The organism is Giesbergeria giesbergeri, assembly GCF_054779375.1.
Genome location: NZ_BAAGYJ010000011.1, coordinates 1 through 56931, shown reverse-complemented (window position 1 = coordinate 56931; position 56931 = coordinate 1). Strand labels below are relative to the sequence as shown.

Below are 56931 nucleotides of genomic sequence, written 5' to 3'. Positions count from 1 at the left end.
TATATGCGATGTTCCAACTCGCCTTTGCCATCATCACCGCCACACTGGTGGTGGGCGCCTTGGTAGAGCGCATGCGGTTTTCTGCCCTGTTGCTGTTCATGTCGTTGTGGACGTTGTTGGTCTATGCACCAATTGCCCATTGGGTTTGGGAGCCAGGAGGCTGGTTGGCCCGTATGGGGGCACTGGACTTTGCGGGGGGTGCGGTGGTGCATATCAACGCCGGTGTGGCCGGGCTGGTGTGTGCGTGGTTTCTGGGGCCGCGCAAGGGTTATGGCCGCGAAGCTTTCGAGCCCTACAACTTGGGCTTGACGATGGTGGGGGCCAGCCTGCTGTGGGTGGGTTGGTTTGGCTTTAATGCAGGCTCGGCGCTGTCGGCGGGGGGGCGTGCCGGTTTGGCGCTGGCAGTCACCCACATTGCAGCAGCCGCTGGTGCTGTGGCCTGGATGTTGGGCGAGGCTGTGGTGCGCGGCCGCGGCTCGCTGTTGGGCCTGTGTTCTGGGCTGGTGGCAGGGTTGGTCGCCATTACCCCCGCAGCGGGGTTTGTGACTCCCGCAGCAGCATTGCTGATTGGCGGTGTAGCAGGGTTGGCTTGCTACTGGGGTGCCACCGGGCTCAAGCGCCTGCTGCGCACAGACGATTCTTTGGACGTGTTTGGCGTGCACGGCATTGGCGGCATTGTGGGTGCCTTGCTGACTGGGGTGTTGGCCGACAAATCGATTGGGGGCGTTGAGGGCAGTTTGCTCACACAAATGCTCAGCGTATTGGCGGTGATGGCTTACAGCTTGGTGGCCACTGCGCTGTTGCTGTGGCTGACCCGTTTGGTGGTGGTGGATTTGCGCGTGGATGCACAGGATGAATGGACTGGGTTGGACATTTCCTTGCACCGCGAGCGTCTGGGTAGCTAGCAAAGGAGTTCCACTGATGAGCGATACCGATGTGATGGCGATTGCCGCCCATATGCATGTGTTGTTGCGGCGTAAAACGGGCCGGGTGACCGATACCGAATGGATGGCCTGCAACTTGGAATATGCCCAAGCAATCGTCCGTTTTGCCCGTGAGCGGGCACAGACGGATCACCTGCCCGAGCTGGCTGATTGGGCGCAGCGGTTGGAGCAAGCTATGCTCCCGACCACGCACACTCCTGTGCAGAGCCAGCCATTGCTGCATCCCAGTGCGCTTTTGCTGCACCGGTCAGATGCCGAACCTGTAGTGCCTGCACCCATGGCCCCCCGTTATGTAGGGGGTATTCGTTAGCGCGGGCAAGCCAGCAGGCCCACGAAGGCAGAGGTGACGGTGGCAATGGTCGTGGCAGTGGCGCTACCATCTACCCTGTCTATTTTCTGGTTTCTTGGTTGCCTGCCCTTTTTGCCTGCCTATGTCTGACGCTCCGCCCCGCCTGCTATGCACCGACAGCCCCGAAGGGCCGTGGGTGCAGTTGTTTGGCCGTTGGGGGGCCGCAGCCTTGGGCGAGCGAGCGCAATGGCGGGCTTTGTTGGCCCAATGGGCATCATTGCCAACCACCCCCGGTTTGGGTTGGGATTTGCGGGGGCTAGAGTGGCTCGATCATGTGGGCGCGCAATGGCTCTGGCACCAGTGGGGCCATGTTTGGCCGCAGCGATTGATGGTGCATGAGCACCATCGCAGCCTGTTGGAGCGGGCGGCACACTACAGCACCCCACCACCGCCAGTGCCACCGTGGCGCTTGGCAGACCAAATTGATCGGTTGGGCGTGTTGGTGTTGCATGGCCTTGACCATGCCCGGCATTTGCTGCAACTGGTGGGGCAGTTGTTGCTCGACAGTCTGTACCTGTTGCGCAAGCCCTACCGCACGCCGTGGCGTGATGTGTCGGGCCATTTGTACCGTATGGGCGCAATGGCTTTGCCCATCACGGCGTTGGTGGGTTTTTTGATTGGTGTGGTGCTGGCGTATTTGATGAGCCTGCAACTGCGTCAGTTTGGTGCAGAGGCGTTCATCGTCAATATTTTGGGTATTTCCTTGATTCGGGAGCTGGGGCCAATGCTGGCGGCCATCTTGGTGGCTGGGCGTTCGGGTTCGGCCATCACAGCGCAGATTGGCGTGATGCGCGTGACGGAAGAATTGGATGCCATGCGCGTGATGGGCATCCCACATGGTTTGCGGCTGGTCTGGCCCCGGGCCTTGGCCTTGGGCATTGCCATGCCGCTGATTGCGGTTTGGACGACACTGGCAGCACTGGCCGGTGGTATGTTGGCGGCTGATTTGGCCTTGGGTATTTCGCCTGGTTATTTTTACCAAGCACTGCCAACAGCGGTGGGGCTGGGCAATCTGTGGTTGGCACTGTCTAAATCGGTTGTTTTTGGTGTCTTGATTGCCCTGATTGGTTGCCATTGGGGGTTGCGTGTCAAGCCCAATACACAAAGCTTGGGAGAGGGCACTACGGCCTCGGTGGTGACGGCCATCACGATGGTCATCATGGTGGATGCGCTGTTTGCCGTGCTGTTCAAAACGGTAGGCTTTGCCTGATGTCGATCATGTCTATCCCCGCCCCTGCACCAGTGGTGCGCATCGACCGCCTCTGGAGCGTTTTTGGTAAGGGCGAGGCCGCCTTCAGCGTGCACCAAGATCTGGATTTGACGGTACAACCCGGTGAGATGCTGGCACTGGTGGGGGGCTCTGGTACAGGCAAGACGGTGTTGCTGCGCCAGATACTGGGGCTGGCCCAAGCGGCCCGTGGCACCGTGACGGTGCTGGGGCGCCCAGCCCGAGAGATGGGTGGCACTGGGGCCGCCAGTCGCGTGGGAATGCTGTTCCAGCATGGGGCATTGTTTTCGGCCTTTAATGTGTTGGAGAACATTGCTTTTGCCCTGAACGAACAAGGCACGCTGCCTGCGGCTGTGGTGCGAGATGCCGCGATGGTCAAGCTGCAAATGGTGGGACTGAAGCCGGAACATGCCACCCGGATGCCTGCAGATTTGTCGGGGGGCATGATCAAGCGTGTGGCATTGGCGCGCGCTCTCATCATGGACCCGCCCTTGCTGCTGCTCGATGAGCCGACCGCTGGGCTAGATCCGCATGGCTCGGACGAGTTTTGCGCCTTGGTGCGCGAGTTGCAGGCACTGCTGGGTATCACCATGGTGATGGTGACGCACGATCTCGATACCCTGTTTGCCTTAGCCTCGCGTGTGGCAGTGTTGGCCGATAAGAAAGTCATCGTGACTGGCACACCAACCGAGGTGGCCCGGTTTGATCATCCGTTTGTGGAACAATTTTTCCGGGGCGAACGGGGCCGCCGTGCCATGGCACCACCCCTGGCCCCGCAGGAGGTCTGATGGAAAACAAAGCCCATGCCCTGGCTGCCGGGCTGTTTGTGCTGATTGTCTCGGCCCTGGTGGCGGGCTTGGGCCTGTGGCTCACACGCGATACAGGCAATTACCATGCGTACGAGCTTTCCAGCCGCGAGGGCGTGAGCGGCTTGCAGCCCCAAGCGGCAGTGCGCTACAAAGGTGTGGCCGTGGGTAAAGTGACCCACATTGGCTTTGATTCGCAAATCAATGGCAATGTGCTGATTCGCATCGCTGTGCATGAAAACACCCCGCTGACACCCAGCACCTTTGCTGTTTTGGGTTACCAAGGTGTGACGGGGCTGGCCTATGTGTTGCTGGATGATGCTGGAGAGGCGCAGACCCCACTGGCCGCTGGCCCCAGCGGCCTGCCACGGTTGCCGCTGCGTACCTCGCCTTTTAGCCAGTTGGCCGATCAGGGGCAAGCCATCTTGGGACGGGTGGATGAAGCTGTGCAGCGTATCAACCAACTGCTGGGCGATGAAAACCAGCAACGCATTGGCACCGCATTGACGCAGATCGGTCAAGCTGCTGGCAGTGTGGGCGCACTGGGGCGGCGGCTCGATGCCACAGTCAGTCAGCGGCTAGACCCCGCCTTGCAGGTTTTGCCGCCGTTGGCACAGGAGACCAGCCGCACTTTGCAATCGTTGCAGAGTGCCAGTACCGAGGTGGCCGCAGTCGCCCGTGCCTGGGGACGCACTGCAGGGCAGCTCAATGCGCAGGGGGGGGCTTTGGAGCAGGTAACGGTGGGCGCTCAGGCGTTAGGCCATGCCGTTGACCGTTTTAATCACAGCACACTGGCCCATATTGAAGGCGTCAGCGACGATGCCGCCCATGCTGCCCGCCAATTGGGCCGTGTGGCCGCCAGCCTGAATGACAACCCGCAAGCCTTGCTGTATGGCTCGGGCCCGGCAGTGCCCGGCCCCGGCGAGCCGGGTTTTGTGGTACCCGTCACCTCTGTGACCTCTGTGACCCAACCTTGAGAAAGAATGCAGACCATGTACCAGAACATTGCTGTCTGGAGCAACCGTTGGCTTGGGGCGTTGGGTTGTGGGTGCTTGTTTTTGCTCGGAGGCTGTGTGGCGGTGCCCCAGTCGCCCGCGCGCCCGGCGCTGTACGATTTTGGCCCGGGCCTGCTGGCATCGCCGTCCGTTGATCGGCGCATGCCCCTGTCACCCGTAGTATTGGCTGATGTGCAGGGAGCGAGCCATGCCGATGCCAGCACTGCGGTGTTGTACCGTTTGGCTTATGCCGATGTGCGCCAATTGCGGCCCTATCAATTGGCCCGCTGGAGCCAGCCACCCGCCCAATTGGTAGAGCAGGAGTTGCGTGCCGCATTGGGCCAGCGCCGGGCTGTGTTGCGGGCTACCGATGCCCGGGCTGCAGCCCCTGGTGCCACAGGGGTTCGACCGGCCGTGTTGCGGGTGCAATTGGAAGAGTTCAGCCAAGTTTTTACCAGTGTGAGCGACAGCGTGGGTGTGATTCGTTTGCGTGCCACGGCAGTGGTGCCCGGTGCCACAGGAGATCAGCTGCTTGGACAACGTTTGTTTACTGTGCAGCAGCCGGCTGTGAGTGCGGATGCTGTGGGAGGCACCCGCGCACTGGCCGATGCTGCCGCACAGGCAGCGCAAGAGATTGCCCAGTGGCTGCAAGAGGTGCAACGCTAACGCTCAGGCCAGAGCATCTGCGTTGGTGTAGAAGCGGATGGTGCTGCGACCCGCCGCCTTGGCGGCATACATGGCCGCATCGGCTTGATCGAGCAAACTTTCGATCGGTTCGGGGGGGGTGGTGAACAGCCGTATGCCAATGCTGGCACTGCAATGGTGTTCTACAGTGCGTGCGGTGTCACTGTGGTCTGTCTGGAGCCGGTAGGGCTGCCTTAGGCTGGTCAGAATCTTTTCGGCCACGGCTTGGGCTTGTGGCTGTGCTGTGGTGGCCTCTGTGCTGAAGTCATTGAGCAAAATCACAAACTCATCACCGCCAAACCGCGAAACCGTGTCACAGGCCCGCACAGATTGCCGCAGCCGCTGTGCGACTTCGATCAGCAGCAGATCGCCCACATGGTGTCCGTAGGCATCGTTCAGAGGCTTGAAATTGTCCAAATCCATGAACAACAGGGCGCTGTGGTGGCCATAACGCTGGTTTTGCGCCGCAGCCAGTTGTACGCATTCCAGCAGCAGGCGTCGGTTAGGCAGGTGGGTCAGGCTGTCATGGAAGGCCAGTTGGCGGATTTCTTCCAGTAGTTTTTCTTGCTGTTGGCGGTGCAGTTGTTCCTGCCGGGCATTTTTTTGGGCCACTGCCAGATCGGCCAAAGCTTGGGTTTGGCGCTGGGTCAGTCGTTGTGAGCGCACTTGTAAAAAGATCACCATGATCAGGCCTGTCACCAGACCGTGGATTTGCAGCGAATGCAGGGCCAGCAGCACACTGGACAACACCCCCAACACCATGAGGGCGGTAATGACGATGGACAGGCACAAGACGCCGTGAAACGACACCAACCCCCACTGGGGAATGGCAGGGGCTGGATGGTTGACACGGGGCCGTGCCAGTAATGAAACCACCAGATTCCACAACACGATCAGTAGCGTACAAACTATGTTGAGGCGCAGCGCAGTGGAGATGTGGCCGCTCAGGATCAGTAGGGCCGCCACTGGTAGCACGGCCATCAAGCCCAGCAATACCCGCAAAGTCCAGCGCGGGGGCTGATATTCGCGAAACAGGCTGTAGTCAAAATAGGCGGAGGTGGCTGTGAACACCACCAATAGCAGTGCAACCAGTGTGGGGGCGGCGTCTCCCAGTGGCTCGCGCACGTAGCCTAGCAGCGATAGAGACCAAAGCAAGGCCACGGCCTGTTTGCAGGCAAAAACGCCAATCACCCGTTCGCGTAGGCTGAACCAGTGCAACAAGGCCCACAGCAGCGACACGAGCAACCCTGACAGGTACAGCCCATAAATGGTTTCCTGCTGTCGGTCTCTGTCCAGTGCCTCTTCCAGATTGAGCACCTCGATCATCTTGGTGCGGGTGCCTGGAGATTGCAACCGCAGATAGATGTCTCTGGGGATATCCCCCCTGGGCAGGAGGTAGTTCAGGTTCAAGGTGCGGTCGTTGAAAGGCACGGGGGCCGTGTTGGGCTGGGTAGCGGTTGGAGCCTGCGGATCAAACAGTTGTATTTGGTCTAAGTAGGTGAGGCGAAGACGCAGCACCAAGCGATCGGTGAGGGTAGAGGGTGGGTTGGCGTGAGGATCAATGCGTAGCCGTATCCAGATGGCTGAGGTGCCATAGCCCCGGCTGAGCAATCCTTCGTAGGGCGTGAAGGGATGGGTCAGTGCCTCGTCCAGACTCCATTGGCCCGAGGGGTCTTCCAGCCAAGCCCGTTCGGTGATGTAGTCACCAGCGTGGGCCAGCACCGGCCACAGCAAAGCCCACACCAGTAGCCACCGCAGTAGTTGCCTCGCCCCTGATAGAGGCGGGCCTGACAGGTACATCAGGTGGGTAGCCATGACGGGGTGTTTGCTGCAACAGGTTAGCAGCGGGTCGTTTGCACGCGCATCAGTGCTTCGATCTCGTTGGCAGCTACCGGCACGCCACGGGTGATGAGTTCGCAGCCAGTCTCGGTCACGATGGCGTCGTCTTCAATGCGGATGCCAATGCCGTGGAACTGCTCGGGCACGCCGGGGGCGGGACGTACATACAGACCTGGCTCGATGGTCAGCACCATGCCGGGGCGCAAAATGCGGCTGGGGCGTTCTTGCACGGTTTGGCCGGTGAGGGGGTCTTGGCGCTCGGTGATCTGGTGGCTTTCGCTGGGCTCGATATAGCTGCCGCAATCATGCACATCCATGCCCAGCCAGTGGCCGGTGCGGTGCATATAGAACGGGAAGTAAGCGCGCTTTTCAATCACGTCTTGCACGTTACCCACTTGGTTGGCATTGAGCAGGCCCAAATCGAGCAGCCCTTGGGCCAGCACGGCCACGGTAGCGTTGTGCGGGTCATTAAAACGGGCGCCAGCGCGTGTCGCGGCTACCGCTGCTTCTTGGCTGGCCAGCACCAAATCGTAAAGTGCCCGCTGTGGCCCGCTAAAGCGGCCATTGGCCGGAAAGGTGCGGGTGATGTCGCTGGCGTAGCCGTCGAGCTCGCAGCCGGCGTCAATCAACACCAGATCACCATCGTGGATGCGGGCGGTGTCGGCCCGGTAATGCAGCACGCAGGCATTGGCACCGCCCGCCACGATGGAGCTGTAGGCCGGGTATTGCGAACCATGTTGGCGAAATTCGTGCAGCAGTTCGGCGTCGAGGTGGTATTCGCGCAGTTCTTGACCCGCGCGCAACATGGTGGCGCTGCGCTGCATGGCGCGGATATGGGCTTGGGCGCTGATTTGTGCAGCGCGGCGCATCACCGCTTGCTCGTGGCCGTCTTTGATGAGGCGCATTTCGTCCAGCAAGGCACACAGGTCGCGCTGCCCATCGGGGCACAGCGCACCTTGGCGGGCGCGGCCCCGCACGCTGCCCAGCCATCCAGCCACCCGGCCCTCCAGTCCCGCATGGATGGCAAAGGGGTACCAAACAGTGGCGCGGTTTTCCAACAGGCGAGGCAGGCGCTGGTCTAGCTCCAACACGGAAAACGCTGCGTCTACCCCTAAGGCGGCAGGGGCCGCTTCGGGGCCAAGGCGGTAGCCATCCCAAATTTCACGTTCTAGGTCTTTGGGTTGGCAAAACAGCGTGGTGTGGCCGCTGGCATGGATCACCAGCCAAGCCTGGGGTTCGGTAAAGCCGCACAGGTAGTGAAAGTAGCTGTCAAAGCGAAACAAAAATTCGCTGTCGCGGTTGCGTGAATGCTCGGGCGCAGTGGGGATGATGGCAATGCCATCGGTGCCCAGTTGGGCGGCCAATGCGGCACGGCGTTGGGTATACAAGGAGGAGGGGGCGTGGCTCAGAGGTGCATCCATGGGCAGATTCTCCTCCAGATGGAGGTTGGCCGTCTCTGGGTGCTTTAGCAGGATGTGGCCTTGGCATTGAGCTGTGCCAGCCGCTCGGGCGTGCCCACATCTGTCCAGGCACCGTGGTAGAGCGAAGCACCTACGCGTCCAGCATCCATTGCTCTGCGCAACAGCGGCGCCAGTGGGGCCGCCACACCGTGCGGATTGCCTGCCGGAATATCGCACCACGGCAGTGCAAACAGCTGAGCCCGCAGCAGGGCGATGGTGCTGTAGGTGTAGCGCGGTGTGGGGTTGTTGTCGGCCAGATGGAGCGCCCGCCCTTGAGCAGAGAGGCCAAAGTCGCCCCGTGGGTGGTGGGCTGGATTGGGTACTAGCCACAGGTGCGCTAGATCGTCGCTGGTGGCAAAGGCCTGCACTGCTTCGGGGGCAAAGCGAAAATCTGGTGCAAACACATCGCCCGCCACCAGCCAAAAGATGTTGCCCAGTTGTGGCAGGGCACGGGCAATGCCGCCAGCGGTTTCCAGTGCCGCACCAAAGTCCTGCTGCTCGCATGAGTAGGCCAGCGACAGCGGTGCTGCATCCCCTGCGGCCTGAAACACCTGACCAAAGTGGTTGCTGATGTGCTCACCCAGCCACGCTGTGTTGATCACTGCCCGTGGCACACCGGCCTGTGCCAACGCCTGCAAATGCCAGTGCAGCAGTGGCTGGCCTTGCACTGCCAGCAGCGGTTTGGGGGTGTGATCGGTCAGGGGGCGCATGCGTTCGCCTCGGCCTGCGGCCAAGATGAGGGCTGGGATGGAGGGGGGGGCGGTGGTAGAGGACAAATTGGACATGGCTTGCACTGTAGCGGCCTAGAAAGGCAGCAACAGTAAAATCCGCAGCTTTCCACCGATCCCTCCCTCCGGACCTGCCCCATGGCCAACTCTCAACAAATGGCGAATGCAATCCGCGCACTCGCAATGGATGCCGTTCAACAAGCCAACTCCGGTCACCCCGGCGCCCCAATGGGCATGGCCGACATGGCCGTGGCATTGTGGGGCCGCCACCTGCAGCACAACCCCGCCAACCCCCAATGGGCCAACCGCGACCGCTTTGTGCTGTCCAACGGCCACGGCTCCATGCTGCTGTATGCGCTGTTGCACCTGACAGGCTACGACCTGCCAATGCAAGAGCTGAAGAACTTCCGCCAGCTCCACAGCAAAACCGCGGGTCACCCCGAAGTGGGCGTGACCCCCGGCGTAGAAACCACTACCGGCCCCTTGGGCCAAGGCATTACCAATGCCGTGGGCTTTGCGTTGGCAGAAAAGCTGCTGGCCAAAGAATTCAACCGCGCAGCAGGCAAGGTCAAGCACACCATCGTTGACCACCACACCTATGTGTTTTTGGGCGATGGCTGCCTGATGGAAGGCATCAGCCACGAAGCCGTAGCCTTGGCTGGCGCTTGGAAGCTGAACAAGCTGATTGCCTTGTACGACGACAACGGCATCAGCATTGACGGCCAAGTGGCCCCTTGGTTTATTGACAACACCCCGCAACGCTTTACCGCCTGCGGTTGGAACGTGATTGGCCCCATCGACGGCCATGATGCCGATGCCGTGGATGCGGCCATTGCCCAAGCCAAGCAAAGCACCGACAAGCCCACGCTCATCGTCTGCAAAACCCATATCGGCAAGGGCAGCCCCAACCGCGCCAACACGGCCAAAGCCCACGGCGAGCCACTGGGTGCCGAAGAAATCGCCCTGACACGCAAAGAGCTGGGTTGGGAACACGCACCGTTTGTGATTCCCAAGGAGGTGGCTGCCGATTGGAATGCCACCAAGGCGGGCGCTAAGCGAGAGGCCGACTGGAACAAGCGTTTTGCCGCTTACAGCAAAGCCTTCCCAGAGCTGGCCGCAGAATTTACCCGCCGCATGAATGGCGACCTGCCCCCCAGCTTTGCCCAAGTGGCTGTGGATACCGTAGTCCACGCCCACCGCAATGGCGAGACGGTGGCCAGCCGCAAGGCCAGCCAACTGGCACTGGAAGCCTTTACCGCCGCCCTGCCCGAACTGCTGGGCGGTAGCGCCGACCTGACCGGCTCCAACTTGACCAACACCAAGAGCACCCCCAACCTGCGCTTTGATGCCGCCGGTGACGTGGTGCAGACCGAAGTCAACGGCCAGTTGGTCGGTGGCCGCCACATCAACTACGGTGTGCGCGAGTTTGGTATGGCTGCCATCATGAATGGCGTGGCCCTGCACGGTGGCTTTATCCCCTACGGTGGCACCTTCCTGACCTTCTCCGACTACAGCCGCAACGCCATCCGCATGGCCGCGCTGATGAAGCTGCGCGTGGTGCATGTGTTTACCCACGACTCCATCGGGCTGGGCGAAGACGGCCCCACGCACCAATCCATCGAACATGCTGCCAGCTTGCGCTTGATTCCGGGCTTGGATGTGTGGCGCCCCGCCGACACCGCAGAAACCGCCGTGGCTTGGAGCGTGGCACTCACCAACCGCAACAAGCCTACGGCGCTGCTGCTCAGCCGCCAAAACCTGCCCTATGCACCCAAGCGTGATTTGGGCGACATCAGCCGGGGTGCTTATGTGCTGTCCGAACCCCGCGATGTGGGCCTGAAGGAAAAAGCCCAGGCCGTGATTGTGGCCACCGGCTCGGAAGTGCAGTTGGCCCTGAAAGCCCAACGTCTGTTGGCCGAGAAAAAGATTGCTGTGCGCGTGGTCTCTATGCCCAGCACCACCACCTTTGACCAGCAAGACATCAAGTACAAAAAGGCGATGCTGCCCGCTGGCCTGCCACGCATTGCGGTAGAAATGGGCGTGACCGACTTCTGGTGGAAGTACGGCTGCGCCGCCGTGATTGGCATCGACAGCTACGGCGAGTCGGCCCCGGCCCCCGTGCTGTTTGAGCATTTTGGCTTTACCGCCGAAAACGTGGCCGCCACGGTGCAGGCCGCTCTCAAGCGCAAATAATTTTTTCGATTTTGGCAAGTAACTCTGGAGAAACCCCTATGACCATCAAGATTGGCATCAACGGCTTTGGCCGCATTGGCCGCAACGTGCTGCGCTCGGCCCTGCAAAACTTCAGCGACATCGAAGTCGTGGGTATCAACGACCTGCTGGAGCCTGACTATCTGGCCTACATGCTGCAATACGACAGCGTGCATGGTCGCTTTGATGGGCAAGTGTCGGTCGAAGGCTCCAACCTGATCGTCAACGGCAAGAAAATTCGCCTGACGCAAGAGCGCGACCCCGCCAACCTGAAGTGGAACGAAGTCGGCGCTGATGTGGTGATCGAATCCACTGGCCTGTTCTTGGACAAAGCCACCGCGCAAAAGCACCTCGACGCTGGCGCGAAGAAGGTGATTTTGTCGGCCCCGTCCAAAGACGACACCCCGATGTTTGTGTTTGGTGTCAACCACGACACCTACAAGGGCGAGGCCATCATCTCCAACGCGTCTTGCACTACCAACTGCTTGGCTCCCGTGGCCAAGGTGCTGCACGACAAGTGGGGCATCAAGCGCGGTCTGATGACCACCGTACACGCTGCCACGGCTACGCAAAAAACCGTGGATGGCCCCAGCAACAAAGACTGGCGCGGTGGCCGTGGCATTCTGGAAAACATCATCCCCTCCAGCACTGGCGCTGCCAAGGCGGTGGGCGTGGTGATTCCATCGCTGAACAAGAAGCTGACCGGCATGTCGTTCCGCGTGCCCACCTCGGATGTGTCCGTGGTCGATTTGACCGTAGAGCTGGAAAACGCTGCTTCTTACGAAGAAATCAAGGCCGAGATGAAGGCACAGTCCGAAGGCGCGCTCAAGGGCGTGCTGGGTTACACCGAAGACAAGGTGGTGGCCACCGACTTCCGTGGCGACACCCGCACTTCCATCTTTGATGCCGACGCTGGCATCGCGCTGGACGGTACCTTCGTCAAGATCGTGAGCTGGTACGACAACGAGTGGGGCTATTCGAACAAGTGCCTGGAAATGGTGCGCGTGGTTTCTAAGTAATCTACCCGCCGTCTGCAAAAAACGCGCCTTCGGGCGCGTTTTTTATGGTGGTGGCATTTTCGGCCCGTTACTCGATCAAAAAACGGTGCTCCATCCCATGCTATATCCCCCCCCATCACCCCCCCCCATATACAGGAGAAACTCTGGCAGTACTGTAAGGATTAAACAGGATTGACTTCCTAGAATGCCGCCGGTTAATGCCATGCGCATTCATGATGATGAAGGGAGACCCATGTCCAATCCACTGTACGAAAACATCAAGCGCGACCCGCGCTATGCCGAGCTGGTGCGCCAGCGTGGGCGCTTTGCCACCATGTTGGCATTGTTGGTGATTGCCGTTTTTTTCAGCTTTGTGTTGTTGGTGGCCTTTGTGCCCAGTGCCATTGCTGTTCGCCTTTTTGAAGGCAGCAACCTGACGGTGGGCGTGGTGCTGGGGTTTTTCCAGTTCGTGTTTTTCTGTGTGCTGACGTGGGTGTATGTGCGCCGTGCCAATGGCGAATTTGACAGCCTGAATGAACAAATCGTCCAAGACGCACTGAAAAAGCCATGAACCATACTCCCGCTCTGTTTTCTTCTGTAGGCCGTCCTCTGGCCGCACTGTTACTGCTCTTGCCCACGCTGGCTTTGGCTGGCCCCGATTTGGGCGCAGCCGAAAAGCAGCCGCTGAACCTGCACGCCATTGGCATGTTCTTTGTTTTTGTGCTGATGACGCTGGGCATTACCTACTGGGCGGCTGGCCGCTCCAAGTCGGCCTCTGACTTCTATACCGCTGGTGGTGGCATCAGCGGCAAACAAAACGGCTTGGCAATTGCGGGAGACTTTATGTCTGCCGCAACCTTGCTGGGCCTGACGGCCATGATTTACGGCCAAGGGGTGGATGGCTACATCTACATGGTGGCCTTTTTTGTGGGCTGGCCCATCATCTTGTTCTTGATGGCCGAGCGCCTGCGCAACTTGGGCAAGTTCACTTTTGCCGACATTACCGCCTACCGTCTCAACCAAGGCCAAGTGCGCACCATGGCCGCCATCAGCTCGTTGGTGGTGGTGTGCTTCTATTTGGTAGCGCAAATGGTGGGGGCAGGCCAACTTATTAAGTTGCTGTTTGGCCTGGAATACAACGTGGCACTGGTGATTGTGGGCGTGCTGATGATGGTCTATGTGATCTTCGGCGGTATGGTGGCTACCACTTGGGTGCAGATTATCAAGGCCTGTATGTTGCTGACTGGTGGCACGGCCATCATGTTGCTGGCCTTTAGCCAATTTGGTTTTAGTTTTGAGACCCTCACCACCCGTGCGATGGAAGTGCATAAGCTGGGCACCAAGCTCATGACCCCCGGCAGCTTGTTGGCTGACCCCATCACCGCCATTTCGATGGGCTTGGGCCTGATGTTTGGTATTGCCGGGCTGCCACATATTTTGATGCGCTTTTTTACCGTGACCAATGCCAAAGAGGCACGCAAATCGGTGTTCTACGCCTCGGGCATCATTGCCTTCTTCTTTAACGTGATTGCCTTGATGGGCCTGTGTTCCATCGTGCTGGTGGGCACCGACCCACAATTCTTTGAAGGCGGCGTGGTAGGCGGCAAGCTGATTGGTGGCGGCAACATGGTGGCGCTGCACTTGGCTAAAGCAGCGGGTGGCAATTTGCTGCTGGGCTTTTTGTCGGCGGTGGCCTTTGCCACGATTTTGGCGGTGGTGGCCGGTTTGGCGCTGGCTGGTGCTTCGGCCATCTCGCACGACCTGTACGCCCGCGTCATCATGAAGGGCAATGTGTCGGAAGAAAAGGAAATCCGGGTTTCCAAAATCGCCACCTTGGGTTTGGGTGTGGTGGCGGTGCTGTTGGGCGTGGCGTTTGAGAAGATGAACGTAGCCTTTATGGTGGCGCTGGCCTTTGGTGTGGCTTCTTGTGCCAACTTCCCGGTGTTGCTGATGTCGATGTACTGGCGTGGCCTGACCACCCGTGGCGCACTGGTGGGCGGCTATACCGGCCTGATCAGTTCGGTGCTGTTTGTGTTCTTCTCCAAATCGGTGTGGGTCGATGTGCTGGGCCATGCTTCGCCCATCTTCCCGTACACCCAGCCCGCCCTGTTTGCTATGCCGTTGGCGTTCTTGGGTATTTATGTGTTCTCTAAGTTGGACAACAGCGCACAGGCCCAAGCCGAGCGCGCTGCTTTTGATGACCAATATGTACGTGCCCAAACGGGAGTAGGTGCAGCCAGCGCGGCAGCGCACTGATCGATTCCAAGGCCAACGCCGTCTCTGCACGGCATTGCTCCACCCCCATTGGGGGCCATGCCAGTCGGCCAACAGTCGACTGGCATTTTTTATGTCTTGGAGCTCAAAGAGGCAATTATTTGAGAATAGTTCTTATTACTGTAAAATAAAACATCTGTCCGCATAGTCAGCCATGCCAGTCCGTCAGGGCCGGTTGCCAGCCAGCGTGAACCCCTGTCTGTCTGGAGATTGCTGTATGCCGGTTCGTTTATTGGCTCCCTTGCGTGTGGGGCATGGTCGTTTGGTTTCACCTCCCTGGCTGGCCCTGGTGGGCATGGGGCTGTACCTGGTGGGCAGTCCGCAGGCACTGGGCCAGCAGGGGGCGAGTGATTCGGCGGTGCCAGAGTTGGGGGCCGTGACGGTGACGGCCACCAATTTTCGTGAAACCCGACTCGATGATGAGAGCAAGCCGGTCTCGGTGGTAGATCAGGCGACTTTGGCTACCAAAGCACCCGTCAGCGTTGTGGAGGCGATGCAAGAAGTGCCCGGCCTGAGCTTTTCGCGCGCAGGGGGGCTGGGTGGGCAAGTGGTGATGCGGGGCTTCAACAGCAATGACCTGAAATCACCGTTAGCGATAGATGGCGAGCGTTTTAGGGGCCGCAATACGCTGGAATACAACCTGATTGATCCTGGGTTGATCGAGCAGGTGGAAGTCATCCGCGGGCCAGCCGCCGCCATTTATGGCTCGGAGGCTATGGCGGGCATGGTCAACATCGTCACCCGCAAAGCCAAGCCCGATTTCAGTGATACCTTTTCTCTGCGGCTTCATGGGCTCAATCTGGCCTATGAGAGCATCAACAACTTGCGCGCCACCCGGCTGGACGTGACCGGTGGTGGCAAAGGCTTTGACCTGCGGCTGGCGGGCAGTGTGCGCAAGGCTGGCGACTACGACACCCCTTTGGGCACAGCGACCCACAGCCGTTTTGATGACCAGCAAATTTCGGGTGTGTTGGGCTACAGTTTGAACGCCCAAGACCGGCTGGAACTCAAGTTCAAGGCCGCCGAAGTGGAGTCGCACCGGGCCGGTGGCTTGGGTGGGGCGCCGGGCATGGAGGCACCCTTGGCACAGCGGGTGTACTTGCGCGAAGACCCCATCCGTGAGCGTTATGTGGGCTTGGCTTATGCGGGCCAGCCAAAGATATCGGGTATTGGCAAGCTCAATGCCAGCTTGTATGTGCGCGATCTTTACACCGATGTCGTCACGACCCGCTATCCCAACGCCACCTCTATGGCCGAAACACACCGCTATGTGGTGGGGCCACAGGAGGTGGGCGGCAAGCTGATGGTGGTGTCTGACATCGTGCCCCAATCTGTTTTGACTGCGGGGCTGGACTTTTTCGTGCAGGATTGGGATGGTGCCGAAACGCAAGTCAAAGGCACTGGCACCGTAGCCAGCACGGCTCGGCGCGACAGCACCACCAAAGGCCTAGGGGCTTTTGCCCTGCTGGAGCATGAATTGAGCGAGCGTTGGCTGCTCTCGGGCAATGTGCGCCATGACCGCTATCACACCCAAACCGCTGCCAACATCATCACCATTCCGGCATTGACCAGTGAGATTCTGGCCCACCGCGATGCCCGCGATCGCAAGACCACCTATGCCCTAGGCACCGTCTTTAAACCTTCAGGCTGGTTGAATTTTGCTGCCAACTTTGGCACCAGCTACCGGGTGCCCACCTCGGGCGAGAAGTTTTCTTATGGCACCTATGGCAAAGGGTATTTGCTGCCCAATCCCTCTCTGGAGCCCGAAGAGGGCAAGACGGTGGACATCAGTGCCCGTTTGCGCTTGCCCCACTTGAGCGCCAACCTGACGCTTTACAAAAGCCACTACACCAACCTGATTGCCCAGCAGGAGCTGCTGTACTTGGATTTGGTGTCCTCCCGCCGGATCAACATTGGCAAGGCCGAGGTGCAGGGGCTGGAGTTTGACCTCAAGCAGATGCTGCGCAAGGACTGGACGCTCAAGCTGGCCGCCGCCTACACCGAGGGCACCAACCAAACGGCTCACAAGCCGTTGTCATACATCGCACCTTTGGTGGGCACAGTGGGGCTGGCCTACCAGAGTGGCCCTTGGCAGTGGGAGGGTGATTTGCGCTTGTCCAAGCGCAAGACGCGCATTGACACCAGCCTAGAGCGCGCCAGCGCGGGCTATGGCGTGTTCAACCTGTATGCCGGATTAGACCTGCACCGACTCAATCCGTCTTATCCCAAGGCCACCTTGCGTATAGGTATCGAGAACCTGTTCGATAAGGCCTATGCCGACGCCACTACCCGCGAGGCCATTGCGGCACCTGTCTCGTACACCAACCCGCTGCTAGAGCCGGGGCGCAATTTGAAGATTTCTCTCACTACCCAATTTTGACCATGCCACAGTCCACTGTTTTTGACCAAGCTTTTGTCCTTTTTGAGAACGGGCAATCCACCTGCATCCGCTATGACGCGGTGCGTACCTTCCATATGGATGGCAACTTTGCCATGTTGGCTGTTGCTTTTGTGGGGCTGCAAGGTGCCTTGCAACGGTTGGCGGTAGCCACCCACGGGCACATGTCGCGCCATGCGGTGCAGGTGGTCACGGGTCATCCGGGCACGGGCGTACGTGATGCCTTTGAATACATCACCCGTGCCGTGACCCGTTCGGCCTATGTGTTGGACAAGGCACAGCCCTATGCACGGCTCAATCCCCATGCCGATTTTTCTTATTCGTGGATTGTGGTGGCAGGTCCATGTAGCGTGTTGTGCCAAGTGCGTGACGGTGTATTGCCCGAGCGGTTCTACGAGTTGTTTGGTTTGGCACGCAGTGGTGGGCTCGACGAGCACACCCGCCAAGAGTTTGATGCCCTCAAGTGCGATATCGAGGCCCGCGTGCTGGCGCTGGCACCGGAAGATGTGCTCGATTTCATGGAATGTCCAGCACCATGAAGCGCGGTGGGCTGATGGCGCGCTGCGCGCTGGTGTGCAAGGTATGGGGCTGTGTGGCAGCGGTGCAGATGGCCGGAGCGGTGCAGGCGCAAACCATGTCTATGACCGACCAAAATGGCCGCTCGGTGTCCGTGCCCGTGCCAGTTCAGCGCATTGCCAGTTTGGTGATTCCTGGCGCCTCGATGGTGATGACGCTTGACCGCTCAACTGAGCGGCTGGTGGGCATTAACCCCGCAGCGCGGGAAGACATGCAGCAGGGCATGTTGGGGCGGTTCTTTCCGGCGGCTCCGCGCATCGCAGCCAATATGGCCACAGAAGGCTTTGCCCCCAACATTGAGGCATTGATGAATGCCCGCCCTGATGTGGTGTTGCAATGGGGTGACCGGGGCGAGTCGATTGTGCGGCCTATGGAGCAGATGGGTCTGAATGTGCTCACCCTCAAATACGGCCAGACCGACTATGTGACCCAGTGGTTTCGGCTGATTGGGCAGGCGACCGGGCGCCAAGAGCGTGGCAACCGACTGGCGGCATGGATTGAGCAAGAACAGCAAAGCTTGCGCATGCAGGTGGCAGCAATTGCGCCGTCACAGCGCCCGAGGGCACTGTTTTTGTACCGTTACCACGGTGGTGTGCAGGTGGGGGGTATGGGCACCAACATGGACCACGATATCCGCTTGGCTGGGGGCATCAATGTGGCCGGTGCCGTCAAGGGCAATGCTGCGGTGACCAAAGAGCAGATCGTGGCTTGGAACCCAGAGGTGATTTTGCTGGCTAACTTGGACAGCCATTTGGTGCCAGATGATTTGTACCACGACCCTATCTTGTCAGTCACCACGGCGGTGCAGGCCCGGCGTCTGTACAAAATGCCACGCGGTGGCTTCCGTTGGGACCCGCCCAGCCAAGAAACCCCCTTGGCTTGGCGTTGGTTGGCTGGCCTATTGCATCCAGAACGGTTTGCCTTGCAGGGTTTTCGGGAGCGGGTGCGCAACACCTACCAAGACCTGTATGCCGCCACGGTGTCTGAGGCCGATCTGGATCGGGTGTTGCAAATGCCACTGAACCAATCCAGCCGGGGCTATCAGGTGTTGCGTGCCGGGGGCAAACCATGAGTTGGGGCACAACAGGGGTGCGTGGGCTGCTGTCGATCCGGGTGGGTTATGGTGTGTTGGCGGTGTTGTTGCCCGTGACGTTGGTGCTGGCGCTGGGTGTGGGGCGTTACGACATTCCGCTCAGCCACACGTTGGGCATTGTGTTGCCACCGTGGTTGGGGCTAGAGCCGTGGTGGACGCCAATGGAGCAGCGGTTGGTGTTGTGGGGCCGGGTGCCCCGTGTGTTGCTGGCGGCCATTTTGGGGGCCGGGTTGGCAGTGTCGGGAGCAGCCTTGCAGGGGCTGTTTCGCAATCCGTTGGCCGACCCGCAGTTGGTGGGCGTTTCTGCTGGGGCAGCCTGTGGTGGTGTGCTCGCCATTTTGTTGGATGGCAGTGGCACTGTGCTGGTGTTGCTGTCTCTGCTGGGGGGCATGGCGGCCCTGTATTTTGTGCGCTGGCTGGCACACAGCGGTGGTGGCGAGAGTATCTTGACCCTGATTCTGTCTGGGGTGGTGGTCAGTGCGGTGTTTGGGGCGTTGGTGTCTTTGGCTAAGTTTGTGGCCGACCCGCAAAACCAGTTGCCCACCATTGTCTTTTGGTTGCTGGGCAGTTTGGCGGCTGCCGATTATCCGCGTCTGTGGCTAGGGGCTGGTGCTACTGGCCTGGGGTTGGTGGCGTTGTGGCTGGTTCGTTTCCAGCTCCATGTGATGTCATTGGGCGAGGATGATGCGCGCGCTATGGGCCTGCCGGTAGAGCGGGTGCGCACGCTGGCCCTGCTGGCGGTGGCGCTCATCACCGCAGCCTCGGTGGCAGTGTGTGGCGTGATTGGTTGGGTGGGGTTGGTGGTGCCCCATCTGGTGCGGTTGCTGTTTGGCAACCACTTTGCTGCTTTTATGCCGCTGACGGCGCTACTGGGAGCCGTGTATTTGGTGGTGGTGGACACCTTGGCGCGCAGCGTGACCGATGCCGAGATTCCCTTGGGCGCTCTGACGGCCTTGGTGGGGGCGCCGGTTTTTGCCTACCTGTTGCGCCAGATGCGCCGTCCGGGGGAGGCATGATGCTGCAAGTGTGCGATGTGGGCATCTGCTATGCCACTTGGGTGTTGCGCCATCTGGATTTTTCTTTGCAGGCTGGGCAGGTGTTGGCGGTGCTTGGCCCCAATGGCCGAGGCAAGTCCAGCCTATTGCGGGTGATGGCCGGTTTGGCGCGCCCCCAAGAAGGCCGGGTGCAGTGTGATGCCAGCGTAGCCTATGTGCCGCAATTTATTCACCCCGGTTTTGAGATGACGGCGCTGGATTTGGTGCTGACTGGGCGCGCACGCCATATTGGCTGGAAAGGTGCGCCCAGCGCCCACGACCGCGCTGTGGCCCATGACTGCCTGCGCCGCTTGGATGCCGACCGTTTTGCCGAGAGGGACATTCACCACCTCTCTGGGGGTGAGCGCCAATTGGTACTGATGGCCCGCGCTCTGGCCTCGGGCTGCCAGGTCATGTTGTTGGATGAGCCTGCTTCGGCGCTGGATTTTCACAACCAAGCCGTCATTCTGGAGGTGATGCGCGACTTGGCCCACCGCGAAGGCATGACCGTGGTTTTTACCACCCATGTGCCCCAGCATGCACTTGAGATTGCTGACCAGTCGCTGCTGTTGCTGGATGCGCAGGCGTTTTTGTTTGGTGCCACCCTCGACACCGTGACCACTGAGGCACTGAGTCGCCTGTATCGCTTGCCTATCCAACGCATGGCATTGGAAGTGGATGGGCGGGCCGTGCAGACCGCCATTCCGCTGTACCACGCTATTGGTCGGGCGATGGTGTCTTTACCAACCCCTTCTTTACCTTGAGGCACTGTGATGCATCCACCCTTGCTTTTTATTGAAGGCGTGGCCCCACTGGGGCAGGCTTTTTTCCATCTGCCGCTTTGGCGTGAATATGGGCGTGCCATCCGTGTCTACGATTTGGATGCGCAATGTCTGGAGGGCGTGCAGGCCGTGTTGGTGGCAGGCCATGTGGATCAGCGGGCCTTGCAGGCTCGCCAGAGTTTGTTAGACCATTATTTGCAACAGGGCGGCTCTATGGTCATCAACGGGCATGTGGCCTACCCTTTTCTGCCAATGCTGCGCCCTTTTGTGCCATTGGCCGAGCGCAATATGGCAGGTTTGCAGGTGCAACGGTTGATGGAGCACCCGGTATTTAGGGGGGTAGACACCTATGACCTGACCTACCGCCGGGGTGTGGCCGGTTTTTATGGTCGGGGGCACAACCCGTTGCCACCGGGGGCCAAGGCCATTCATGGCATTGGCCCGCAGGCGCTGCCACTGGACTGGGAGCTGCCACTGGCGGGCGCAGGCCGCCTGTTGGTGCATGGCGGCAATGACTTGTGGATGTATGCCGCCGACAACACCAGTGCCCGGCGTATTGCCCCCCAATTGCTGGAATGGCTGCTGGAAGGAGTGACCGTATGAGCCACCAACGCATTGCTGCCGTGGATGGCGGCACGTACTACCATCAGGCCACCTTGCACGATCCGGCGCTGCGGTCTTATTTTGACCGACTGATTTATGCCCAGGATTTGCCCACCGCCGCATTGGACGATGTGGACATCCTTTATGTCAGTGCCCGTCAAGACCCCGAACTGATGGTGGCCGCCGCCCCAACCATTCGGCGTTTTCTGGACAGCGGCAAGACCGTTGTGGCCTTGGGAGAGAGCCAATCGGAACGCTGGTTGCCAGGGGTGCAGTGGTTTGCGCGAGAGGTCAACTTTTGGTGGTGGCTGACGCCGGGGGCTGATTCGCGCTTGCGCATGGTGCAGCCTGAACACCCGATGTGGCAGCACATCAGCCTGCCCGATGCCACTTGGCACCAGCATGGTTTTTTCGTACTGCCCGAGGGCTGCCGCAGCCTGATCGATCATGCCGATGGTGGCAGCATCTTCTATGAAGACCATGTGACCACTCCAGGCCGGATGATCTTGACCACGTTAGACCCTTGTTATCACCACGGCAGCTATTTCATGCCTGCCACCACCCGGTTTTTGCAGGGCTTTTTGCCTTGGCTGCATGCGGGGGCTGGTGCTTGAGCGCCAGTGCTTGACGCCCTGAGGCAATGGCGGCAAGCTGGCAGCTTTTCCACCCCTGTTTGCAGGAGCTGTTCGCCATGCGCTTTCCTCTTTTTGTTCGTCAGACCATCGCTGCGGCTGGGTTGTGTGCATTGGCAGTGCCTGCACTGGCCCAGGTGGTAGTGACAGATCCGCCACCTGAGCACCACTTTGGTCAGATTCCGGTAGGTGCCACCTATGCGGCCCAGTATTTCTCGGTTTTTAACCAAGGAAGCAGTCCCGTCACCTTGGGGCAGGTGCGTGTAGATGGCCAGATGGCGGTCTGTGCTGCCTTGGGCTGCCCTACAGTGGCTCCAGAAGACTTTACGGTGCAGGGGGCCGACGGCTGTAGTGGTCAAACTTTGCAACCGGGGTTGGGATGTTCCACCTTGGTGGGTTTTGTCCCCACAGCCCCTGGCGCACGCGTGGCCCGTTTGGTGTTTGCCGTGCAGGATGGGGCCGAGGTGGAGCGTCTGGTGGCGGGCACTGGGGTTTCACAGCCATTGGAGTGTGTGCTGGATTGGGCCGAGCGCAGTTATCCTGCGCTGTTCTCTCAGCCTACCCCGACCCAAGTGGTCAGCCCCTATGTGGCCCGCTGTTACCAAGGGGGCGCCTTGTGTGTGGGCGCCGATGTAGCGGTGCCCACGGTGGCACCGGCCAGCATTTATTACCTCTTTCAGGGCCAGATGGGGCGGTTGGGGGCTTTGAGCGATTTTGCGACTGTAGCTACCCAGGCCCCACCCTCCACGCTGCGTTGCGACCAGTCTAGTCAGCACTAGGCCCATCCCACCACCACGGCTGCTGTTGGCCTAGCCAGTAGCAGCAGTTTTCCATACAAAATTGTATGGAAATACACTCTGTCTGGTGCGTACTTTGATCTTTGCCCTCGGCCCAGTTGGCCGCCTGGGTGTGGCTTTATCCGTCTTTACCTATGTTTTCTTCTCTTCGAACACGCATGGTGGCCCTGTGCGTGGGTATTGTTGCGTTGGCCATGATCATTGTGGCTACGACCAACTTCATGATCGGTCGCAGCAGCAGTTTAGAAATGCTCCACAGCCAAGCCTCTGCTTTGGCTAAGGCCCATAGTGCAGCATTGGGCCAATGGGTACACGCTAAGCAGCGTGTGGTGGCATCGCTCAAAGACCATGTGACGGCAGAAAACCCGGTGCCTATGTTGCAGACGGCGGTCAAGGCAGCACAGTTTGACCAAGCGTACATGGGCTTTCCAGACAAACATTATGTGTTTTCGGAAAACCGCAAACGTGCTGCCGACTACGACCCTACCCAGCGGGCTTGGTACAAGGGGGCGGTGCAGGCCGCAGGGCCATCCATCACCCAACCCTTTATTGGTGCCAGTTCGGGCAAACTGATCATCACGTTTTCTGATCTGGTGGGCACTTCGGCACAGGTGCAGGCCGTGACGGCGGGTGATGTGATGCTCGATAGCGTGATTGCCGCCATTGCTGCCATCAAGCCCACGCCCCACAGCTTTGCCTTTTTGGTCAGTGGCAATGGCACCATCATTGCCCATCCCGACCACGCACTGACGCTCAAGCCCATCACGGCCATCCATCCGGCCTTGTCGTTGCAGGTGCTCAAGGATGCCAGCACCACGCAAGAGCGCATGATGGATTTTGGCGGTCGCGAAGGCATGGTGTATTCCGATGTGGTGCCCGGTTCCGATTGGCGCTTGGCGATTGTGATGGACCATGCCGAAGTGACCACGGGGTTAGACACCATGTTTCAGGCCTCGGTGGGCTCCACCTTGCTGATGGCCTTGGTCGCAGCGGTACTGCTTTATGTGGCGATCAGTCGGGCGTTGGCACGGTTGCAGGATTTGCGCCAAGCCATTACTACAGCAGGTGAAGGCGACTTTACTTGCCGTGTGGTGGCTTCTGGTACTGACGAGCTGAGTCAGATTGCACAGGCCTACAACCGTTTTGCCGATCACACGATGGATGTGCTGCACCACATGCGCGACACCAGCCGATCGGTAGAGATGGCTACGGCAGAAATTGCTTCAGGTAACCGGGATTTGTCTGAGCGCACCGAGCAGCAGGCCCATGCCCTGCGTGCCACGGTGGCCTCCGTAGAGAAGCTCACGGGCACTGTGCGCGCCAATGCCGACAACGCAGTGCAAGCCAACCGGCAGGCGCAGTCTGCCTCGCAGGTGGCGCGCAAGGGTGGCGAGGTGGTGTCTGGCGTGGTCACGATGATGGAGGAGATCAACCAATCCTCGCGCAAGATTGCCGATATCAATGGGGTGATTGATTCGATTGCGTTTCAGACCAATATCTTGGCTCTCAATGCGGCGGTGGAGGCCGCCCGTGCCGGGGAGCAGGGGCGTGGCTTTGCGGTGGTGGCTTCAGAGGTGCGCACTTTGGCCCAGCGTTCAGCTGCCGCTGCCCACGAGATCAGCGCCCTGATCAATATGTCGGTAGAGAAGGTACACAGCGGCAGCACCTTGGTGCAGCAGGCGGGGGCCACGATGCAAGAGATTGTCTCTAGCGTGCAGGAGGTGACGGGCATTATTGCTGAGATCAGTCAAGCCAGCGGTGAGCAAATTGGCGACATTGAGCAAATCAGCCAAGCCATCATCCAGATGGAAGACAACACCCAGCAAAACACGGCATTGGTAGAAGAGGCGGCCGCCGCCGCTGCCAGCTTGCAAGACCAAGCCACCAATTTGGCACAGATGGCCAGTGCGTTTGTGCTTGACAAGGCCGCCTGACGGGCACCGTTTGCCGCACTTCTCTAGGGGCGTTGTTCTGGCCGAGTGGGATGGGTGCGAACCATGTGACGTGCATGGCACAGGTCGGCCCAAGCGGCGGCTTTGTATTTGCCCAAACGCAGCAAATAGGGCGCATCGTAAGTGACGATGGCTGGGTGGCCTGCCACGCTGTGGGGTTGGGCCCGCAGTTGTCCTAGTGGTTCGGTGCGCCCTAGGGCCGCACGGGCTGCCAGCCGTCCCATGAGCAACACCATGACGGGCCGTATCTGGGCCAGTGCTTCATGCAGCAGAGCATCTGGGTGGGTGGGGCTGTCTGCTGGTGTGTTGGCAGCCAGCTCTACACCACAGAAAAATACCTGAGGGTGCCGGTGCAGTTGCAAGGCACGCAGCATGTGGTGCAGCAGCGTACCGGCATCACCGGCCAGTGGATCGGCATTTGCACGCCCCTCGGCCACAATCAGCCAAGCATCATGTCCCAGATCGGCAGGTGCGGGGGTGTTTGCGGCTGGGGTGGGGTACAGCAGCCGGGGGGGGTGCAGTACCAGTGTGGTGGTGGTGTTGGCGCTTTCAGCGGGCGTGTTGGTTGCTGGGGCGGTGGGCTGGTAGGCCGCCTTGGATGGTGGCGGTGTGGGGGTGGGATGCAGTATGGGCGCTGGCTGTGGCACGGCATTTGCCGTGGGTGGCGTCAACGCATCGGGGTGTGCAACGGCTGCCACTGTGTGTGGCAGTGGAGCGGCAGGCCACCAGACAGGCACACCCATTTCTTGCAGCATGGCGCGCTGGCGGCTATCCAAATGCAGGCTCATAGCAGCACACTCATGACGATGGCGTCTTCCCGGCTCCCATCGGCACCGGGGTAGTAACGCTTGCGCTCGCCCACGCGCCGAAAGCCATATTGTTCATAGACATGGCGCGCGCGCAGGTTGCTCACCCGCACTTCCAGCCACAACCATTGGGCATTTTGGCTGCGGGCCCACAGCGCCAGCGCATCCAGCAGTATGCGCGCCCAGCCTTGGCCCTGAAACTCGGGCGCTACAGTCAAATTGAGCAGATGGGCCTCATCAACCCCCGGCATGGCGACAAAATAGCCCAGCAGTTGAGTTCCGCCTTTGAGCAGTTGAATCTGGTAGCCGCTGGCCAGTGCATCGGTAAAGTTGCCCCGCGTCCACGGATGGGAGTAGGCACGTTGCTCCACGGCCATCAGGGTGTCCAGGTCATTGATACCCAAAGGCAGTAAGCAGACTTCGGGGGCACAGGTGGGGGGAAGGGGTTGCGCACTCATGGCTGTGTGCTGGTGTGGTGTGCGGCTTGTGGGGCGGCCCGTTCGGCCTCGCGTTCCGCAGTGGTTTTGGCTACCTTGTCACGCACATAGCGGGGCAGTGCTTGGCTGGCAGGCACGCCAGCACCGGCGGCCAGTAGGGCAGGGGCCAGACGCAGCAAGGCCGTTGCCGTGGGCCAAGCCACGGCATGGGCTGCTTGTGGTGCCAGACGTGGGCCATAGGCCGCCTGTGCGTTACCTGCCACGGTCCAGCCTGGGGGCACGGGCACTGCCTCGGGGGCACACAACCCAAAATCCTGCGGCATTTGCCAAGTGGCGTCTTGCCATTGGTAGTGGCCGTGGTAGACCTCGTTCATGCGGGCATCCAGCGTAGCCACAATCTGGGTGCAGCCATATTGCTGGCGTGCTTCTTCGGCCACAGCCATCAGGGTGTCCACGGGCAACACTGGCAGGCCGCGTCCCCCTCCAGCACCCAAGGCCAGCCCTTGGGCAATGGCACAGGCAGTGCGCAGGCCGGTGAACGAGCCGGGGCCACGTCCAAACACGATGGCATCGAGTTGTTCTAAGGTCAAGCCCGCTTCTTGGAGCAGGTGCTGGATGGCCGGAATCAGTGTGGCCGAGGACTGTGCCGCGCCGGGGCCACTGTGCTGCCACAGGGCTGGGCCATGCGCCACAGCAATGGAGAGGGTATCGGTGCTGGTGTCAAAGGCAAGCAGGTTCATGGGGCGACATTGTCATGCACGCTCTTGGCTGGTGGCTACAGGGGCTGCACGCACCCCCAGCACGCCAAAAAAGATGCCTGCCGTCACCAGCAGCAGCCCGGCCACCAGATTCCAGTGCATGGGCTCATCCAACACCACCACGGCCCCGATAGCCGACAGGCCCGGCACCAGCGCCGTGATCATGGTGGAGCGCACGGGGCCAAAATGTTGCACCATGTGTGTGAAGGTGATGCCCGAGATAGCCACCGAGCCTACCCCTTGGAACAGCATCTGAAAGGCGATTTCGCTCCAAGGCGCTTGCGCCAGTTGGCTGCCCAGCAGGCCCAAGCCCACCAGCAGTGCGTAGGCTGGCACATAAGTCACCAGCGCAAAGGCAGTAATGGCAATCGTGGCTTGTACGGCATCCACCCCGTGGCGTCTGGCCAGCACGCTATAGCAGGCCCAGCAGAACGAGGCGGCCATGAACAGCACATCGCCCCGCCAGATAGAGCCTCCTTGCAATGAGGCCAGCAAGCTGCTGCCACCCACCAGCAAGTCTCCTACCACGATCAGGGCCAACCCCGTGGCCCGCAGTGGCGTGATGTGTTCACGCAGTAAAAAAGCGGCCAGCAGCGTAGTCCACAGTGGCAAGCTGCCCGGCATCAGCACCGAGGCATGGGTGGCTGGGGCATAAAAGAAGCCCGAATAGGCCAGCAGGCAATAAATCACACCCCCAAAAATGCCCAATTGCATGGTCAGGTGCAGTGGCAGTGGCGAAAACCCCCACAGGCTCGATGGCACGGCAGCGCCACGAGCTGGGCTGGCACTGCGGCGTCGCACCAACCACCAGCCCCAAGGCAGCAGCACCATGCTGGCACCCAACACGCGCAGCCAAGCAATGTCTAATGGTGCCAGGCTGCGCTGCGCCGACGCGCGGGCAATCAGGATAAAGGCCGTCCAAATCGTTACGGTGACGAAAGCGGCCAGCAGGCCCACAGAGCGGGGAGAAAAACGCATCGCGGGATTATCAGCGGCAGGCTGTACCCGTGGTGGTGCAGGGGGATGAGGGGGTGCTGGCCCGATTGGGCATAGACTGGTAGCCATGCTGTGTTGTGCTTTTTGGTGTAGCGGTGCTGGTCGCCGGTTAGGTGTGGCCTTGATGGGGGCATGGGCGTTGACGGGCGTACAGGCGGCCCCGGCCACGCAGGCGCAGTGGCCTGCCCCTGTGCAGGCTGCGCTCGAGCGTGCCCAGTTGCCACGCGATGCGGTGTCTGTATGGGTGGCAGATGCCGCTGGAGGGGCACCGCGTTTGGCCCACCGTGCCCAAGTGCCCATGAATCCGGCTTCGGTCATGAAGCTGGTGACCACCTATGCTGGCCTAGAACTGCTTGGGCCAGCCTATGTGTGGCAGACCCCGGTGTATATCGATGGCCCGGTGCGCTCTGGTACTTTGCACGGTAATGTGTATGTGCGGGGGCAGGGCGACCCCAAAATGGTCATGGAGCGCCTGTGGCTGCTGCTGCGGCGCTTGCAGGGGCAAGGCATACGCCATATTGCAGGCGATATCGTGCTGGATCAATCGGCCTTTGTCTTGCCCACCCACGACCCCGCCGCATTCGATGGCGAGCCGCTGCGGCCTTACAACGCAGCGCCCGATGCACTGTTGCTCAACTTTAAGGCGGTGGTGTTGAATTTGGGGCCAGACCAGGCTGCTGGGGTGGCCAGAGTGCAAATGGACCCGCCCTTGGCAGGGGTGCAAGTGCCCGCCACAGTGCCGTTGGCCCCTGCGGGCACCGCCTGTGGCGATTGGCGTGCCAACTTGCGTGCCGATTGGAGCGATGCCCACCGTGTGGTGCTGCGCGGAGCCTACCCAGCGGCTTGTGGTGAGCGCAGTTGGGCCGTGGCTTATGCCGATCCGGCACGCTATGCCCAGCGGGCGGTAGAAGGCATGTGGCATGAATTGGGCGGCCAGCTCACTGGCACAGTGCGTTATGGCACAGTGCCGCGCCATTTGGAGCCTGCTTGGGTCGCTACATCCCCCCCTTTGGCCGAGGTGGTGCGTGATATCAACAAATACAGCAACAATGTGATGGCACAGCAGCTGTGGCTCACTTTGGGCTGGCAGCAGCATGGTGTTGGCACGCCAGAAAATGCGCGCGAGGCTGTGCGTCAGTGGTGGCGTGCTCGCTGGGGCGATGCCGATTTTCCGGCGATGGACAACGGCGCTGGCCTGAGCCGCCAAAACCGCATCACAGCCCAATCCTTGGCGCGTATGTTGCAGGCCGCTTGGGCCTCGCCGGTGATGCCCGAGCTGCTGGCGTCCTTGCCGGTCACTGGGGTAGATGGCACCCTGCGCCGTAGCCGTGCCAGTGCCCGCGCCCACCTGAAAACTGGCAGTTTGCGTGATGTGGCGGCCATTGCCGGTTATGTCCATGCTGCCGATGGGCGCCGTTACGTGCTGGTAGCAGTGGTCAACCACGCCCAAGCGGCAGCGGCCCGTCCGGTGTTTGATGCGCTGGTGGAATGGACGGCCCAAGCCCAGCGCCCAGACGCTGGTAGCCCTTGAGCACGCCACTACAGTACCATTTTTCCCGATGGGGTACCGTTGTGTGGGTGCCCTGTCCATTCAGGAGTCTTTTTCATGACACGACAGTTTTCTTTGGCCCGTTGGGCCGTTCCGGTGCTGACGGCTGCGGTGTTGGCGGCCTGTGGCGGTAGCGACGACGGTGCGGTGCGTTGGAGCGGCATGGTCAGTTTTGGTGACAGTCTGAGCGATGTCGGCTCATACCGTGTGGGCACCGTAGCGGCTTTGGGTGGAGGCAAATACACCATCAACGGAGCCTCGGGGCTGAACTGGACTGAGCATCTGGCCCAGCGCCTGTCTGTGGCCGTCCCCTGTGCTGCACAGACGGGGCTGTTGCCTAATATCCCTGGCTTGGTAGGGGCTGCCGTGACCAGCGTGCCTGGCTGCTACAACTATGCCCAAGGCAGTGCCCGTGTGAGCAGCCCCTTGGGGCCACATAGCGTGGCGTTGCAAGCGGCACCGTTTTATGCCAGTACGTTGGGCGTGACAGCCGTGCCGGTGCAAACCCAGATTGCCAACCATCTGTCGCGCACAGGCGGTGCTTTTGCGGGTACCGAGTTGGTCACAGTGATGGCTGGCGCCAACGATTTGTTTATGCACCTCAAGGCGGTGGCCGCAGCCCCCCAAGGGGGGCAGGCCGCAGTGGGAGCCGCTTTGGCTGCAGGTTGGGATGGGGCAGCCCAGACGGCAGTGCTCGCCGGTGGTAATGCTGCGGTCAGTGCCGCTGCTGCTGCCGCCGTGCAGGGCATGACCCAGGCCGGTGCCACCTTGGCAACGCTGGTGCGAGAGCAGATGCTGGCTAAGGGGGCGCAATATGTGCTGGTAGCCAATGTGCCCGATGTGGCTACCACCCCGCTGGCCTTGGCTTATGACGCCGCCACCCGCCAACTTATCACCACTATGGTGATGGCCTTTAATGCCCAATTGCAGGCGGGCCTGACAGGCACTGCGGTGGTGCAAGCCGATCTTTTTGCCCAGAGCCGGGCGCAGGTGGCCGACCCGCGCCGTTTTGGTTTGACCAACATCACCGATCCAGCCTGCAGCACCAATCCCACCCTCAATCCGCTGAACGGAACGGCGCTGGTCTGTACGGGCTACAGCACCGTGGCCACCAACACGGACGGCTACCTCTATGCCGACGATGTTCATCCATCGCCACGGGGTTACCGCCTGATGTCGGATTACATCATCGAGCGTTTAGAAGTAGCCGGTTGGCTGTGATGCGGCAGTTGGCAGACTACCAACGGGCGCGCAGCTTGTCGTAGGCATACAGGCCCAACTGGCGGTGGGCCGAGGGCGTGAGGTAGACCGCATCGGCAAACACATAGCGGTCGACTTCGGCATTGGCTACCAGAGTGGCCTCGGTACACAGGCTGGAGTTGATCTGGCCGGTGCCGATGCCAATGCCGTTGCCTGCATCCACGGAAGTGCAAACCGGTGTGGTGGCATTGTTGAACGAGAACGATGCTGGGCTGGAGGTGTAGAGGTTCACGTAGTAGGCCACGTCCACATACAACACATGCTGGCTTAGATCGTTCAATGCCACCAACAGACCTTGATTGAAATGGCTACTGGCTTGGCTGAGTAGGTCTTTTTGATCGATGGTCGTGGCCCAAGGGGTGCGGCCTAGGTCATAAGTGCCCGATACGGCCACATGGTTGGCACCAGCGGCGACCAAACGGCGCACCTGTGCTGCCAGGGTTTCGCCATGCTGGCGGGCTTGGGCTACAAACTGTTCGGCACTCAGGGTTCCGGCCCGTACGGCAGCCATGTCGACAATCAGGTCGCTGATGCCTCCATTGACCAACACAATATCGTTGGCCCCTAGGTTTTGGGCAGCCAAAAAGGTGTCGATCTGTTCCGTCAGGGTGCGCGTGCTGGTCTGACCTGCGGCGTCTGGGTGTTGTGTCAGGCGCGCATTGCCTTGGGCCAAATTGACCAAGCCACTGGGTGCGTGGCCTGCCTTCTGGTAGTAATCGAGCAATTGCAGCGTCCAGTTGTTGAGGCTGCCGTTGTTGACGGTGTAGCGGTGTTCACCCAATGCACTGTAGCCATCGCCAAAGGCGATCAGCCGTTCGGGGGCCAGTGCCGACTCGATATTGCTGGAGCCGCATGCGCTCAGCAGTGCAGTTGCCGCGCAGGCGACGGCCAGGGTGGTGCGGCGCATCCAGTTTGCTGCCATGGTGTGTTCTTTCCAGTGTAGATAGGGGCTGAGTGTAGCGATGCCGGACTCAGGCGGCAGCGCGTTGCAAACGGTCACGCACCCCTTCCCAGTCCGGGGTGTTGGGTGGCGTCTCGATCCAGATCAGGCGCGCGCCAGCATCATCCAGGCTGCGCAGGGTGGCAAACAATTGTTGGGCCGCAGCTTCGGGATGGTGGGGCATTTGGCGCAGCAGCACCCTGCTGGAGGCATTGCGCATGGGGGTGCGCGCATATACCGCCAGATGGGCTGCATCAGCACCCAGCACGTCCAACCCCGCTTGCAAGGCTGGGGCATCCATCAGCCGCACCTTGGCATGGGGGGCGTAATGGCTCACCAGCGTGCCAGAGGCGCGCGGCGTGTGTTCGGGCAAATCTTCTTTGGACAGTGGCTGCACACCACAGGCAGCGGCGATTTGCGCACGGGTGATGGCGCCAGGGCGCAGCAACACGGGCACGCCCCGTGTGCAATCGACAATGGTGGACTCAATGCCCACGGTGCAGGCACCACCATCGAGCACCAACAGTGCGGTGCCCAGTTCTTCTTGCACATGCTGTGCCGTGGTGGGGCTGACACGGCCAAAACGGTTGGCGCTCGGGGCTGCCAGCCCCCACACACCCTGCGCTGCACAAGCGTGCAGCACCGCTTGGGCTACTGGGTGCGCAGGGCAACGCAAGCCCACACTGTCTTGACCGCCAGTGGCAGCAGTTGCTGCACTGGGCAGGCGCGGCAAAATCAAGGTGAGGGGGCCGGGCCAAAAGGCATCCACCAGTGCTTGTGCAAACGCGGGCACTTCGCGGGCAAAATGGCTTATCCCGATGGCATCGGCCACATGGACAATCAACGGGTGATCTGCCGGGCGGCCCTTGGCAACAAAGATTTGGGCCACCGCCGCATCGTTGCTGGCATCGGCAGCCAAGCCATAAACGGTTTCAGTGGGCAGGCCCAGCAGAGCGCCATTGCGCAGAGTTTGGGCTGCGGTGGTGATGGAAGCGGGCAGTGTGCCATCCAGAATCATGGTGCTGGCGCTCAGAACGGTGCAATACCCAGCAACGCCGCCGCTTGCAGGGCGGTAGCACGGGCAGCATCTGGCGTAGGGGCAGTGATGTTGAGGTGGCCCATTTTGCGCCCATGTTTGGCCACCGTTTTGCCATACAGGTGCAGGTGCGTGCCGGGCAAGGCCAGCACTGCATCCCACGCGGGCGTTTGTGCGGTGTCGCTGTGCGCAAACCATAAATCGCCCAGCAAATTGAGCATCACGGCGGCGCTGTGCTGGCGTGGTTGCACCAGCGGCAGGCCCGCCAAGGTGCGCACTTGCAACTCAAATTGCGAAACATCACAGGCGTTTTGGCTGTAGTGGCCGCTGTTGTGGGGGCGCGGTGCAATCTCGTTCACAACCAAACTGCCATCGTCGAGCACAAAAAACTCGACGCACAACACGCCCACGTAATCCAGCCCTTGGGCTACCGATTGGGCGGCAGCCACCGCCTGTGCGGCCAAAGCCGCAGGCACATTGCCTTCGTACACCTCGGTCACAGCCAAAATGCCATCGCGGTGCAGGTTGCGTTGCACCGGCAGATGCACCACCGTGCCATCGGCACCACGCGCCACAATCACCGAGCACTCCAGCGCCAGCGGTAGCATTTTTTCTAGCACGCAAGGCACCTGCTCTAGGTGGTGCCAAGCAGCCGCCAGTTGTGCGGCGGTTTGCACGCGCTGCTGGCCTTTGCCGTCATAACCCAAGCGGGCTGTTTTGAGAATGCCGGGCAGCAAGCCCACATCCACGGCTGCCAGCTGTTCTGCGGTCTCAATCACGGCATAGGGGGCGCAAGGCACACCACAGCCGACAAAATGGGCCTTTTCTTGGGCACGGTCTTGGGCCACTGCCACAGCACGGGCCGTGGGAGCAACAAAGCATTGCCCCGCCAGCGCCGCCAGCGAGACAGCGGGCACATTCTCAAATTCGGTGGTGATGGCGTCACTGACATCGGCCAGCCGCGCCAAGCCTTCGGGGTCTTGGTAGCCGGTTTGGATATGTTGGTGGCTGACCAAGCCTGCTGGGCTAGAGGGGTCTTCATCGAGCACCGCCGTAAAGTAACCCATGGCCTGTGCTGCATGCACAAACATGCGCCCCAACTGACCACCACCAAGCACCCCCAGCGTCGCGCCGGGCAAAAGAGGGGCAGATAGTTGCTTCATGCCGATACGGGCGGTAAGGCCATGTTGCGGGCGACTTCGGTTTGGGCCGCACGGAAGGCTTCCAGTTGGGTGCGCAACGCGGGGTTGTCGGTGGCTAACAGCGCCACAGCAAACAGTGCCGCATTGGCGGCACCTGCTGTGCCAATGGCAAACGTGGCTACCGGGATGCCCTTGGGCATTTGCACAATGCTGTGCAATGAATCCACCCCTTGTAGATGTTTGCTGGCCACTGGCACGCCCAACACTGGCACTGTGGTTTTGGCGGCCAGCATGCCTGGCAGGTGGGCAGCGCCTCCGGCCCCGGCAATGATGGCCTTCAGGCCCCGGCCTGCGGCAGCTTCGGCATAGGCAAACATATCGTCGGGCATACGGTGGGCTGAAACCACACGCGCCTCATGGGCGATGCCGAATTGCTGGAGAATCTCCACTGCGTGCTGCATGGTCTCCCAGTCGCTGCTGGAGCCCATGACCACACCGATTTGTATGGGTGTCATAGTGTGTGGAGCGGTGCGCCATACTGGCCGCTGCCGCAGAATGTGAACCCGAGATTTTACTTTTTGCCGCCCCTGTCTGGGGAGGCCCGAGCCCTATGATCGACATCACCCTAGAAAATTTTGAAGCTGAAGTTCTCCAGGCTTCCATGCAGGCGCCCGTTCTGCTCGATATCTGGGCGACCTGGTGTGGCCCATGCAAGCAACTGGGCCCCGTGCTGGAGCAGCTAGAAACCGACTATGCCGGGCGCTTTGTGTTGGCCAAATTGGATGCTGACAAGGTGCCGCAGATTGCTGGGCAACTGTCGCAGATGTTTGGGGTGCGCAGCATTCCGTTCTGTGTCTTGTTTTACGAGGGCCAGCCTGTCGATGGCTTTGTGGGTGCCTTGCCTGCTGCGGAAGTGCGTGAATTCCTAGATCGCCACCTGTCCAACGCCAAGCCGGTGCAAGCCGAAGCGGTTGCTCCACAAACTCCTGCACCCGAGCAACCAGAGGGTGCCCAAGCAGCCCAAGACCGTTTGGCAGATGCCTTGGCAGCCGATCCCGGCAATAACGATTTGCGTTTCGATTACGTCAAAGGGCTGATCGGTTCTGGTCAACTCAACGAGGCTGCGGCTGCTTTGGCCCCTGCAATGGCACAAATTCCGGTAGAGCTGCGCTTTGAGGCACTGAACCAATGGCTCAATGCACTGGAGTTTGTCGCCAACGATCCACGGGGCCGTTGGTCGATGGCACAGTTTGATGAGCTGTTGACCGATAACCGGCGTGACTTTGCCACCCGCTTTGCCAAGAGCCGCCTGCTCATTGCCCAAGGCGAATGGCCGTTGGCTATGGATGAATTGCTCGAAATCATCCAACGCGACAAAAAATGGGATGACGAAGCGCCACGCAAAACCTATGTTGCCCTGTTGGAGTTGCTCACGCCCCCGCGCCCCAAGCCAAGCACCGATGCGTCAGGCAAGTCGGCAACCGGCATTGCGCTTGCGGGCAAGGCGGCCTTGCAAGAAGACCCTCAAGCCATGTTGGTGTCTACTTATCGTCGCAGACTCAGCATGGCGCTGAACTGAGCGTAGATTTAAAGGGTGCAGGCCACAGCGTGGGGTGTGGTCTCGATGGCCGTTTGACGGATGGCGGCCAGCAACGTGGCTGGAGGTTGTGCCCCCGACAATGCTTGGGCACGGTTGAACACAAAAAAGGGCACGCCGGGCACCTCCACCTGCTCTGGCAGTCCTTGGTTGTTGGCAATCCAGTCTTGCAACGCCCGTGTGTCCAGACTGAATTCGGTGGCAATGCTCAGTAGCGTGGGCCACTGGCCGATGTGCTCACCACGCTGGAAAAACGCAGAGAAAAGCCGCTCCATCAGTGCGTCCAGCTGGGCTGGGGCCAGATGTTGGGCGGCATAGGCCAGCAGTTGATGGCCTGGCGCAGTGTTGGGAATGCGGGTGATGCGCTCGAAGTGAATCTCCACACCGGCACGGGCTGCGGCCTCGCGCACTTGCGCTTGGCGCGTGTGTACCATGGCCGCGCTGCCCAAGCGGCGCAGGTAGAACGCAGGGTAGTCCCACCCCTCATCGGGCACCCCAGCAACCAATTGCACGGCATGCCATTGCACAGTCACTTGCAGGTCTGGTTCTTCAGCTTGCGCCTGTGCCAGAGCTTGGCGCAGGTGCTGTTTGCCGATCAAACACCACGGGCAGATGAGGTCAGAGTAGACATCGATATGCACTTGCCGGGGCATGGTGTGGCTCCTGCCTCAGGCCGTCAGTCGGGCCAGAGCTTCGCGGTATTTGGCCGCCGTTTTTTCAATCACGTCTTGGGGCAGACGGGGGGCTGGGGCTGTTTTGTTCCACGCTTGGCCATCTACTTGGGCCTGTTCCAGCCAATCGCGTACAAACTGCTTATCGTAGCTGGGTGGGTTTTGGCCTGCGGCCAGCGCAGCCTCATAGCCTTCCACAGGCCAGTAGCGGGAGCTGTCAGGCGTCAGCACCTCGTCCATCAGTACCAAGGTGCCATCGGAGGTCAGGCCAAATTCAAATTTGGTGTCGGCAATGATCATGCCTTTTTGCAGCGCCATCTCCGCAGCCTCTTGGTACAAACGGATGGCCGTGTCGCGGATTTGTGCCGCCAGCTTCTCTCCCACCATCTCTACCGTGCGTTCGTAGGTGATGTTTTCGTCATGGTCACCCATCTCGGCCTTGGCGGCAGGGGTGTAAATAGGCTGGGGCAGCTTGGCGGCATTGCTCAAGCCTGCTGGCAGTGGCACGCCACATACCGATTGTGATTCTTGGTATTCCTTCCAGCCACTGCCTGCCAGATAGCCGCGCACCACCGCCTCAATCAGCACGGGTTGCAGGCGCTGCACCAGCATGGAGCGGCCTTGCACTTGGGGCACTTCTTCGGGCGTGACAACAGACTCGGGGGCTTGGCCGGTCAGGTGGTTGGGGCAGATGTGGCCCAGTTTGTCAAACCAAAACAGTGCCATCTGCGTCAGCAGTTCACCCTTGCCAGGAATGGGCTCGCCCATGATGACGTCAAAGGCGGACAGACGGTCAGAGGCCACCATCAAGATGCGGTCATCGCCCACGGCGTAGTTGTCACGCACTTTGCCGCGTGCCAGCAAGGGCAACGAGGTCAATGCGGAGGTGTGCAGGGCAGAGGGGCTGGACTGGGTCATGGTGTCGGGGAGATGAAAAACAGGAAGTGCCTAGGATGGCGCGAGGCAGCCCGACGCAAGGCTGCTGGCTGCAAGAGCGATTTTAGGCCGCAGCAGCCCAAGGGTACGGTCACTGGGTTTTGCAGGAGAACCCAACATTGTCCGTGGTTTTGGAGGCAGTGGCGACAAGGGGTTTTCACCCCCTGATTCAGTGCGGTGTATGCGTTGCTTTTCTGTGGGCACGGGCGCATAGTCGGTCTACGTTGGAAGATTTTCACGGGCTGCATCCACAGTGTTTGGGCGGCCTTTCCCACAGCGAACGCAGGAGACAGTATGAATTTGACGATCAGCGGTCACCATCTGGACGTGACACCTTCGTTGCGGACTTATGTCAAGTCCAAGCTGGAGAGAATCACGCGCCATTTCGATCAGGTGGTGGGTGTCAAGGTGCTCTTGTCCGTGGAAAAACAAAAGGAGAAAGAAAAGCGCCAGCGGGCCGAGTGCAATATCCACGTCAAAGGCAATGATTTGTTTGCCGAGTCGTCACACGAAGACCTGTACGCTGCGGTAGATGATCTGGTCAACAAGCTCGATCGCCAAGTGGTGCGGCACAAAAACCGCCTGCAAGACCACCATTCTGATGCGCGGCGCCGCCCAGGCGCATGATGCTGGTGGGGCAGTCTCTGGCGGGGTTGCTTCCCCGCCCTTTCTTGGTCGCCCTAGAGTGGTTTTCGTGTGCTGCAGGACAAGTTGTAAATGCTTGTGTAAGCGGGTGCATAATCTGCGCCAAACCATGAACCGACTTTCCTCCATCCTGCCTGCCGCGCAAGTTCTTGTGGGCGTTGACGCCACCAGCAAAAAGCGCGCCTTTGAAGAAGCTGGGCTGTTGTTTGAAAGCCTGCACGGCCTCTCGCGTGCGCTGATCACCGACAGTCTGTTTGCCCGCGAGCGTCTGGGCTCTACTGGCCTGGGCCACGGTGTTGCCATTCCACATGGTCGTATCAAGGGACTCAAGTCCCCGATGGCGGCGGTGTTTCAGTTGGCACACCCTATTGGCTTTGATGCCCCCGATGAGCAGCCTGTGGGTTTGCTCATTTTCCTGTTGGTGCCCGAGGCAGCCACACAAAAGCACCTCGAAATCCTGTCGGAGATTGCCGAACTGCTCAGCGATGGCAGTTTGCGTGAGACCATCAAGTCCTGCACCGATGCGGTGGAGTTGCACGGTCTGATTGCACGCTGGCAATCCACCCAAGCCGCCTGACAAGTTCGGAGCTGTACCGTGAAACACAACGTGGTCAGCGCCGATGCCCTGTTTGAGGAGTTTCGCACGCTCCTCAAGTGGGAGTGGGTGGCTGGGCTGGGTGCCTCCGAGCGGCGCTTTGATGAGTTGGCCGTGCGTTCGGCCCGATCTGGCGCCGATTTGGTGGGCTATCTCAACTGCATACACCCCTATCGTGTGCAGATCTTGGGCGAGCGTGAAATTGCTTACCTGACCAACGCGACCACCGAAGACTGCAAGCGCCGTATTGCCCGCATCGTCACCTTGGAGCCGCCGGTGCTGATCTTGGCCGACGGCCAAGGCCCACCAGAGGGGCTGCTGCAAATGTGCGAGCGGGCGCAGATTCCGATGTTTGCCACCCACGAGTCGTCAGCCTTTGTGATTGACGTGTTGCGGGCCTATCTGTCCAAGCACTTTGCCGACCGCACCACGGTGCATGGCGTGTTTATGGATATTTTGGGGCTGGGGGTGCTGATCACTGGGGAGTCTGGCCTGGGCAAGAGCGAGTTGGGGCTGGAGTTGATCTCGCGCGGCAACGGCTTGGTGGCCGACGATGCTGTCGATCTTTACCGCATCAACCAAACCACCATCGAGGGGCGTTGCCCCGAACTACTGCAAAACCTACTGGAAGTGCGCGGCATTGGTCTGCTGGATATACGGGCCATTTTTGGCGAGACGGCAGTGCGCCGCAAGATGCGTCTGCGCCTGATCGTCCATTTGGTGCGCAAAGAGACTATGGAGCGCGACTACGAGCGCATGCCCTATGAGCCTTTGACGCAAGACGTGTTGGGCGTCCCCATTCTCAAGGTCATCATCCAGGTGGTGGCAGGGCGCAACATTGCGGTGCTGGTCGAGGCCGCAGTGCGCAACACCATTCTCAACCTGCGGGGCATCGACACTTACCAAGAATTTGTCGAACGCCACCGCCGGGCCATGGATCAAGGCCTTTAGCCTCTAGCGTCTCAACACTGGTCGCAGCGGTCGCACACAGCCCGCTGGGTTACGCACTGTGCGCATTCACCATACAGGGCCATGGCGTGGTCGTGTACCAGCCAGCCCTTGCTTTTGGCAATGGCCTGTTGGCGTTTTTCGATTTCGGCATCGTAAAACTCTTCCACCTTGCCACAATGGGTGCAAACAAAGTGATCGTGGTGCTGGCCCTGATCGAGTTCATAAACCGCCTTGCCGCTCTCAAAGTTGCTGCGCATCAGCAGACCAGCTTGTTCAAATTGCGTCAGCACCCGGTAGACCGTGGCCAGGCCTACATCGGAGCGTTCTTCCAGCAGCACCCGAAACACATCTTCGGCTGTCATGTGGCGTTGGGTACCCTTCTGAAAAATTTCCAAAATTTTCAGGCGGGGCAGGGTGGCTTTGAGTCCGGTACTCTTGAGTTCGTCGATATTTGTCATGACAAGGGCATGGGTGAAAAATTTTTCGGCTGCCAGGGGTGCCAGAAGCCTGTGGGCCAGCCGCTACAATGAATTGATCGATCATAGTCCTATGCTTTTGTCCATGCCCGTCCAAGTCCATTGCAGTGCCCGTCTGGGGCTTATCCTGTTGTGGGGCGCCAGTTTGGCCGCCTGCGGCAGTCTTGACGGAACCGGAGAGCGTCTGGCCAGCGTGGTCACGCCATACCGGGTTGATGTAGTGCAGGGCAATTTTGTCTCGCGCGAGCAGGTAGAGGCGTTGCAGCCCGGTATGGGCCGCCAGCAGGTGCGCGATATTTTGGGTACACCCCTGGTCACTAGCCTCTTTCATGCCGACCGTTGGGAGTATGTGTTTACCCTGCGTCGCCCTGGTGTAGAAGCACAAACCCGCAAACTCACAGTGTTTTTCAAGGAAGACACCCTATTGCGCTTTGAAGGGGACGAAATGCCCTCTGAGAGCGAATTTGTCGCTACCTTGGGCAACCGCAAAAAAGCCCCAGAGGTGCCGGTGCTGGAGGCCACGCCAGAACAGCTGGCCCGTTATCCTGCCCGCCCCAAGGCCGATACGGCAGTGCCAGCGGCCCCTGCCCGCACCAGCTATCCTCCGCTGGAGACACCCGAGCGTTGAAGCCATCGTTTTTTGGGTGCCATCGTGCTGTTGTTGCGGTGCTGGTGCCTGCTGTAGTTTTCTCCCGTAATTCAGGAATGGCATGACCACCTCCCTTTCCCCCCGTTCTGCCACCTTTCGCGTGGCTGTTGCCGGCGCCAGTGGCCGCATGGGCCGCATGTTGATCGAAGCTATCAGTGCCAGTGACGACTGCGTACTCACGGGCGCCCTCGACATTGCCGCTAGCCCCAGCGTTGGCTCCGATGCCACAGCCTTTTTAGGCCATGCCAGCGGTGTGCCCATCACTGCCGATATCTGTGCTGGGCTGCAAAATGCCGATGCACTGATCGACTTTACCCGCCCTGATGGCACACTGGCCCATTTGCGTATGTGCGCCGAGCTGGGTGTCAAAGCCGTGGTGGGCACCACAGGATTTACAGAAGAGCAAAAGGCCGAAATCGCTGCCCTGTCCCAGCGCACGGCCATCATGTTGGCACCCAATATGAGTGTGGGTGTTAATGTCACACTGAAATTGCTCGAAATGGCGGCCAAGGCACTGGCTACCGGATACGACATCGAGATCATTGAGGCCCACCACCGCCACAAGGTGGATGCCCCCTCCGGCACGGCCCTCAAGATGGGCGAAGTGGTTGCCAAGGCCATAGGCCGAGATTTGAAAGACTGTGCCGTTTATGCCCGCGAAGGCGTGACTGGCGAGCGCGATCCCTCCAGCATTGGTTTTGCCACCATTCGCGGTGGTGACATCGTGGGCGATCACACGGTGCTGTTTGCGGGTACTGGCGAACGCATCGAAATCACACACAAGTCCTCCAGCCGCACCACCTATGCCCAGGGCAGTTTGCGTGCGGTACGATTTTTGCAAGACCAGAAGGTTGGCCTGTTCGACATGTTCGACGTGCTGGGCCTGAACTGAGCACTCTTTGTTCATGGATGCGCTGCACTGGTTGCGTCAAGGCGACTTTGTTACTCAAGGCACGGCAGCCCTGTTGCTGTTGATGTCGGTGGCAAGTTGGGTGGTCATTGTCTGGAAAAGTTGGCTGATGCACCGCGCCCGTACCGATGTAGCGCGTGGCGTGGCCGCCTTTTGGTTGGCCCCCACTTGGCCGGTGGCCCGCCAACAAATTGCCACCCTAGACCGTGAAGGCTTGGTGTTGCCCTTGGTGGAGGCTGCCGATGCGTTGGCGCAACCCCCCGATGGCAGCATTACTTTGGCCCAAGCAGGTAGCGCCAGCCAACAGCTCACACGCGTGTTGCGCAATGCCCTGCACTTGGTGTTGGGCAAACTGCAATGGGGGCAAGTGCTGTTGGCCACCATTGGTTCCACCGCACCGTTTGTTGGTTTGTTAGGCACGGTCTGGGGTATTTACCATGCACTCACGGCCATTGCCAGTGCTGGACAAATCAGCATCGACAAAGTGGCTGGGCCAGTGGGCGAGGCGTTGGTCATGACCGCCGCAGGACTGGCCGTGGCCATTCCTGCAGTATTGGCCTACAACATCTTTGGCCGTCTGTTGGGGCGTATCGAGGCCGATTTGGAAGGCTTTGCCCGCGATTTGCGCGAACTGGTGGTGGATGCCTCTCCTGTCATTCCCGCCAAACCGTTGGCTAAACCAGCGTGGATACCGAAGTCGGCACCGTCGCCTGTTCCTCCTCCTGCACCTGACTCTGCCTGAGCTTACCCAAGGAGCGAACCATCATGGCCTTTGGCCGTCTCGAACGCCATAGCGCGCCTCAGCCGATCAGTGAAATCAACATGACGCCATTGATCGATGTCATGTTGGTGCTGGTGGTCATTTTCATTCTCACAGCCCCCTTATTGGCTCACAGCATCCGGCTGGAGTTGCCTCGCACGGAGGGTGCTGTGCCGGGCACAGCGCCTCAGTCCGTGATGGTGGTGCTGAACAAAGCCGGTCTGGTGTTTGTGGATGACCAACCCTTGGCCGCAGCAGCCTTGGCAGAGAAACTGCGCGCGGTGGCCGCCACGCAGCCCGATACCGAGGTGCAATTGCGCGCCGACGCCTCGGTGCCCTATGGCCGTGTGGTAGAGGTGATGGGCCAGGCCCATCAAGCCGGGCTCCGGCGCATCGGCTTTGTGGCCGAGCCTGCTGCACAGCCCTGAAATCGTAGGCGCTGCTATGCCAGCGCCTAAAATCCCTGCCAGCGCAGCGCCCAGCCGCTGCATCCGACCGCTTTTCCCGATTTTCCTCTCCATGCAAGACAAATACCAACACACCGAGGTTGAAAGCGCCGCGCAGGCCCATTGGGCTGCCCACGATGCTTATCGTGTTACGGAAGACCAGAGCAAGAAGAAGTTCTACGCTTGCTCTATGTTGCCCTACCCTAGCGGCAAACTGCACATGGGGCATGTGCGCAACTACACCATCAACGATATGCTGACGCGCCAGTTGCGCATGAGCGGCTACAACGTTTTGATGCCGATGGGTTGGGATGCTTTTGGCCTACCTGCTGAAAATGCCGCGCTGAAAAACGGTGTGCCACCAGCACAATGGACGTACGACAACATCGCCTACATGAAAAAGCAAATGCAGGCGATGGGCTTGGCCATCGATTGGAGCCGCGAGGTGGCTACCTGCGACCCCGACTATTACCAATGGAACCAGTGGCTGTTCCTGAAAATGCTGGAAAAAGGCATTGCCTACCGCAAAACCCAGGTGGTCAACTGGGATCCAGTGGATCAAACCGTGCTAGCCAATGAGCAGGTGATTGATGGCCGGGGCTGGCGCACTGGCGCTTTGGTAGAAAAGCGCGAAATTCCGGGCTACTACCTCAAAATTACCGACTACGCCCCAGAATTGCTGGACTTTGTGACGGGCGACAAACTACCCGGTTGGCCCGAGCGCGTCAAGCTGATGCAAGAAAACTGGATTGGCAAGTCTGAAGGGGTGCGCTTTGCCTTTCCGCACGACATTCTGGGTGAAGATGGCACGTTGATTGGCGATGGCAAACTCTATGTGTTTACCACCCGTGCCGACACCATTATGGGTGTCACGTTCTGTGCAGTGGCCCCTGAGCATCCGCTGGCCCTACATGCCGCACGTACCAACCACCATCTGGCCGAATTCATAGAGGAATGCAAAAAGGGTGGCACCACAGAGGCCGAACTGGCTACCCAAGAAAAGAAGGGCATGTCCACCGGACTGTTTGTCAACCACCCCATCACCGGAGAGCCGGTGGAGGTCTGGGTTGGCAACTACGTGCTGATGGGTTATGGCGATGGCGCAGTAATGGGTGTGCCAGCCCACGATGAGCGAGACTTTGCCTTCGCCCTGAAATACGGGCTGGAAATTTTGCAAGTGGTGCAGGTCGATGGCGAAGCCGATTTCGATTTCGAACGCTGGCAAGACTGGTATGCCGACAAGCAACGTGGTGTGACGGTCAACTCCGACAATTTCAGTGGATTGACCTACAAAGAGGCTGTGACTGCCGTAGCCCATGCACTCGAAAAACTGGGCTTGGGCGAGAAAAAAACCACTTGGCGTTTGCGCGACTGGGGCATCAGCCGTCAGCGTTACTGGGGTACCCCCATTCCCATCATCCACTGCCCAGAGCATGGCGCGGTGCCGGTGCCCGAAAAAGACCTGCCCGTGGTGCTACCGCAAGATTGCATCCCCGATGGTTCGGGCAACCCGCTGCACAAGCACGAAGGCTTCCATGCGGGTGTGACTTGCCCGGTCTGCGGCCAAGCTGCACGGCGTGAAACCGACACCATGGATACCTTTGTCGATAGCTCGTGGTATTTCATGCGCTATTGCGATTCCCAAAACAGCGAAAAAATGGTCGCTGAAGGTGCGGATTACTGGATGCCCATGGATCAGTACATCGGTGGCATTGAGCACGCCATCTTGCACCTGTTGTACGCCCGCTTTTGGACGAAGGTCATGCGTGATCTGGGCTTGGTCAAGGTCGATGAGCCGTTCACTAAGCTGCTCACCCAGGGGATGGTGCTCAACCATATCTATAGCCGTCGCACAGACAAGGGGGCCAAGGAGTATTTCTGGCCGCACGATGTGGAGCATGTGCTCGATGATGCGGGCAAAATCATGGGTGCCAAGCTGAAAAACGCTGTGGGTGATTTACCAGTGGGTACGCCGATTGACTACGAGGGCGTGGGCACCATGTCCAAGTCCAAGAACAATGGCATTGACCCACAAGAGTTGATCGAAAAATACGGTGCCGATACTGCACGCCTGTACACCATGTTCACCGCTCCACCTGAGGCTACGCTGGAGTGGAACGATGCCGCCGTGGAGGGGAGCTACCGCTTCTTGCGCCGGGTCTGGAACTTTGGCGTCAAACTCTCAACGCTAGATGCCGTGGCCGCCAACGCCAGTGTGGCCGGTGCTGCCAGCCTGAAAGACGTGGCCTTTGGCAAAGAAGCCAAGGCACTGCGCCTAGAGGTTCACAGCGTGCTCAAGCAGGTGGATTACGACTACCAGCGTATGCAGTACAACACCGTGGTCTCGGGCACTATGAAAATGCTCAACGCCTTGGAAGATTTCAAGGCGCTGGACTGCCCCGGTGCCCATGTTGCACTGATTGAAGGCTTTGGTATTTTGCTGCGCTGCCTCTATCCGGCTACGCCGCACATCAGCCATGCGCTCTGGACGCAATTGGGTTATGCCGCCCACTTGGGCGATTTGCTCGATGCCGCTTGGCCCCAGGTGGATGCACAGGCACTGGTGCAAGACGAGATTGAGCTGATGCTGCAAGTCAATGGCAAGCTGCGCGGCTCTATCTTTGTGCCTGCACAGGCCGACAAGGCACAGATTGAAGCCGTGGCACTGGCCCACGAGGCCTTTCTCAAGCAGGCCAATGGTGCTGCTGCCAAGAAGGTGATTGTGGTGCCAGGCCGTTTGGTTAACGTGGTGGTTTGAGGCATGGCACATCCTGCTCCTGCTGCTGAAGGCCGCTGGTCTCGGCGGGCTTGGCTGGCTCTGCTGCCCGCTTCGCTGGCGCTGTCGGCCTGTGGTTTTCGGCTGCGGGGTGTGCCGCAGTTTGCCTTTCAGTCCCTCTATATCGCGGCACCCACTACATCGCCATTGGCGCGCGAGTTGCAACGCACCTTGGATGGGTCAACCACCGCCTTGCAGGTGTGGCGCGAACCCGCCCGGTTGCCGCAAGCGCAGGTGGTGTTTGAGCTGCTGCAAGAACAGAACGAACGCAGCGTGGTGGGCCTGAACGCTTCGGGACAGGTGCGCGAGTTGCAATTGCGCTTGCGTATCAAGTTTCGCTTGCGCACGCAAAAGGGTGAGGAACTGCTGGAGCCGACCGAGTTGCTGCAAACCCGCGACATCAGCTACAGCGAAACTATTGCCTTGGCTAAAGAGGCCGAAGAGGCACTGCTGCAACGCAATATGCAGACCGATTTGGTGCAGCAACTGCTGCGCCGCTTGGCCGCAGTGCGTTTGCCGTAGTGCCCCCACTGTCTCATGCACATTGCCTTGACCCAACTGGCGGCCCATCTGCACAAAGGGCTGCGTCCGCTTTACACCTTGCATGGCGATGAGCCATTGCTCCAACAAGAAGCGGCCGACACTGTCCGGGCGGCAGCGCGGGCTCAGGGCTATACCGAGCGCAGCACCTTCACTGTAGCCGGTGCCCATTTCGATTGGAGTGCTGTGTTGGCCGCCGGTGGCAGTTTGAGCCTGTTTGCCGACAAGCAAATCATCGAAATCCGCATCCCCTCAGGCAAGCCAGGCAAAGAGGGCAGTGCCGCGCTGCAACAGTTGGCCGAGGCTGCTGTGGGCAACGAGGGTGCATTGACACTGGTTTTGTTGCCGCGTTTAGACAAAGCCACCAAAACGGGCGCTTGGTTTGCGGCACTAGAGAGCCACGGCGTTACGGTACAGATCGACCCAGTAGAGCGGGCTGCCTTGCCACAATGGATTGCCCAGCGGCTGGCAGCCCAAAGCCAGCAGGTGGTGGACGGAGAAGAGGGCCAACGCACCTTGGCCTTTTTTGCCGACAGGGTGGAGGGCAATTTGCTGGCAGCGCACCAAGAAATCCAGAAACTGGCCCTGCTTTATCCCCCAGGACAACTGCACTGGGAACAGGTGGAGGCAGCCGTGCTCAACGTGGCCCGCTACGATGTGTTCAAGCTGTCAGAAGCCGTGTTGTCTGGCCAATTGCTGCGTGTGCAGCGCATGTTAGACGGCCTTGAGGCCGAGGGTGAAGCTGCTGTGCTGGTGCATTGGGCGCTGGCCGAAGACATCCGCACCCTCAAGCGCGTCAAGGATGCTGTTACCGCAGGCCGCCCTTTGCCAATGGCATTGCGTGAACAACGTGTTTGGGGGGCTAAGGAGCGCCTGTTTGAGCGCATTGTGCCCCGCACCACCGATGCGGCGCTGGCCCGGTTGCTGCAATCAGCACACAAGGTCGATGGCATCGTCAAGGGCTTGTCGGTGCCCGATTGGCCGCAACAGCCGTGGCAGGCCTTGCAGCGCCTGGCCTTACAGTTGGGCAAGCTGGCGTTGGCAGCGCGTTGAAACGGGGCGAGGCTTTTTACCAAGGCCCATCAATGGTCGCTGGCATTCATGATGGGAATCGTGCCTGCCGTGCGTTGGCCCTTTGATGCCATCGAGTATTCGCGTTTTGTGAATGCAGTCCCCATCAGCGCAGAGAGCGCAGGGCCATTTTTCTCTATGCGCGTTTTGAACAAAAACTCAAAAAGCTCGTGGAACCAGACTTTACGGCCTATCTGGGTGTACCAACGCATGGCATGTCTGTAACGGGCCTCTGGATGAAAGAGCATTCTGTAAAGCACACGCGGCCTGGCTTGCATCAACACTTCAATGGTTTTGAACCACATAAAAACCCGCCACACGGGCACGTTCTCTGCTTCCAAGACTTGGTGTTTGTAATCCCATTTGGTGGTGTCTTTTTGTACTACCCGCCGATGCTCAACAGACTCATAAAACGGAGTCCACCGGTGTGGTGTGGCATAAAGTAGTTGTACCTGATCCGGGTCGTAAGAAAGCAGATGTCTGTAGGAGTGCCAATAATCAATATCACGCTCTTCATGAAAGCCCAGTACGTAAGTCGCCATCGAGATAATGCCGTGTTTACGCAATAATTGGATCGCCTCTCTGTCTTCGGACATGCTGGCCCCTTTGCGAATGTGGGCAAGGGTTGTCTCGTTGTATGTCTCAATACCCAAAAGAAATCGAACAACGCCAGCCTGTTTGTACAGGTGAAGAATATCCTTGTCTCTGACAATATCCCCTGCCCTGGTAGAGCCTACCAACAGCAAGGGAACATCTTCAGCAATCAAGGCTTCCAAAAAAGTTTTCCATGCCTTTCTGGAGCCAGTAGGGAGTTCATCTGCAAAATTGATCAACTCTACCCCTTCTTCCCGATACAGCCGTCCCAGCTCTTGGGCAAACTTTTGCGGGTCTCGATGGCGCCATTTGCTCCAGAAGCCCCGTTGCCCACAATAGCTGCAAAGATACGGACAGCCCCTTGAGAATTGCACGACCACTGCGCGCTTTCCTCCCCAGTAGGAGTAGTCCTTGTGGTCAATCAGTTCCCATCCAACACGAAATTGATCCAGCTGGTCTATCACCTTTGCGGGCGGTGTTGCTTGGGTGCGGCCGTTCTCACGAAAAACGATGCCAGCCACTTCAGATAAAGTTTGCCCCACCTCCAGCGCCCGTACCAGTTCTCGTGTGGTTTTCTCCCCTTCGCCTCTGACAATGATATCGATGGCTGGTGCTTCCAGCATGATTTCATCCCAGTGGTATGTAGGATGCACCCCACCATAAATAATAATCAATTGTGGCTGGTATTCTTTTATTTTTTGACAAATTTTCAAAACGGTGGAGTGAACGGAGCCAGACCCTGAGTGACCCAACATCAATACATCAGGGGCGTTGGTGAGTATGGTAGACACCATTTCTTCTATGGTCAATAATTCCCTATCTGCATCTACCAAACAAACCGTGTGACCATCATCGATTAAAGGGCCACCCACCGAGAGCAATCCTAAAGGTGGCAGATGCTCTCCAGGAATACGACTTCCTATCGCAGTATGGGGTGGATTCAATAATATGATTTTCATGTGCAATACACGGGCAGAGAGGGCTCACTAACAAGCCCACGGGGAGTAGAAGGCGTCTTCTATTGGAATGCCAGATTAACATCGATGCCCATCCAAAAACCACCTACATCCGAAACAGTCGTCACAAAAGTGCGTGAGGCACACCACCCTCGTGCAAAACAAGATCGCATCGAAAAGCCGAAGACCCTAAGCGACGGGAATAGCAAGGTGGGCCAGTTTGCCCGTTGCAGCATTTGCGCCACATCGGGTGCTTGCTGGCCCTGCCTGCTGTGTGTTTCCTCTGAGTTTCGGTTGCCTACAGCGGCGCTTCTGCCAGAATCTGTTTCCATGAACGCCCTTGATGTCACCGAAATCATGCAGACCCTCGGTTTGCAAGCCAAAACCGCTTCTGCCCTGATGGCCAAGGCTCCGGCAGCAGCCAAGAACAAGGCTTTGTTGGTCTTGGCCCGTCTGCTGCGTGAGCAAACGGATGCCTTGCAGACCGATAACAGCCGTGATCTGGAGCGCGCCCGCGCCGCAGGGCTGGCCGAGCCTATGGTAGATCGCCTCAAGCTCACCCCCAAGGTGTTAGAAACCTGCGCCCAAGGTTGTGAGCAATTGGCCGCTATGCCCGACGTGATTGGCGAAGTCCTGGGCATGAAGCAGCAGCCCAGCGGTATCCGTGTGGGTCAAATGCGGGTGCCTATTGGTGTTTTTGGCATGATTTACGAGAGCCGCCCCAACGTCACGATCGAGGCCGCCAGCCTCAGCATCAAAAGTGGCAATGCCTGCATTTTGCGCGGCGGCTCCGAGGCGATCGACTCCAACAAAGCCTTGGCCCGTTTGGTGGTGCAGGCGCTGCAAGAGGCAGGCCTGCCCGAACATGCCGTGCAACTGGTGCCCACCACCGACCGCGAGGCCGTAGGCCAACTCATCGCCATGCCACAGTTTGTCGATGTCATCATCCCACGCGGGGGCAAAGGCTTGATTGAGCGCATCAGCCGTGATGCCAAGGTGCCCGTCATCAAGCACTTGGATGGCAATTGCCACACCTATGTGGACGACAGTGCCGATTTAGTCATGGCCCTGCGCGTGGTCGATAACGCCAAAACGCAAAAATACAGCCCTTGCAATGCCACCGAGAGTCTGCTGGTCGCCCGCAGCATCGCGGCCCAGTTTCTGCCACAAATTGGAGCAGTGTTTGCCGCCAAGGGGGTAGAGATGCGCTGCTGCCCCGAAGCTTTGGCCCTGTTGCAGGGGGTCGCGGGTGCTACTTTGGTGCCTGCCACCGAGCAAGATTGGAGCGAAGAATATTTGGCACCCATCATCAGCATCAAGCTGGTGTCTGGGGTTGATGAGGCCATCGCCCACATCAACCAGTATTCCAGCCAGCACACCGAGGCCATCCTGACCACCAACCACATCCATGCCCAGCGTTTTCTGCGCGAAGTCGATTCCAGCAGTGTCATGGTCAATGCCAGCACCCGTTTTGCCGATGGCTTTGAATACGGTTTGGGCGCCGAAATCGGTATCAGCACCGACAAATTCCATGCCCGTGGCCCAGTAGGGATTGAGGGGCTGACTTCGCTCAAGTACATCGTGCTGGGCGAAGGCGAGGTGCGCAGCTGAACAAGCGATTGCGGTTGTGAAAATCATCATCTTGGGCGCGGGGCGCGTCGGTCAAAGCGTGGCCGATAGTTTGGTCTCTGAGCGCAATGACATCACCGTCATTGATACCAATGCCCAGCGTCTGCGCGAGTTGGAGGCCCGGTTTGACCTGCGCGGCGTTGTGGGCAGTGGTATCAATCCCAGCGTATTGGCAGAGGCCGGTGCCCAAGACACCGACTTGTTGATTGCTTGTGCCACCCAAGACGAAACCAATTTGGTCGCTTGCAAGGTGGCGCAACTGTTGTTCAATGTTCCCGCGCGTATTGCGCGGGTGCGCTCCTCCGGTTTTGACCCCGGCGGCATTTTGGCCGGGCCAGAGGGTTTTGCCGTCAATGTCATCTGTCCGGAAGCATCGCTGACCCGCTACATTGCCAAGTTGATTGAATACCCTGAGGCCATGCAGGTGCGCGAGTTTGCCGGGGGGCGGGCCTGTCTGGTCTCTACCCGTGCCATGCTAGGGGCACCTATGGTAGGGCAGACCATTGCGCAGGTGCGCGTAGCCACCCCCGATGTGGCTATGCGTTTGGTGGCTATTTACCGGCGCTTTCCTGAGGAGCCAGACCGCTTTGTTCCCTGTGGTGGCAACACCCGGATTGAGCCAGGCGATGAGGTGTTTGTGCTGGCAGCGCGTGAGCACATTTCCTTTGTCTTGGCCGCTTTGCACCGGCGTCCACACCAGCCAGCACGCCCAGTGCGCCGTGTCATGGTGGCTGGGGGCGGTGATGTGGGTCTGCGTCTGGCACAGGAATTGGGGAGTCAGCCTGGGCGGTTTCATGTCAAGTTGGTGGAGGGCCATCCTGAACGTTGTATTGCCCTGGCATCTACCTTGCCTGGCGATGTGTTGGTTTTGCAGGGCGATGCCACCGATGAAGACTTGCTCGAGGCCGAAAACATTGAGGAGGTCGATTTCTTTTTGGCCCTGACCGACGATGATGAGAACAACATCATGTCCAGCCTGCTGGCTAAGCGGTTGGGCGCACGTCGCGTACTGTCGTTGATTACCCGTCGCAGCTACGCTGACCTGATGCACGGCACCGAAATCGATATTGCCTTGTCCCCTGCCCAAGCCATGCTGGGGGAGCTACTGGCCCATGTGCGCCAAGGCGATGTGCAGGCGGTGCATAGCCTGCGCCGGGGCGTGGCCGAGGCACTAGAAATTGTGGCCCGTGGTGACCGCAAAAGCTCCAGAGTCGTGGGGCGCAAGGTCAGTGACCTGTCTTTGCCAGAAAACGTCCATATGGGCCTGATTGTGCGTGGTTTACACGGGCCAGAAGATGCACCACAACCCGCTGGATTGCCCCAAGTGGTGATTCCGCACAGCCATACTGTCATCGAAAGCAATGACCATGTGGTGTTTTTCTTGCCCAATAAACGGTTGGTGCGAGACGTGGAAAAACTTTTTCGTGTCAGTGCCACCTTTTTCTGATGGCATTGGCCACGGTCTGCTGCCATGACAGATGTGCTTGCCGTTCTGCGTGTGTTGGGCATGTTGCTGATGCTCTTTGCCTTGGCTATGGGGGTGCCACTGGCCGTGTCATGGTGGATGCAGGATGGCATCTGGCCGGTGTACCCGGTCTCCATGGCCTTTACCTTGTTGGTAGGGGGCACCCTGGTCGTAGCTTTGCGTCGTTACCAACGTGAATTGCAACCCCGCCACGGCGTCATGCTGGTCACGATGGTTTGGGTGTTGTTGCCTCTGTTTGCTACCTTGCCACTGCTGTTGGCCTATGACCAAATAGGCCGTTCTCTGAGTTTCACCCACGCTTATTTTGAGACGGTGTCTGGGCTGACTACCAGCGGTTCCACAGTCCTTCCCAGCCTCGACACCTTGCCAGTGTCTGTGAATGTTTGGCGCACCTTTCTGCAATGGCTGGGGGGCATGGGCATTCTGATTTTGGCCGTAGCCGTGTTACCTATGCTTGGGGTAGGCGGTGCGCAACTGTTCAAGGCCGAGGCGGCTGGCCCGATCAAAGACACCAAGCTTACCCCGCGCATGACGGAAACAGCCAAAGGGCTCTGGGGTGTTTACGCCTTGTTTTCGTTGGCTTGTGTTGTCGCCTATTGGTTGGTAGGCATGTCGCCTGTCGATGCGCTCATGCATATGTTTGCCACGGTCAGCTTAGGTGGCATGTCTTCCCACGATGCCAGTTTGGGTTATTTTCAATCGATGTGGCTGGAGTTGGTGGCACTGGTTTTTATGCTGTTGGCCAGCTGCAACTTCGCTCTGTATTTTGTTGCCCTGCGTAAAGGGCACTGGCGTGGCTTTTGGCGCGATCCAGAAATGCAAGCCACCTTGGTGGCACTGTTGGGTGGCGGTGTGCTGGTAGCGCTGTTGCTGTGGGCCAAAAATGTGTACGGCCCCTTAGATGCCTTGCGCCACGGTGTTTTTCATGTGGTTTCGGTGGCTACCACCACGGGCTTTGCCACGGTGGACTATCTGCACTGGCCCGTACTGGCCCCTGTTTTCATGCTCATGCTCTCCGGTGTAGCCACCAGTGCCGGCTCTACAGGGGGAGGCATCAAGATGGTGCGTATGCTCATTTTGGTAAAGCAGGCCCGGCGTGAAATGACCCGCTTAGTGCATCCCCATGCAGTGCAGCCGGTGCGTTTGGGGGGGGCGGTTGTTGAAAGTGGCGCCATTTTCTCCATCATGGCTTTCATGTTGGTTTATGGTGGCACTGTCATCGTCTTGAGCATGGTGCTATTGCTCACGGATCTCGACCCGATCACCGCCATCAGTGCGGCCATCGCCAGCGTCAACTGTGTAGGCCCTGGCATGGGGGGAGTTGGCCCTTCAGGCAACTACACCACCCTGACAGATTTTCAGCTCTGGGTTTGTACTTTGGGCATGTTGCTCGGGCGGTTGGAGATTCTCAGTTTTATGGCTTTGCTGACCCCCGCTTTCTGGCGTCGATAAGTCTGTCAGAAACCGCCGGTCAACTCCCTACAATGGTGCGCAACTGTCTTTCAAGGGCAACCTATGGTTCCGCACCTCATCACCGCCCTCACCGGGCCTATCAACGAACTCGAACAGCGCATTATTGATTCAATGCCTGCTACCGAGCGATGGTTTCGCCTGGAGTGGATGGAGCACACTCCACCTTTCTATACCTCGGTTGATATCCGCAACGCCGGATTCAAATTGGCGCCTGTAGATACCAATCTGTTTCCGGGGGGGTGGAATCACCTCACCCCCGAAATGCTCCCGCTGGCTGTGCAGGCTGCTATGGCAGTCATCGAGAAAATCTGTCCCGAAGCGCGCAACCTGCTCATCGTGCCTGAGAACCACACGCGCAACAGCTTTTATCTGAGCAATTTGGCACAGCTCCAGCGCATCTTCAATATGGCTGGGTTGCATGTTCGCATTGGCTCCATCAGTCCTGACGTCAAGAAACCCTTGGTGATGGACTTGCCCAATGGCGAGTCGATTACGCTGGAGCCATTGTTGCGTGAGCGCGGTCGTATTGGGTTAAAAAACTTCGATCCCTGCACCATCTTGCTCAACAATGACCTGTCGGCAGGCGTGCCCGGTATTTTGGAAGACCTGCATGCACAATATTTGCTGCCACCCCTGCATGCAGGTTGGAGTGTGCGTCGCAAGAGCAAGCACTTTCGCAGCTATGAAGAGGTCACCAAACGCTTTGGCAAGGTGCTTGGCATTGATCCTTGGCTGATCAACCCCTTGTTTGGCAAGTGCAGTGATGTGGATCTCACCAGCAGCACTGGCTTGGAGCAATTACAAACCCAGGTCGATACATTGCTGGGCAAAATTCGACGCAAGTACAAAGAGTACGGCATCAACGAAAAGCCCTTCGTTGTTGTCAAGGCAGACAACGGCACCCACGGTATGGGTGTGATGACGGTGCGCGACGCCAAAGAGCTGGCAGCACTGCAACCCCAGACACTGGCATCGATGGCGGTCAGCAAGGATGGGCAAACGGTTCATGATGCACTGATCCAAGAAGGTGTGCTCACCCAAGAGCGAGTCCATGAAGCTGTAGCGGAGCCAGTGGTCTATATGGTCGATCGCTACGTGGTCGGTGGTTTCTATCGCATCCATGCCGATCGTGGCAGCGATGAAAACCTCAATGCACCCGGCGCTGGTTTTGTCCCCTTGGCCTTTCACCACAGCACGCAACTACCCCAGCCCGGTGCGCGTCCTGGGGCCAGCGCCCCCAACCGCTTCTACATGTACGGTGTGGTCGCACGTTTGGCCATGCTGGCAGCCAGTTACGAACTCGAAGCCACTGATCCCAACGCTGAAGTCTACGATTAAGCCACTGGGGCCGTGGCGCCTTGGCAACAGGCGGGCGTTTTCTGCTGGCAAGTCACAACAGCCAGCGCACAATCCCAGTCTCCCGTTCAAGGGTGGCCTATGCCCGACAGGGTGCAACGCTCGGACTATTTCCTGTGCAAAACTCCAAATCTTCCCTTGGTGCGCTGATGCTGGGTGCTGTTGGTGTCGTCTATGGCGACATCGGTACCAGTGTCCTGTATTCAGTCAAAGAGGTCTTTGGCTCCGGTCATGTCCCCTTCACCCCCGACAACGTGCATGGCATCTTGTCCATCTTCTTCTGGACACTGACCGTCATCGTTTCATTGAAGTATGTTGCTCTGGTCTTGAGGGCCGACAACCACGGTGAAGGGGGGCTGGTGGCCATGTTGGCGCTGGCCTCCCAAACCGTCAAAGACCAGCCCCGCTTGCGCCATGTACTCTTGCTGGTGGGCATCTTTGGTACCTGCCTTTTCTATGGCGACGGCGTGATCACCCCAGCCATTACGGTGCTGGGTGCGATGGAGGGATTAGAAGTCATCTCTCCCACCTTCAAAAAAGCCGTGGTTCCTCTGACCTTGGTCATCCTGCTACTGCTGTTCATGGTGCAAAAGCGCGGCAGTGCCAGCATTGGGCGCTTCTTTGGCCCCATCATGGTGGCATGGTTCATTGTGATTGCGGCGTTGGGTATCCTTCACATCGTTGGTAATCCAGGTATTTTGTGGGCCATCAGTCCGCACTACGCAATAGGATTCATGTGGGCGCAGCCAGGCACCACATTCATTATTCTGGGGGCCGTAGTGTTGTGCGTCACTGGGGGCGAGGCCTTGTATGCCGACATGGGCCATTTTGGCCGACGTCCTATCCGTATGACTTGGTTCACCATCGTCATGCCAGCACTCACCCTCAATTACTTTGGACAGGGTGCGCTGCTTCTCAAAGAGCCTGAGGCCGTAAAAAACCCCTTCTTCATGATGGCCCCTGAATGGGCCTTGCTGCCCTTGGTGCTGCTGGCCACCATGGCTGCGGTGATTGCCTCACAAGCCTTGATTTCTGGTGCCTTCAGCGTCACCAAACAGGTCATTCAGCTGGGTTACCTGCCCCGTCTGCGCGTACTGCACACCAGTGTCCAAGAGGCCGGTCAAATTTACCTGCCCTTTGTCAATTGGGGGTTGTTTGTCCTCATCGTGTTGGCTGTAGGCATGTTCAAGTCCTCCAGTGCTTTGGCATCCGCCTATGGCATTGCCGTCACCACCGATATGCTCATCACCACCGTGTTGACTTTCTTTGTCATTCGCAACGCTTGGCATTTGCCCTTGTGGTTGTGTGTGGGAGCCACGGCTTTCTTCTTCGGTGTGGACTTTGCTTTCTGGGCTTCCAATCTGCTCAAACTATTTGATGGCGGCTGGTTCCCGCTGGTCATTGCTGGGGCCATTTTCATCGTCATGCAGACATGGAAAGAAGGTCGCCGCCTCTTGCACGAGGCCATGCAAAGTGATGCCATTGCGCTGTCAGATTTTCTGGCCGCAGTGTTTGTCAATCCTCCTGTGCGCGTGGCTGGCACAGCAGTTTTCCTGACTGCCGACCCCAATACCGTACCGAATGCCTTGCTGCACAACCTCAAGCACAACAAGGTGCTGCATGCGCAAAACCTGTTTGTTACTGTGCGCCATCACGAAGTGCCTTGGGTGGCCAATGAAGAGCGCGTGGAAATGTCCACCTTGGGCAACGACTGCTGGCAGGTTGTGATTCATTACGGCTTTATGGACAACCCCAATGTGCCACTCGCACTGGAACAGTTGGGCGCCTTGGGCTGCACCCTTGAGCCGATGGCGACCAGCTACTTCTTGTCGCGTGACACCGTCATCCCTACCTCTGGGGGGGGCATGGTGGCGTGGCGTGAAAAACTGTTTGCACAGATGCACCACAATGCCAGTGGTGCCGCCGACTTCTTGCATCTACCCAGCAATGCTGTGGTGGAATTGGGCTCCAAGATTGCTATTTGAGTACGCCATCCCATGAACATCCTGTTTGTTGCCGACCCGCTGGAGTCCTTTGTAACCTACAAAGACACCACCTTTGCCATCATGCGCGAGGCACAGCGCCGTGGTCATCAGATCGCGGCATGCCAGCCCCGACAGGTGCGTTGGTTGCGTGGCTCGCCAGTGCAGGCCCAAGTGCGTGACATCACGCTCACAGGCAGTTTGCAAGATTGGTTCCATGTGCAACAGGAACGCACGGTTGCTTTGGCCGATTTTGACGTGGTGCTAATGCGCAAGGATCCTCCCTTCGACAGCGAGTATTTCTATACCACGCATCTGTTAGAACAGGCTGAGCGTGACGGTGCCCGTGTATTCAACAAGCCCCAAGCCCTGCGCAACCATCCAGAAAAGCTGGCCATCTTGGAGTTTCCGCAATTGATCGGCCCAACGCTGGTCACACGCAACGCTGATGATGTGCGTCAGTTCCACACTGAACACCAAGACATCATCCTCAAGCCTTTGGATGGCATGGGTGGCATGGGCATCTTCCGTGTTGGGCCAGATGGTATGAATCTAGGCAGCATTATCGAAACCCTCAACCAAGAGGGTGCACAAACCCTGATGGTGCAAAAGTTTCTGCCCGCCATCGCACAAGGGGACAAGCGGGTACTGGTCATTGGCGGCAAGCCCGTGCCTTTCTGTTTGGCACGTATCCCCCAAGGAGGCGAAGTGCGTGGCAACTTAGCTGCTGGTGGCAAAGGAGTAGCCCAGCCACTGTCTGCCCGTGATTGGGAAATTGCCAATACCTTGGCACCTATTCTCTACAGCCGAGGACTATTGTTAGCTGGCATCGATGTCATTGGTGATTGCGTTACAGAGATCAACGTCACCAGCCCTACCTGTTTTCAAGAAATCCAACAGCAAACAGGCTGTGATGTGCCGGGGCTGTTTGTGGACGCACTAGAACAAGCTCTATCTCTTTAGCCGACCAAGACATGCTCCCTCGTTCTGAGGCTAAATTGGTGCTACAATGCGCCCCTTGCTGCCGATAAGGACCAGTTGTTCACACAACCAACCCATCAGCAACAACTTGAACTCCCCACGGTTTAAGCAGTAGTCGCAAAGATTTCTCAAGTTTTCTTGCCA

General features: G+C 59.1%; 52 protein-coding genes and 1 pseudogene (1 of these 53 only partly in view). 38 read left to right on the top strand and 15 right to left on the bottom strand.

The features are described 5' to 3' along the window. From ACYVB2_RS14080 to ACYVB2_RS14055, 6 genes are all read left to right on the top strand, one after another. On the top strand, positions 1-905 hold the 3' portion of the coding sequence (locus ACYVB2_RS14080; protein ID WP_382434385.1) for an ammonium transporter. 388 nt of this gene lie to the left of the window's left edge; only the last 905 of its 1293 coding nucleotides appear in the window; its start codon lies off the left edge, out of view; its stop codon occupies positions 903-905. A gap of 16 nt (positions 906-921) precedes the next feature. Continuing rightward, entirely contained in the window at positions 922-1254 is a 333-nt protein-coding gene (locus ACYVB2_RS14075) for a hypothetical protein (RefSeq protein WP_382434294.1), read from the top strand. Between the two features lie 121 nt (positions 1255-1375). Then, complete coding sequence (locus ACYVB2_RS14070; protein WP_382434291.1) at positions 1376-2503, top strand: MlaE family ABC transporter permease; 1128 nt, start codon at positions 1376-1378, stop codon at positions 2501-2503. Between the two features lie 8 nt (positions 2504-2511). After that, on the top strand, positions 2512-3309 hold the full coding sequence (locus ACYVB2_RS14065; RefSeq protein ID WP_382434289.1) for an ABC transporter ATP-binding protein: 798 nt from the start codon (positions 2512-2514) through the stop codon (positions 3307-3309). After that, positions 3309-4304 (top strand): MlaD family protein, encoded by a 996-nt coding sequence (locus tag ACYVB2_RS14060; RefSeq protein WP_382434287.1) that lies wholly within the window; start codon positions 3309-3311, stop codon positions 4302-4304. The genes ACYVB2_RS14065 and ACYVB2_RS14060 overlap by 1 nt, the downstream gene beginning before the upstream one ends. Before the next feature lie 15 nt (positions 4305-4319). Then, positions 4320-4988 carry an ABC-type transport auxiliary lipoprotein family protein gene (locus ACYVB2_RS14055; RefSeq protein WP_382434285.1) on the top strand — a complete coding sequence of 223 codons (669 nt, stop codon included), beginning with the start codon at positions 4320-4322 and terminating at the stop codon, positions 4986-4988. A gap of 3 nt (positions 4989-4991) precedes the next feature. Here ACYVB2_RS14055 and ACYVB2_RS14050 read toward each other — a convergent pair whose 3' ends face one another. From ACYVB2_RS14050 to ACYVB2_RS14040, 3 genes are read right to left on the bottom strand one after another with little or no spacing between them, the layout of a single operon-like run. Further along, the gene (locus tag ACYVB2_RS14050) at positions 4992-6821 is read right to left on the bottom strand and encodes a diguanylate cyclase domain-containing protein (RefSeq protein ID WP_382434282.1); all 1830 of its coding nucleotides are present in this window, start codon (positions 6819-6821) and stop codon (positions 4992-4994) included. Positions 6822-6844: 23 nt separating this feature from the next. Then, positions 6845-8266 carry an aminopeptidase P N-terminal domain-containing protein gene (locus ACYVB2_RS14045; protein WP_382434280.1) on the bottom strand — a complete coding sequence of 474 codons (1422 nt, stop codon included), beginning with the start codon at positions 8264-8266 and terminating at the stop codon, positions 6845-6847. A 44-nt stretch (positions 8267-8310) separates the two neighbouring features. Beyond that, positions 8311-9090 (bottom strand): nucleotidyltransferase family protein, encoded by a 780-nt coding sequence (locus ACYVB2_RS14040; RefSeq protein ID WP_382434278.1) that lies wholly within the window; start codon positions 9088-9090, stop codon positions 8311-8313. Positions 9091-9159: 69 nt separating this feature from the next. On the opposite strand from ACYVB2_RS14040, the pseudogene tkt reads away from it, so the two are divergent. The 13 genes and pseudogenes from tkt to ACYVB2_RS13975 all read left to right on the top strand — a co-directional run. Then, positions 9160-11226 (top strand): annotated as a pseudogene (tkt, locus tag ACYVB2_RS14035) (transketolase); the annotation flags it as partial. A 38-nt stretch (positions 11227-11264) separates the two neighbouring features. After that, the gene (gene gap / locus ACYVB2_RS14030; protein ID WP_382434276.1) at positions 11265-12263 is read left to right on the top strand and encodes a type I glyceraldehyde-3-phosphate dehydrogenase; all 999 of its coding nucleotides are present in this window, start codon (positions 11265-11267) and stop codon (positions 12261-12263) included. 232 nt (positions 12264-12495) lie between these two features. Next, entirely contained in the window at positions 12496-12813 is a 318-nt protein-coding gene (locus tag ACYVB2_RS14025; RefSeq protein ID WP_382434274.1) for a DUF485 domain-containing protein, read from the top strand. Beyond that, positions 12810-14498, top strand: coding sequence for a cation acetate symporter (locus ACYVB2_RS14020; RefSeq protein ID WP_460537038.1), 1689 nt, complete (start codon positions 12810-12812; stop codon positions 14496-14498). The genes ACYVB2_RS14025 and ACYVB2_RS14020 overlap by 4 nt, the downstream gene beginning before the upstream one ends. Positions 14499-14733: 235 nt before the next feature. Further along, positions 14734-16896: a TonB-dependent receptor gene (locus tag ACYVB2_RS14015; RefSeq protein WP_382434270.1), complete on the top strand. Its 2163-nt coding sequence runs from the start codon at positions 14734-14736 to the stop codon at positions 16894-16896. Between the two features lie 2 nt (positions 16897-16898). Beyond that, positions 16899-17453: a hypothetical protein gene (locus ACYVB2_RS14010; protein WP_382434268.1), complete on the top strand. Its 555-nt coding sequence runs from the start codon at positions 16899-16901 to the stop codon at positions 17451-17453. Further along, on the top strand, positions 17438-18562 hold the full coding sequence (locus ACYVB2_RS14005; RefSeq protein WP_382434264.1) for an ABC transporter substrate-binding protein: 1125 nt from the start codon (positions 17438-17440) through the stop codon (positions 18560-18562). Before ACYVB2_RS14010 ends, ACYVB2_RS14005 begins: the two co-directional genes overlap by 16 nt. Continuing rightward, positions 18559-19599, top strand: a complete 1041-nt coding sequence (locus ACYVB2_RS14000) for a FecCD family ABC transporter permease (RefSeq protein ID WP_382434258.1) — start codon at positions 18559-18561, stop codon at positions 19597-19599. The genes ACYVB2_RS14005 and ACYVB2_RS14000 overlap by 4 nt, the downstream gene beginning before the upstream one ends. Then, positions 19596-20381 (top strand): ABC transporter ATP-binding protein, encoded by a 786-nt coding sequence (locus tag ACYVB2_RS13995; RefSeq protein WP_382434256.1) that lies wholly within the window; start codon positions 19596-19598, stop codon positions 20379-20381. Before ACYVB2_RS14000 ends, ACYVB2_RS13995 begins: the two co-directional genes overlap by 4 nt. 9 nt (positions 20382-20390) lie before the next feature. Next, positions 20391-21002 carry a hypothetical protein gene (locus ACYVB2_RS13990; protein ID WP_382434254.1) on the top strand — a complete coding sequence of 204 codons (612 nt, stop codon included), beginning with the start codon at positions 20391-20393 and terminating at the stop codon, positions 21000-21002. Beyond that, complete coding sequence (locus ACYVB2_RS13985; RefSeq protein WP_382434252.1) at positions 20999-21616, top strand: hypothetical protein; 618 nt, start codon at positions 20999-21001, stop codon at positions 21614-21616. Before ACYVB2_RS13990 ends, ACYVB2_RS13985 begins: the two co-directional genes overlap by 4 nt. Before the next feature lie 77 nt (positions 21617-21693). Then, positions 21694-22413 carry a hypothetical protein gene (locus ACYVB2_RS13980; protein WP_382434250.1) on the top strand — a complete coding sequence of 240 codons (720 nt, stop codon included), beginning with the start codon at positions 21694-21696 and terminating at the stop codon, positions 22411-22413. 152 nt (positions 22414-22565) lie between these two features. Beyond that, positions 22566-24365: a methyl-accepting chemotaxis protein gene (locus ACYVB2_RS13975; RefSeq protein WP_382434248.1), complete on the top strand. Its 1800-nt coding sequence runs from the start codon at positions 22566-22568 to the stop codon at positions 24363-24365. Positions 24366-24388: 23 nt separating this feature from the next. On the opposite strand, the gene ACYVB2_RS13970 is transcribed toward ACYVB2_RS13975, so the two are convergent. The 4 genes from ACYVB2_RS13970 to ACYVB2_RS13955 are packed head-to-tail and all read right to left on the bottom strand — an operon-like array spanning position 24389 to position 27362. After that, the gene (locus ACYVB2_RS13970; protein WP_382434246.1) at positions 24389-25171 is read right to left on the bottom strand and encodes a uracil-DNA glycosylase family protein; all 783 of its coding nucleotides are present in this window, start codon (positions 25169-25171) and stop codon (positions 24389-24391) included. Next, a complete protein-coding gene (gene rimI, locus ACYVB2_RS13965) occupies positions 25168-25647 on the bottom strand; it encodes a ribosomal protein S18-alanine N-acetyltransferase (RefSeq protein ID WP_382434244.1) in 480 nt (159 codons plus the stop codon). Before rimI ends, ACYVB2_RS13970 begins: the two co-directional genes overlap by 4 nt. Next, positions 25644-26366: a tRNA (adenosine(37)-N6)-threonylcarbamoyltransferase complex dimerization subunit type 1 TsaB gene (gene tsaB / locus ACYVB2_RS13960; RefSeq protein WP_382434242.1), complete on the bottom strand. Its 723-nt coding sequence runs from the start codon at positions 26364-26366 to the stop codon at positions 25644-25646. Before tsaB ends, rimI begins: the two co-directional genes overlap by 4 nt. 12 nt (positions 26367-26378) lie before the next feature. After that, positions 26379-27362, bottom strand: coding sequence for a DMT family transporter (locus ACYVB2_RS13955; RefSeq protein WP_382434240.1), 984 nt, complete (start codon positions 27360-27362; stop codon positions 26379-26381). Between the two features lie 85 nt (positions 27363-27447). Between ACYVB2_RS13955 and dacB the strand changes: the two genes are divergently transcribed. Both dacB and ACYVB2_RS13945 read left to right on the top strand, forming a co-directional pair. Next, on the top strand, positions 27448-28911 hold the full coding sequence (dacB, locus tag ACYVB2_RS13950) for a D-alanyl-D-alanine carboxypeptidase/D-alanyl-D-alanine endopeptidase (protein WP_382434236.1): 1464 nt from the start codon (positions 27448-27450) through the stop codon (positions 28909-28911). 75 nt (positions 28912-28986) lie between these two features. Continuing rightward, positions 28987-30150 (top strand): SGNH/GDSL hydrolase family protein, encoded by a 1164-nt coding sequence (locus ACYVB2_RS13945; RefSeq protein ID WP_382434229.1) that lies wholly within the window; start codon positions 28987-28989, stop codon positions 30148-30150. A gap of 16 nt (positions 30151-30166) precedes the next feature. On the opposite strand, the gene ACYVB2_RS13940 is transcribed toward ACYVB2_RS13945, so the two are convergent. From ACYVB2_RS13940 to purE, 4 genes are read right to left on the bottom strand one after another with little or no spacing between them, the layout of a single operon-like run. Next, positions 30167-31111, bottom strand: coding sequence for an SGNH/GDSL hydrolase family protein (locus tag ACYVB2_RS13940; protein WP_382434219.1), 945 nt, complete (start codon positions 31109-31111; stop codon positions 30167-30169). 49 nt (positions 31112-31160) lie between these two features. Next, entirely contained in the window at positions 31161-32147 is a 987-nt protein-coding gene (locus ACYVB2_RS13935; protein WP_382434214.1) for an L-threonylcarbamoyladenylate synthase, read from the bottom strand. Between the two features lie 11 nt (positions 32148-32158). Then, on the bottom strand, positions 32159-33328 hold the full coding sequence (locus tag ACYVB2_RS13930; protein ID WP_382434211.1) for a 5-(carboxyamino)imidazole ribonucleotide synthase: 1170 nt from the start codon (positions 33326-33328) through the stop codon (positions 32159-32161). Continuing rightward, positions 33325-33822, bottom strand: a complete 498-nt coding sequence (gene purE, locus ACYVB2_RS13925; protein WP_382434209.1) for a 5-(carboxyamino)imidazole ribonucleotide mutase — start codon at positions 33820-33822, stop codon at positions 33325-33327. Before purE ends, ACYVB2_RS13930 begins: the two co-directional genes overlap by 4 nt. 95 nt (positions 33823-33917) lie before the next feature. Here purE and ACYVB2_RS13920 point away from each other — a divergent pair, with 95 nt between their 5' ends. Further along, positions 33918-34886, top strand: a complete 969-nt coding sequence (locus ACYVB2_RS13920) for a tetratricopeptide repeat protein (protein ID WP_382434207.1) — start codon at positions 33918-33920, stop codon at positions 34884-34886. 8 nt (positions 34887-34894) lie between these two features. On the opposite strand, the gene ACYVB2_RS13915 is transcribed toward ACYVB2_RS13920, so the two are convergent. Both ACYVB2_RS13915 and ACYVB2_RS13910 read right to left on the bottom strand, forming a co-directional pair. Then, positions 34895-35557: a DsbA family oxidoreductase gene (locus ACYVB2_RS13915; RefSeq protein WP_382434204.1), complete on the bottom strand. Its 663-nt coding sequence runs from the start codon at positions 35555-35557 to the stop codon at positions 34895-34897. A gap of 15 nt (positions 35558-35572) precedes the next feature. Further along, on the bottom strand, positions 35573-36493 hold the full coding sequence (locus tag ACYVB2_RS13910; protein ID WP_382434201.1) for a phosphoribosylaminoimidazolesuccinocarboxamide synthase: 921 nt from the start codon (positions 36491-36493) through the stop codon (positions 35573-35575). A gap of 312 nt (positions 36494-36805) precedes the next feature. Here ACYVB2_RS13910 and hpf point away from each other — a divergent pair, with 312 nt between their 5' ends. From hpf to hprK, 3 genes are all read left to right on the top strand, one after another. Further along, positions 36806-37138, top strand: coding sequence for a ribosome hibernation-promoting factor, HPF/YfiA family (hpf, locus tag ACYVB2_RS13905; protein ID WP_382434199.1), 333 nt, complete (start codon positions 36806-36808; stop codon positions 37136-37138). A gap of 127 nt (positions 37139-37265) precedes the next feature. After that, positions 37266-37733, top strand: coding sequence for a PTS sugar transporter subunit IIA (locus ACYVB2_RS13900; RefSeq protein WP_382434197.1), 468 nt, complete (start codon positions 37266-37268; stop codon positions 37731-37733). A gap of 18 nt (positions 37734-37751) precedes the next feature. Beyond that, positions 37752-38702: an HPr(Ser) kinase/phosphatase gene (gene hprK / locus ACYVB2_RS13895; protein WP_460537022.1), complete on the top strand. Its 951-nt coding sequence runs from the start codon at positions 37752-37754 to the stop codon at positions 38700-38702. Positions 38703-38713: 11 nt separating this feature from the next. Here hprK and fur read toward each other — a convergent pair whose 3' ends face one another. Beyond that, a complete protein-coding gene (fur, locus tag ACYVB2_RS13890; RefSeq protein WP_382434192.1) occupies positions 38714-39160 on the bottom strand; it encodes a ferric iron uptake transcriptional regulator in 447 nt (148 codons plus the stop codon). Between the two features lie 103 nt (positions 39161-39263). Here fur and ACYVB2_RS13885 point away from each other — a divergent pair, with 103 nt between their 5' ends. The 7 genes from ACYVB2_RS13885 to holA all read left to right on the top strand — a co-directional run bounded on the left by ACYVB2_RS13885 (position 39264) and on the right by holA (position 46312). Then, positions 39264-39806, top strand: a complete 543-nt coding sequence (locus tag ACYVB2_RS13885; protein WP_382434383.1) for an outer membrane protein assembly factor BamE — start codon at positions 39264-39266, stop codon at positions 39804-39806. Between the two features lie 82 nt (positions 39807-39888). After that, the gene (gene dapB, locus ACYVB2_RS13880; RefSeq protein ID WP_382434190.1) at positions 39889-40719 is read left to right on the top strand and encodes a 4-hydroxy-tetrahydrodipicolinate reductase; all 831 of its coding nucleotides are present in this window, start codon (positions 39889-39891) and stop codon (positions 40717-40719) included. A gap of 13 nt (positions 40720-40732) precedes the next feature. Then, on the top strand, positions 40733-41479 hold the full coding sequence (locus tag ACYVB2_RS13875; RefSeq protein WP_382434188.1) for a MotA/TolQ/ExbB proton channel family protein: 747 nt from the start codon (positions 40733-40735) through the stop codon (positions 41477-41479). A 23-nt stretch (positions 41480-41502) separates the two neighbouring features. After that, entirely contained in the window at positions 41503-41925 is a 423-nt protein-coding gene (locus tag ACYVB2_RS13870; RefSeq protein ID WP_382434186.1) for an ExbD/TolR family protein, read from the top strand. A 91-nt stretch (positions 41926-42016) separates the two neighbouring features. Beyond that, entirely contained in the window at positions 42017-44701 is a 2685-nt protein-coding gene (gene leuS / locus ACYVB2_RS13865; RefSeq protein ID WP_382434180.1) for a leucine--tRNA ligase, read from the top strand. A gap of 3 nt (positions 44702-44704) precedes the next feature. Then, positions 44705-45241 (top strand): LPS-assembly lipoprotein LptE, encoded by a 537-nt coding sequence (locus tag ACYVB2_RS13860; protein ID WP_382434177.1) that lies wholly within the window; start codon positions 44705-44707, stop codon positions 45239-45241. Between the two features lie 15 nt (positions 45242-45256). Then, positions 45257-46312, top strand: coding sequence for a DNA polymerase III subunit delta (holA, locus tag ACYVB2_RS13855; RefSeq protein WP_382434174.1), 1056 nt, complete (start codon positions 45257-45259; stop codon positions 46310-46312). Positions 46313-46341: 29 nt separating this feature from the next. On the opposite strand, the gene bchE is transcribed toward holA, so the two are convergent. Further along, on the bottom strand, positions 46342-47883 hold the full coding sequence (bchE, locus tag ACYVB2_RS13850; protein WP_382434172.1) for a magnesium-protoporphyrin IX monomethyl ester anaerobic oxidative cyclase: 1542 nt from the start codon (positions 47881-47883) through the stop codon (positions 46342-46344). A gap of 327 nt (positions 47884-48210) precedes the next feature. Here bchE and ACYVB2_RS13845 point away from each other — a divergent pair, with 327 nt between their 5' ends. The 6 genes from ACYVB2_RS13845 to gshB all read left to right on the top strand — a co-directional run bounded on the left by ACYVB2_RS13845 (position 48211) and on the right by gshB (position 56769). Further along, positions 48211-49491, top strand: coding sequence for a glutamate-5-semialdehyde dehydrogenase (locus ACYVB2_RS13845; protein WP_382434163.1), 1281 nt, complete (start codon positions 48211-48213; stop codon positions 49489-49491). A 16-nt stretch (positions 49492-49507) separates the two neighbouring features. Further along, on the top strand, positions 49508-50956 hold the full coding sequence (gene trkA / locus ACYVB2_RS13840; RefSeq protein WP_382434161.1) for a Trk system potassium transporter TrkA: 1449 nt from the start codon (positions 49508-49510) through the stop codon (positions 50954-50956). Between the two features lie 24 nt (positions 50957-50980). Further along, positions 50981-52447 carry a TrkH family potassium uptake protein gene (locus ACYVB2_RS13835; RefSeq protein WP_382434158.1) on the top strand — a complete coding sequence of 489 codons (1467 nt, stop codon included), beginning with the start codon at positions 50981-50983 and terminating at the stop codon, positions 52445-52447. A gap of 63 nt (positions 52448-52510) precedes the next feature. Then, on the top strand, positions 52511-53806 hold the full coding sequence (gene gshA / locus ACYVB2_RS13830) for a glutamate--cysteine ligase (RefSeq protein WP_460537010.1): 1296 nt from the start codon (positions 52511-52513) through the stop codon (positions 53804-53806). A 134-nt stretch (positions 53807-53940) separates the two neighbouring features. Then, positions 53941-55809 carry a potassium transporter Kup gene (locus ACYVB2_RS13825; protein WP_382434149.1) on the top strand — a complete coding sequence of 623 codons (1869 nt, stop codon included), beginning with the start codon at positions 53941-53943 and terminating at the stop codon, positions 55807-55809. A 12-nt stretch (positions 55810-55821) separates the two neighbouring features. Further along, a complete protein-coding gene (gene gshB, locus ACYVB2_RS13820; RefSeq protein ID WP_382434146.1) occupies positions 55822-56769 on the top strand; it encodes a glutathione synthase in 948 nt (315 codons plus the stop codon). Positions 56770-56931: the final 162 nt, after the last annotated feature.

Coding starts and splice junctions, on each gene's coding strand:
- ACYVB2_RS13975 (WP_382434248.1), top strand. CDS start 22,566: ATGTTTTCTTCTCTTCGAACACGCATGGTGGCCCTGTGCGTGGGTATT.
- ACYVB2_RS14075 (WP_382434294.1), top strand. CDS start 922: ATGAGCGATACCGATGTGATGGCGATTGCCGCCCATATGCATGTGTTG.
- rimI (WP_382434244.1), bottom strand. CDS start 25,647: ATGAGTGCGCAACCCCTTCCCCCCACCTGTGCCCCCGAAGTCTGCTTA.
- ACYVB2_RS13915 (WP_382434204.1), bottom strand. CDS start 35,557: ATGCCCCGGCAAGTGCATATCGATGTCTACTCTGACCTCATCTGCCCG.
- dapB (WP_382434190.1), top strand. CDS start 39,889: ATGACCACCTCCCTTTCCCCCCGTTCTGCCACCTTTCGCGTGGCTGTT.
- ACYVB2_RS13860 (WP_382434177.1), top strand. CDS start 44,705: ATGGCACATCCTGCTCCTGCTGCTGAAGGCCGCTGGTCTCGGCGGGCT.
- ACYVB2_RS13940 (WP_382434219.1), bottom strand. CDS start 31,111: ATGGCAGCAAACTGGATGCGCCGCACCACCCTGGCCGTCGCCTGCGCG.
- tsaB (WP_382434242.1), bottom strand. CDS start 26,366: ATGAACCTGCTTGCCTTTGACACCAGCACCGATACCCTCTCCATTGCT.
- bchE (WP_382434172.1), bottom strand. CDS start 47,883: ATGAAAATCATATTATTGAATCCACCCCATACTGCGATAGGAAGTCGT.
- purE (WP_382434209.1), bottom strand. CDS start 33,822: ATGACACCCATACAAATCGGTGTGGTCATGGGCTCCAGCAGCGACTGG.
- ACYVB2_RS14005 (WP_382434264.1), top strand. CDS start 17,438: ATGTCCAGCACCATGAAGCGCGGTGGGCTGATGGCGCGCTGCGCGCTG.
- ACYVB2_RS14065 (WP_382434289.1), top strand. CDS start 2,512: ATGTCTATCCCCGCCCCTGCACCAGTGGTGCGCATCGACCGCCTCTGG.
- ACYVB2_RS13845 (WP_382434163.1), top strand. CDS start 48,211: ATGAACGCCCTTGATGTCACCGAAATCATGCAGACCCTCGGTTTGCAA.
- gap (WP_382434276.1), top strand. CDS start 11,265: ATGACCATCAAGATTGGCATCAACGGCTTTGGCCGCATTGGCCGCAAC.
- ACYVB2_RS14070 (WP_382434291.1), top strand. CDS start 1,376: ATGTCTGACGCTCCGCCCCGCCTGCTATGCACCGACAGCCCCGAAGGG.
- ACYVB2_RS14025 (WP_382434274.1), top strand. CDS start 12,496: ATGTCCAATCCACTGTACGAAAACATCAAGCGCGACCCGCGCTATGCC.
- ACYVB2_RS14055 (WP_382434285.1), top strand. CDS start 4,320: ATGTACCAGAACATTGCTGTCTGGAGCAACCGTTGGCTTGGGGCGTTG.
- gshB (WP_382434146.1), top strand. CDS start 55,822: ATGAACATCCTGTTTGTTGCCGACCCGCTGGAGTCCTTTGTAACCTAC.
- ACYVB2_RS13945 (WP_382434229.1), top strand. CDS start 28,987: ATGACACGACAGTTTTCTTTGGCCCGTTGGGCCGTTCCGGTGCTGACG.
- ACYVB2_RS13910 (WP_382434201.1), bottom strand. CDS start 36,493: ATGACCCAGTCCAGCCCCTCTGCCCTGCACACCTCCGCATTGACCTCG.
- hpf (WP_382434199.1), top strand. CDS start 36,806: ATGAATTTGACGATCAGCGGTCACCATCTGGACGTGACACCTTCGTTG.
- gshA (WP_460537010.1), top strand. CDS start 52,511: ATGGTTCCGCACCTCATCACCGCCCTCACCGGGCCTATCAACGAACTC.
- ACYVB2_RS14000 (WP_382434258.1), top strand. CDS start 18,559: ATGAGTTGGGGCACAACAGGGGTGCGTGGGCTGCTGTCGATCCGGGTG.
- ACYVB2_RS13935 (WP_382434214.1), bottom strand. CDS start 32,147: ATGATTCTGGATGGCACACTGCCCGCTTCCATCACCACCGCAGCCCAA.
- ACYVB2_RS14010 (WP_382434268.1), top strand. CDS start 16,899: ATGCCACAGTCCACTGTTTTTGACCAAGCTTTTGTCCTTTTTGAGAAC.
- ACYVB2_RS13990 (WP_382434254.1), top strand. CDS start 20,391: ATGCATCCACCCTTGCTTTTTATTGAAGGCGTGGCCCCACTGGGGCAG.
- ACYVB2_RS13900 (WP_382434197.1), top strand. CDS start 37,266: ATGAACCGACTTTCCTCCATCCTGCCTGCCGCGCAAGTTCTTGTGGGC.
- ACYVB2_RS13980 (WP_382434250.1), top strand. CDS start 21,694: ATGCGCTTTCCTCTTTTTGTTCGTCAGACCATCGCTGCGGCTGGGTTG.
- fur (WP_382434192.1), bottom strand. CDS start 39,160: ATGACAAATATCGACGAACTCAAGAGTACCGGACTCAAAGCCACCCTG.
- ACYVB2_RS13870 (WP_382434186.1), top strand. CDS start 41,503: ATGGCCTTTGGCCGTCTCGAACGCCATAGCGCGCCTCAGCCGATCAGT.
- dacB (WP_382434236.1), top strand. CDS start 27,448: ATGCTGTGTTGTGCTTTTTGGTGTAGCGGTGCTGGTCGCCGGTTAGGT.
- leuS (WP_382434180.1), top strand. CDS start 42,017: ATGCAAGACAAATACCAACACACCGAGGTTGAAAGCGCCGCGCAGGCC.
- ACYVB2_RS14045 (WP_382434280.1), bottom strand. CDS start 8,266: ATGGATGCACCTCTGAGCCACGCCCCCTCCTCCTTGTATACCCAACGC.
- holA (WP_382434174.1), top strand. CDS start 45,257: ATGCACATTGCCTTGACCCAACTGGCGGCCCATCTGCACAAAGGGCTG.
- ACYVB2_RS13995 (WP_382434256.1), top strand. CDS start 19,596: ATGATGCTGCAAGTGTGCGATGTGGGCATCTGCTATGCCACTTGGGTG.
- ACYVB2_RS13955 (WP_382434240.1), bottom strand. CDS start 27,362: ATGCGTTTTTCTCCCCGCTCTGTGGGCCTGCTGGCCGCTTTCGTCACC.
- ACYVB2_RS14015 (WP_382434270.1), top strand. CDS start 14,734: ATGCCGGTTCGTTTATTGGCTCCCTTGCGTGTGGGGCATGGTCGTTTG.
- ACYVB2_RS14040 (WP_382434278.1), bottom strand. CDS start 9,090: ATGTCCAATTTGTCCTCTACCACCGCCCCCCCCTCCATCCCAGCCCTC.
- ACYVB2_RS13835 (WP_382434158.1), top strand. CDS start 50,981: ATGACAGATGTGCTTGCCGTTCTGCGTGTGTTGGGCATGTTGCTGATG.
- ACYVB2_RS13970 (WP_382434246.1), bottom strand. CDS start 25,171: ATGAGCCTGCATTTGGATAGCCGCCAGCGCGCCATGCTGCAAGAAATG.
- ACYVB2_RS14050 (WP_382434282.1), bottom strand. CDS start 6,821: ATGGCTACCCACCTGATGTACCTGTCAGGCCCGCCTCTATCAGGGGCG.
- ACYVB2_RS13920 (WP_382434207.1), top strand. CDS start 33,918: ATGATCGACATCACCCTAGAAAATTTTGAAGCTGAAGTTCTCCAGGCT.
- ACYVB2_RS13930 (WP_382434211.1), bottom strand. CDS start 33,328: ATGAAGCAACTATCTGCCCCTCTTTTGCCCGGCGCGACGCTGGGGGTG.
- ACYVB2_RS13885 (WP_382434383.1), top strand. CDS start 39,264: ATGCCCGTCCAAGTCCATTGCAGTGCCCGTCTGGGGCTTATCCTGTTG.
- ACYVB2_RS14060 (WP_382434287.1), top strand. CDS start 3,309: ATGGAAAACAAAGCCCATGCCCTGGCTGCCGGGCTGTTTGTGCTGATT.
- ACYVB2_RS14020 (WP_460537038.1), top strand. CDS start 12,810: ATGAACCATACTCCCGCTCTGTTTTCTTCTGTAGGCCGTCCTCTGGCC.
- ACYVB2_RS13985 (WP_382434252.1), top strand. CDS start 20,999: ATGAGCCACCAACGCATTGCTGCCGTGGATGGCGGCACGTACTACCAT.
- ACYVB2_RS13875 (WP_382434188.1), top strand. CDS start 40,733: ATGGATGCGCTGCACTGGTTGCGTCAAGGCGACTTTGTTACTCAAGGC.